This window comes from Streptomyces sp. NPDC019531, from assembly GCF_044903305.1.
Classification (GTDB): domain Bacteria; phylum Actinomycetota; class Actinomycetes; order Streptomycetales; family Streptomycetaceae; genus Streptomyces.
Window position 1 is genome coordinate 98,651 of sequence record NZ_JBJDQL010000013.1, and the last position, 55,543, is coordinate 154,193.

Consider the following 55,543-nt stretch of genomic DNA (forward strand, 5'->3'; position numbering starts at 1 on the left):
GGCCTGGTTCCGCTGGAGCGACGAGCCGTTCGACAAAGACCTCCCGGCAGCGTGAGCCCCCGCCTACGCCATGGCCCCCTCGCTCCCGCCGTCCAGCAGGGCCTCCGCCGCCGTGAGGATCTCCGTGACCCGCAGACCGAACGCCGCGTCGCACGGGTGTGCCCGCCCGGTGCGGGCGGCGTCGAGCAGCGCGTCGGCGGCCCGGAGCATGGCGGGGGCCACGCCCTCGGACGACTCCGGCAGCAGCGCGACTCCGCCCGTGCCCCGCAGTTCGACGCCGACTCCCGCGGCCGCCGTCGGCGCCGTGAGACTCAGCGTCACCGTGCTCGACGCGCCACCGGTGTGCCTCAGGACCAGATGGACGGTGTCCCCGGGACCGTGCGCGGCCGCGGCCACGTCACGGACCTCGCCCAGCACCGGCAGCAGCACCGACAGGGCGTGCGGACCGACGTCCCACAGGGCGCCCTTCTCACGCCGCCACGGCGAGTCGGCGAACGGGCTCTCGCCGGTGAAGACCGACCCGAGCCACTCGGCCCGCCCGGTGAACCAGCCCTCCGCACCCGCCTGTTCACCGATCCACGCCTCGGTCTCCGCCAGGAAGCGCGAGGTGAAGAACACCACCGAGGCGACCCCGGACTCCCGCACGGCCTCGACGACCGCCCGGCCCTCCTCGATCGTGGTGGCAAGAGGCTTGTCCAGCAGCAGATGGCACCCCGCCCGTGCGGCCCGTGCCGCGAGACCGGCCTGCACGGACGGTGGCAGCGCGACGGCGACGGCGTCCACGTCGGCGAACAGCGCGTCGACGTCGTCGTACGCACGCGTGCCGTGCTCGTCGGCCAACGCCTTGGCCGCTTCCGTACGCCGGCCCCACACCCCGGCGAAGTCCAGCTCCGGATGCGCGCTGAGCGCGGGGGCGTGGGCCATCCTCGCCCAGGGGCCGGTGCCGAGCAGTCCGATACGCATACCGCCGCCTCTCTCGCCATCACTGCCGAACCTCACTAGGACCGGTTTCGGATCACCGACCGGTCGAGGTGAGGGTGTCACACGCGCACGGCCGCCTCGCAAACCGTCTCCGCACCTCGGACGCCCACGAGCGACACCGACCGCGATTCAGCTGTCCCAGCACTGAATCCGTTCTCGTTCTTCTATTGGACCTTCGGAGCGGGAGGCAGCCACCCTGGTACGAGCCAGGCTCCGCCGCCAGACAGCCGAAAGAGGTCCAAGGCCATGCACACCCGCCGCATCGGTGATGTCGAAGTCAGCTCGATCGGCCTGGGCGCGATGCCCATGTCCATCGAGGGACGGCCGGACGAGGAACGCTCCATCGCCACCGTGCACGCCGCGCTCGACGCGGGGGTGACCCTGATCGACACCGCCGACGCCTACCACCGGGACGCCGACGAGGTCGGTCACAACGAGACCCTGATCGCCAAGGCTCTCGCCTCCCACGAGCGGGGCGGCGACGTCCTGGTCGCCACGAAGGGCGGCCACCTCCGCCCCGGGGACGGCAGCTGGACGCTCGACGGCAGTGCCCGGCATCTGAAAGCGGCCTGCGAGGCGTCCCTGAGCCGGCTCGGCGTGGAGGCCATCGGGCTCTACCAGTTCCACCGCCCCGACCCCCGCATCCCCTACGAGGAGTCCGTCGGGGCCGTACGGGACCTTCTCGACGAGGGCAAGATCCTCAGGGCGGGCATATCCAACGCCGACCCTGAGCAGATCAGGCTCGCCAACGACATCCTCGGCGGCCGACTGGTCTCCGTGCAGAACCAGTTCTCCCCTGCTTTCCGCTCCAGCGAGCCAGAACTGCGCCTGTGCGACGAACTGGACATCGCCTTCCTGCCCTGGAGCCCCCTCGGCGGTATCTCCCGCGCGGGTGAACTGGGCTCGGCACACGCCCCGTTCGCGCGGATCGCCGAGAAGTACGGGGTGAGCCCGCAGCGTGTCTGCCTGGCCTGGATGCTCGCCAAGTCGCCGGTGGTCGTACCGATTCCGGGCGCCAGCCGCCCGGAGACCATCCGCGACTCGCTCGCCGCCACCGGCCTCGTGCTCGGCGCGGACGAACTCACGGAGCTCGACGCCGCGTAGGGCCACCCCGATCGAGCCCTCGCCGGTGCCCTCCGCCGTCTCGGCCACATCGCTCGTCCGTGGCCCGGGACCCCGCGCGGACTGGCACCGGCGATCGTGGTGTCTCTAGGATGGACTCCGCGTCCTGCCAGGCCAGTTGGCGGCAATAGCTGGGGGAAAGATGAGCACCGGTAAGAAGTTGTCCACGTCGATCGACGCCTCCGTACCCACGGCCGCGCGCATGTACGACCACTATCTGGGCGGCAAGGACAACTACGCGGCCGACCGGGCCGCCTGCGAGGAACTCGACAAGGTCGTCCCCAGCACCCGCCGACTCGCCGTGAACAACCGGCGATTCCTCCAGCGGGTCGTCAGGACCCTCACGGCGGAGCACGGCATCCGGCAGTTCCTGGACCACGGCTCAGGCCTGCCCACCCAGGACAACGTCCACCAGGTCGCCCAGGCGATCGACCCCACCTCGCGCGTGGTCTACGTCGACAACGACCCGATGGTCCTCGTCCACGGCCGCGCGCTGCTGGAGCAGGACGAGCGCACCACCGTCATCCACGCGGACATGCGGGAGACCGAGGCGATCTTCGCGCACGAGGACACCCAGCGGCTGATCGACTTCTCACAGCCCGTCGCCGTCCTCTTCAACTCGGTCATGCACTGCATCCCCGACAGTGAGACGGACGGGCCGGCCGCCCTGGCCCGCCGGGTGCGCGAGAGGCTCGCGCCGGGCAGCTTCATGGTGATGTGCCAGCTGGTCAGCGAGGACCCCGAAGTCCGTGCCTTCGTCACCGACTTCATGGACCAGGCGACCCAGGGCCACTGGGGCCGGGTCCGTCAGGAGAAGGACGTCGCCGAGTGGTTCGAGGGCCTCGAAATCCTCGAACCGGGCCTCGTCGAGGTCTCCACCTGGCGCCCCGACTCCGAGGTCGCTCCCCGCCAGCTCACCCACGAGTGGATCGAGTTCGGCGGCGTGGCCCGACTCGCCTGACAGAGACACGAACGCCCTGGCACGGCCGCGACGGTCCCGTGCCGGGGCGTACACGCAGCGCCGAGGACCCCCGGAACGGCGATCGGTGAGAAATGCACGGTCGCGACGCCGAGTAATGCCCCGTGGCGGGGCAGGACGGCTTCCGTGTGGACCCCTCCCAACCAGACTCCTGCTTCGCGGCGAAGCCGGACGAGAACCTGGTGTCCTACCTCGACCGCGGACTCGTCGCCGGGGGCCGTGCCCTCGACCTCGGCTGCGGTCCGGGCCGCAACGCGGTGCACCTCGCCTCCCGCGGCTTCGAGTCGACGCCGTCGACCTGTCTGTCACCCGGGGCCATCGCTTGGGCCCGGGCGCGAGCGCAGGAGGCGGGCGCAACCGTCCGTTTCCGGTGCGGCGAGGCCTTCGCCCCGACGGACACCGAACTCCGCAGCACCTACGACCTGATCTACGACTCCGGCGCGCCCGGCGGCCGCATCGGCATCGCCTGTTTCGCCGACGGAGCCATGGGATCGGACCTCCCGGACGCGGAGCTCCCACTGCGGCGCATGCGCGACGAGCCGCCCGCGTCCCCCTGCTTCGGCGAACCCTTCCTCTGGACAGGTCTGTTCGGGCGCGACGACCGACGAGAGTGTTCAGCCGCCGTAGCGCTGCGTCATCGTCTCGCGCAACAGCCGCAGCGAGTCCCGGGGTTCGAGCGCGTCGTCCGCCAGCCGGTCCAGAGCGAGGCGGTATTCCTCGGTCTCGTCCCGGTCCTCCAGGAAGTTGGCGCTCTTGATGTGTTCCAGGTAGACGACGTCCGGCAGATCGAGGCCGCCGAAGCGCAGGTACGTGATCGGGATGGCCGGTGCGGAGGCGTTCGTCACGTCCAACGGTACGACCTGCACGGTCACGTTGGGGCGTTGGGCCATCTCGACGAGGTGGGCGAGCTGCGCCCGCATGACCTCCCGGCTGCCCAGCACACGCAGCAGCACCGACTCGTCGATCACCGCCCACAGCTGCGGGGCGTCCGCACGCAGCAGCAGCTCCGCGCGCCGGGTGCGCAGTTCGACGCGGCGCCCGACCTCGCTCGCGGCAGCGGTCGGCAGGCCGCGTTCGACCACCGCGCGTGTGTAGTCCGGGGTCTGCAGCAGGCCTGGGACGTACTGGATCTCGAAGGTACGGATGGCCGCGGCCGCCTCCTGGAGTCCGACCAGCCGGTCGAACCACTCGGGCATCAGCCGCTTGTCGTACCGCTGCCACCAGCCCGGCTCGCCGGCCCGCTGGAGCAGTTTGAGCAGGACCGACGACTCGTAGTCCTCGGTGCCGTAGAGCTTCAGCAGGGCGCGGACGTCGTTCTCCGTCGGGGGCCTGCGGCCCTTGCCCGACTCGATGCGGGAGAGCTTCGCCGGGCTGAACCCGAGGGCCCGCGCCGCCTGGTCCTGGGCGAGTCCGGCATCCTCGCGGAACCCCGCCAACTGGACGCCGACCAGCATCTTCAGCAGCGTGGGAGCCGGTTCGGACCGGTCCAGATACGGTTCCAGGCGGGAGATGCGATGGGACGCGGCAGACATCCTGACTCCCAGTAAACCGGCACAGAGACAACTCACACTATCGCACGCAGCGTGGCCGTACCGCATCGTTGAGTAGATGCCGGTTGTGACACGGGGTTGGGCCGGCCGCACCCCAGGCCCCAGCGTCCCAGGCCCCAGGAGCCTCACAGGAAGTGGTCGAACTCTCCGTCCTTCGCGCCGGCGACGAACGCCGCGACCTCGGCCGGTGTGTAGACCAGCGCGGGACCGTCGGGATCACGGGAGTTGCGCAGCGCGACACCGCCGTCGACCAGTGAGGCCACTTCGACGCAGTTGCCCTCGGCGTTGCTGTGACGGCTCTTGACCCAACGGGCGTCGAGCGAACTCGCCCGCACTCCGTTCTGCACTGGTGGCACCGCAGTCTCCTTGCTGTTCACGTTCTGCGCCGGGCGCTGTGTCCGGCAGTCCCCGACGGCCCCCGGGCGCACCATCGCAACCTCTGTGGCCCCACTCGTCGTTCGCGCAATTTCTCGTGCAATTGCACGCGGGCGCCTTCAGCGTGGATAATAGCTGCTCCGGCGTCAACCCATTTGGTTGCGCCCCGCCTTGACGTCGCATCAGGGAGATGCCGTGTCATCACCTGCGAACCACCTGCTCCGGCCGCCGAGCCAGGCTGTGCCGGAGGCGGGTGGTGTGGACACTGCAGACAAGACCGTGCGGCGCCCGAGTTCGGCCGGCGCACCGCAGCGGCCGTCGACACCCCGCCCCCTCGTCTCCGCCGCGCTGCTCGTCAGCTGCAGCGGTGAGGGATTCGCCCGCGCCCGTACCTTCACCCGCGAGACCCTAGGCTGCTGGTCCCTCGGCCATCGCAGCGACGACGCCACCCTCGTGATCACCGAGCTCGCGGCCAACGCCGTGGCCCATGCGGTGCCGCCCGCTGCGGGCGGTGCGGCAGAGGTGTGGCTGGGGCTGGCACTGGACCCCGTCCATCTGATGGTGACCGTCTCCGATCCCGGTGACGCCCCGCCCGCGTACACGCCCCCGGACGTCTCCGCCCTGCGCGAGCACGGCCGTGGCCTGTACATCGTCGACGCCTTGGCGGAGGAGTGGGGCTGGACCTCGCGGCCCCCGGCCGGCAAGACCGTCTGGGCCAAGCTGTCGACCACCTCCCCTCCCTGACATGACTGCCGCGGAAAGGCCTCACGCCATGCGCACCGCTCCGGACCAGCCGAGCAACGAGCGCACCAGCCACCCCGTACCCACCACCGGAGTGGCGCGGACCGCGCCCCTCATGGCGCTGGCCGGGGTCCCCTGGGGCGACATCCAGGACTCCACCGGTTGTGCGGCGGCCATCCCGCTGCTCCTCAACAGCGTGGCCTGGGGCGACCCCGACACCGCCAGCGCCGCCCTCGGCGACCTGCGCAAGCGCATCTGCCAGTACGGCTTCGTCGTCGAGCAGGCCACCGCCGCCACGGTCCCGTTCCTCTGGGAGCTCGCCCAACTGCCCCAGGTGACCTGCCGGGCGGAGATCATCCAGCTGCTCAGGAGCATCGCGGACGCCCGCCAGTGGGAGAGCACGGCGGCCGTCTACCCCAAGCTGCTCAACCACCGTGAGAACCCGGTGGTGTGGGAGCGCCGGGCCCGTCAGGCCGTCCGCGCCAAGAGCGGCGCCCTCGGACGGCTGATGGCCGACGACGACTCTGAGATAGCCCACGCGACCTCGGAACTCGCCCGCACCCTGAGCGAGTAGAAGACCGCTACGAGTACCTGGCGTACTCCTTGCCGACACGAGGGGGGAACAAGCGCTTGCCCCTCGTGTCGGCAACTGGGCAGGACCACCGACGATGGCGTCTCCGCCGGCGCAACCGCTCGACCATCGCCACCGGGGCGAACACCCGATACGCACGCTCGTCTACCTGCTCCGCGCCGGCCGCCGCCGACTGGCCGCGGCCGGCGGGGTGTTCACCGTCAGGACGGCACAGGCCACCCGGCGCGCGTGCCGGGACGGTCACCGCGGCGGCCCGCGACATCGCGAAGACCAGGCGGCACGCCACCGCCGCCCGAGGCGTCACGCGGCGCTGCTCCTGGGCACCCGGCGCGGGCACGCCGAGTCGTGGTCGGTGCCGCAGCTCGTCCACCAGCGTTCGCAGCACGCCGTGTCGAGCTCGGCGCGGACGATGTCGTCGGCGGCCCCCGCACCGGACCCTCCGGGACCGACCGTCCGCCTGAGCATTTCGGCCAGTGCGCGGCGCTGCTCGCCGAGCACACTCTCGCGCACGACGGCGATGACCGGGACCAGGGCCGCGGCGGCGAACAGACACGCGGCCCACGGCGGGCCGTGGCGCAGCGCGATGACCGCGGTCCAGGCGAGTCCGGTGCTCGTGGCGAGGTAGAGGGCGCTGAGGAAACCTGCGGAGCGGTTCATGGGCGTATACCGTTCATGGTGCGAGGGATGCCCCTTGTTCAACGGTTTGCGGCGCTTGGGGAAGCGGGTCCGGTCGCACGGTATTGCGCCAATTGCGTGTCCCGGGGCGGCCGATGGGATTGGGCCGGGGCAGTTGGGGCATAGGCAGCGAAAAATCGAGAGAGGGGCGCTACGTGCTCGTTCCGGACCCGAAGGCCGTCAGAGGGCTGCTGACCCGCTACGCGTCGCTGCGGATCGCTCAGTCGGAGAGGGACAGGCCTGCGACGGCTCGTGAGCTGGACGACGTCAGCTACACACTCTGCGTGATGATGGGTACCACCGACGTCGGTGAAGCGGTTGCCAGGGCGGACGCCCTGCTGCCGGCCGCGGGGCGTACGGAACCGGAAGGTGAGAGCGGCCTGCCACTGGCCGGTTGACGCGACGCCGGCCCCGGCGGACGGTCAGGAACGCACCGCCGGGACGGCGTCCTTCGCGTGGAAGGCCGCGCGATAAGCCTGTGGTGTGGTGCCGACCACCTTGCGAAAGCGCTCCCGGAACGCCGTGGGGGAACCGAACCCCGCCTGCCGCGCGACCCGTTCGACCGGGTGGCCGGTGTTCTCCAGCAGGTACTGGGCGCGACGCACCCGCGCCCGCAGCAGCCACTGCAGCGGCGTGCTGCCCGTCTGCTCGCGGAAACGGCGGCTGAAGGTGCGCTCGCTCATCCCCGAACGAGCCGCCATCGCCCTGAGGGTGATCTCGTGGGCCAGGTTGTCCTCGATCCACACCAGGAGCGGCTCCAGCGTCGAACCCCGGGGCACCGGCGGATGGTCGTACACGATGAACTGAGCCTGTCCGCCCTCCCGTTCGAGGGGCATCACCGACATTCGGGCGGCGTGCGCGGCGACCGCCGATCCCAGGTCCCGGCGGATCATGTGCAGACACATGTCGAGGGCGGCGGCCGCACCGGCGGAGGTCAGGATCTGGCCGTTGTCGACGTACAGCACGTCCGGCTGGACCTCGACGGCGGGAAAGTCCCGGGCGAGCTGGTTCGCGGCCACCCAGTGGGTGGTGGCGCGCAGCCCGTCCAACAGTCCGGCCTCGGCTAGGACGAACGCGCCCACGCACACCGACGCGATCCGGGTACCGGCCGCCGCTGCCTCCCGCAGCGCGGCCAGGACGCGCGGGGAAGGCGGTCCGGCGGCGGGGGAGCGGCCCGGCACGATGATCGTGTCCGCCTCCGCGAGCACCTCCAGGCCCTGCTCGATCCGCAGGGTGAAGCCGCCGTCCGCACGCACCTCCGGCGACTCGGCGCACACCCGGACCCGGTAGGCGGGACGGCCGTCGGGCAGCCGCGTCCAGTCGAACGTCTGCATGGGCGCCGCCATGTCGAACGGCACCACATCGTCGAGGACCAGGATCGCCACGGAGTGCATGACCGCCACGATAGGCGGATTCCTGCCCCAGCCGGACACCCGGGAGTACCGGGAATTCCACTGTCCGCGGGGTTGGCGGGAACCCGTTGGAACCTGTCGTTTCCGCCCCTGTGTGTTCACCCGGTGGCTTCCTAGGGTGGGCGGGCACCGCCGACCGCACCGGAGAAGGACACCCCACCCCATGACCAAGTTCCTGCTGACCCTGCATGTCCTCGCCGCCATCGTCGCCGTGGGGCCGGTGACCGTCGCGGCCAGCATGTTCCCGCCGGCGGCCCGTCGGGCCCATGAGGACGAGGCCGGGGTCGGCACGGTACGGCTGCTGCACCGCATCTGCCGTGTCTACGCCGGCATCGGCATCGCAGTGCCCGTGCTCGGCATCGCCACCGGGGCCGCCATGGGCGTCCTGGGCGACGCATGGCTGACCACGTCCATGGCCCTGACCGCCGCGGCCGCCGGAGTCCTCGCCGCCTTCGTCCTGCCCCGGCAGGGCGAACTCCTTGAGGAACTGACCGGACAGGGAAGCGTAGAACGCCGGAGCACCGCCCAACTGGCCATGTTCACCGGCATCTTCAACCTGCTGTGGGCGACCGTGACCGTCCTGATGATCATCCGTCCGGGGTCCACCACCGGGGCTTGACGGCTCCTGGCCCGTCACGCCCGACGCCGGAATTCGCACGTCGGTGCGTGCGGGCGCCTAGACTCGGCAGCTGTGCCCATGCGCGTGGGCCGCGAAAACGAAAGGCGCGTTGACGGGTGTTCCAGGATTCCCCCATCTACGACAGACTCGTCGCCGAGCGCGGCGACGTCCCCGCTGTAGCCCGCAGGGAGGCCGAGCGCGTACGCAGGGAACTGGAGTACGTCATGCGGCCGCTGCAGTCCCTCATGCCCCCGCCCGTCCCCGAACGCCCCGCGCAGCCGGGTCAGGGATGGGCGCCCGCGGCCCTTCCGCCCGGCCCGCGGCCGTACTGAACCGACGTGTCGTACTGACCTGGCGTCAGGACACCGCTGTGTTCGCGCCGTTGGCCGAGGAGCGGTGGTCCGGACCGGGCCGGGCCAGCCACTCGGCGATGCTGCGCGCGATCGGCTGGCCCGTCTCCACCTCCACGAAGCCGAACTGCCCCGACTGGTTGCACTCCAGGAACCACCAGGTCCCGTCCCCGTCCTCCGCGAAGTCGAAGGCGCCGTAGGCCAGTTCGGCCGCCCGGAGATAGTCGCGGACGGCCGAGGCCACCCGTGGCGGGACGTCGGTGGGGTGCCAGGACGAGGTGGGTGGGGCGAAACGGACGTCCACTTCGTCGTCGTCGGCACCGGTGACCTTCCGGGCGGCCAGCAGCGTCTCCCCGACGGCGGTCAGACGTACGTCGGCCCGTTTGGCGACCCGGCGCTGCAACAGGGTCGGGCCGAACGCGACGGCCGCGAAGTCGGTGTCCGGGGCGACCCTGCTGGTCGGCACCGCCCGCGGTGGGTCCTGCGGATGTGCGCCGGAGACCGGCTTGACCACCAGGTCGGGGTACCGCTCGGCGAACTCGCGCGCGGCCTGCGGGAACGTCGTCACGATCGTGGCCGGGACGGGCAGCCCGCAGCGCTGGGCGAGCCGCAGCTGCCAGGGCTTGTGACGGGCCCGGCGGGCCGCGTCGGGGTGGTTCATCCAGCGTGCGTCGCTGCCGCGGAGCATGCCGTACAGCGCCTGGGCGGACTCCTCCGTCAGCCAGTCGGAGGGCTGGGCCGCCCGCGCCGCGGGGGTGCCCGGGCGGCGGACCCAGATCGAGCGCAGCCCGGAGAGGCCCACCAGGCGTCCGCCGGCCGACAGATGGCCGCGGAAGGTGCCGTGCACGTACTCGCCGGACAGCGCGACGCCGTCGGTCAGGTCGGCCGGGTCGAGCCGGACCACCGGTACCCCCGTGGCGCCGAGGTGCACGACGACCATGTCGGCCGTCACGTCCTCTTCGCAGGTCAGAATCAATATGGTCATCTTCGGCGACCTGTGTTCAGTCGTCGAAGTGAGTCTTGGAGCCCGCCGTGGAGGTGGTGGTCCCCAGTTCCCTCATCAGGGCGTGGTCGCGGGCGGCTACCCGGCCGTCCCTGAGCACGTTCAACTGCAGCCCGGAGTCGTAGACGTACGGAGTGGTCGCCTCCAACGTCGCTGCCGGACGTGCGTAGTTGAGCGCGAACGGTTGCATCGTCTCTCCCTCGCCGGTACTGCCTCTCGCCGACGGCGTCACCCCACGACCCCGTCAGGTCAGCCGACTTGCTTCGGCTTCCAGAGACTTATACGAATCGAACGAGTGATTGGTTTCCTTACGCTGCGTAATCATGGGCCGGGCGCCTCACGGTCCCGTTCGGTGAGCCGCAGCGCGGCCCGGTCGGCGGGGGAACCGCGCAGGGTGCGCAGCGCGAGCAGCAGGACGCCGATGTCGTCGAGATACACCGGGTCCGGGATCAGATCGGTGGGCAGCACGAAGTACAGCAGCGCGCCCCAGAAGACCCAGCGGGGCCCGGTGGGGAGTCCCGCCCGCCGCAGACCGCGCCGGGTTCTCACGAGCCGTACCAGCAGTCCCACGGCCACCGCCAGTGCCAGCGCCGCGAGCACCGCGACGATGACGATCAGTGCTGTGGTCGAATCCACGGGCCGACCTCCTCCTCCGGACGCCGTACGGCGCGCTGTCTGACGGATTCCCGCATCCGGCCCCCCTATGGCTCGACGGGGCGGCACTCACGCCTGTGGCTCATCCAAGTGACACGCCGTCGTGTACCCGCTTACGAAGGGGTGACCTGAATGTCGCGGTCGCACAACGGGGGCGCATGGGAGCGACCGCACTCTTTTTCCGGAGCAGAGCATGACCACCGGCCCGTCAGCAGCTCAACCGAACGAACCCGCCATAACGAAGGCCCGAGAGCGTACTGACGCCACGGACGCTGGCGGAGGCGGTCCACGAGGCGAGCTGACACCGCCTCACCTGCGTCAGAACGAGCACGTCGCAGGCGCCGCTTGCCGGTCGGTGGCCCCGGACGCCTTGCCCTCGGCGTCGACGCGGGACGCTTCCCCCGCCTCAGCCGGTCTGCTGGTCCGGGTCCTCGTCGCGGGTCGGGGGCCGCAGGGTGCCCTTCCAGCGCCCGAACGTTCGCGACAACTGCTGCAGTGGCGAGGTGGCCTGCGGATCCGCCGGGAGCTCGGGCGGCGGGGCGTTGTCGCGGTAGACGGCCAGCGCCTCGTTCGCGCGCTCGGCGGCCTCCCGGTACAGGTCCCGGGACTGGGTCATGGCCTCCAGCGCCTCGGAGTACATCGTCACGAGCGCCCGTTCACGCGCGAGTTGCTCCTCCAGCGTCAGCAGCTGCCACCGCTCCCGCAGCGCGGTCACGACCGCCTGCCCGCCGTCCGGCAGCGGCTTGGGCATCGCGGCATAGCGCGTCACCGTCGCGATCAGCTCGGTGGGCTCCGAGCCGTCGAGGAACACGCTGCGCACGGAGAAGTCCTGGCCGTCGTAGCCGGGCGGTACCGGTGTCCCGGGCAGCACCACGGCACCACCGCGCGGCACCTCGACGCCGAAGTCCTTGACGGCCCAGTTCAGGACTCGTAGCTGGTGCGGCTCCGCCCGGTGCTCGACCACCCGGTGACGCAGGCTCGGCGGCAGCATGTCCGCAAGCGGGCGGCGGCCGCGCTGGCCGGTGGTCATGGCCTCGTGGACGACGACATGCACGGCCCAGCTGCCGCGCACGGCCTGCCGCAGCACCCGCCGTATGTCCTTGTCCTCCTCAGGCAGCACGCTCAGGTCCCGCAGCCGCAGCCCCGTGGCGGCGTCACGGTCCCAGAAGACGTCGTCGCTCTCGGGCCAGAACATGGTCGCGGGCGACGGCCACCGCAGATCCCACGGCTGCTCCGCCTCCGCCGCCAGCACCCACTCCTGCCCGCCGCTCGACACGGGAGCGAGCGAGAGCCGGGCCCGGACGGTCACCTCGCCAGCGACCCGCCATCGGGCCTCGAAAATCCGCTCAAGGGCGTGCTCGGCCTCGGACGGTTCCTGGTGGTCGTCGAGGACCGCGCTGTCCTTGAGCCGCGTCAGGTTGCGGCGCAGGACGTCCGCCGCGTCGGATCCGAGATGGCGGCCGCGGGCCAGCCAGACGGTGGAAGGTGCCGTTGAGTCTGCCGTGGGAGTCCTTGACATGGGTCCATCTGTGAGAAGGGGGTTGCGTGCCACTGTCAAGTATCGTCGCCGCCGGCCGGTGCGGACCAGGCGGGGTCCGGCAGGCGGACACGATACCGGTGTACGGCGTCGGCGGACCCGTAACTCGCCCGCTCCGGCGCGGCGCACACGGGGCGCACGCACTCCGCACCCGGCAACGGCCTTTCACTCGTGCCCAGTTCGGGGTCCGCACGCCAAAATGACCTCTCGAACAGGGCCCGCCCACCATCCGCATCGGGGCGGGCCCTGTTCACCGTGCCTGACCGATCGCGTGTTTCGTCTCGCTGAATATATCGGGAGCCGATATATTCGTGTCATGGCTCCAAGGAACATGACACAGGCGGCGTTCTTCGTGCTGACCGCCCTCGCCGATCAGCCGAGGCACGGCTACGGCATCCTGCGCGAGGTCGAGGAACTGTCCGAGGGGACCGTTCAGATGCGCGTGGGCACCCTCTACGGCGTACTGGACCGGCTCACCGCCGACGGACTGATCGTGCTGGACCGCGAAGAGGTGCAGCAGGGCCGGCTCAGGCGCTACTACCGGCTCACCGACGAGGGAACCGTGGCGCTGGCCGCCGAGGCGGAGCGGCTGGCCGCCGGTGCGAGCGCCGCGAAGAAGCGGATCGCCGAAGGGCGGCGTACGACGGGACGCGTCCCTGGAAGCGCACCTGGAACGACCGACGGGCCCGTCACGGGCCACGGACTCGCCGGAGGTCTGGCATGACGACCCTGCTGGAGACCCGCTACCGCGCCGTCCTGCGCCTGCTGCCCGCCTACTACCGGCGCGAGCGCGAGGAGGAGATGGTCGAGACCTATCTCTGGGACATCGACCAGGAGACCCAGGAGCAGAGCCGGCCCACCCTCGGCGAGGTGGCGAGCATCGTCGCCCTGGCCGTGCGCAGCAGGCTCGGCGCGGGCGGCGCGCCCCGCCGGTACGCCGTGCTCGGCTCGGCCGTCCGGCTCTTCGCGCTCTTCGCCGTCCTGCTGCAGGCGGCGTCCGCCGTGGTCGACCGGGTTCTGGGGCTGACCTGGGCGTCGACCCGTGGCGGGCGCCAATGGGAGATCTTCACGGACGGCTTCACCGGCCATGGGGCGTGGGCCGGTGTGGGCGCGCTCGCCCAGTGGTTCCTGCCGCTGCTGTGGACGGTCGCCTACTTCGCCCTCCTGCGCGACCGTCGCCTCCTCGCCCAGGTGTCCGCGCTCGTCGCGGCCCTGCCGACGCTCTGGCCGCTGATCGATCTCTGGACCCTGGACTTCGCCCCCTCGGACTCCGCCTATGTCGTCGCGGCCGCTGCGCTGGCCTGGTCGTCGGCGGTGGCCCTCTGTGCGGCCCACCACCGCGACGCGCCCCCGGCGGCTCTTCCCGCGGGCGCGCCCGGCCTGGTCTTCGCTGCCTGCTGTGTGCTGATGGGCGGCTCCGTCGTGGCACTGCCCGGCGGGGCCGACACCGCCTGGGCGCTCGTCACGTGCTACCTCGTGACGGCCCTCGCCTGGCTGCTGTACCGCGCCCGGGGCGCGAACCGCGTCCCCGCCCCCGGCGAGGCCGCCGCCCTCGCGGCACTCGGTCTGCTCCTCCTGGCGGTCCGGATCACCGCGGTCTACCCGTGGCTCGACATCCTGCCCGGCGCGCTGCGGGTGGGCGTCCTGACCCAGGCGGCGGCCCTGGTCGCACTGACCGCCGCGTTGGCCGTCGTGAGTGGGCGCGACCTGCTCAGCCGTGGAACGTGATGTACCCGTTGCCGTCCCGGTCGTTGGCGCTCTTGGTGTACGCGTGGGTGTCGGCGTGCGCGCCCGACGGCTTGTACAGGTAGATCGTGTCCTTGTCGTTGTTCCACATGAAGTTGCAGTTGTTGCGGTACACGACGTTCCGCGCGTCCGAGTCGGTCCCGCGGCCACCGCGCAGCTTCACGTAGTCGCCCGGCTGGAGCGTGTGGCTCTTGGTGAAGGTGAACTTGTTTCCGGCGGCGTCCTTCACGACGTAGCCCTTGAGGTTCACGGTCGCGGTCGACGAGTAGTTCTTGATCGTCAGGTACTCCTCGTCGGTGTTGCCGGTGGTGCAGTTGTTGGAGTCCCGGCCGGGGGCGTCGTACTGGACACCCTTGAACTTGAGCGCCGACGAATACTCGGCGGCATGGGCCGGGACCGCGCCCAGCACGGTCAGCGCACCCGCGGCCGCGACGGCGGCTATGTGTCCTCTGCGCATGAAAAAGCCCCCCTGTGGAGATCTCGTGAAGAAGATCTGGAGCGTATACAACGCGAACCGTCAGAGGGGCTTTTCGGAGAAATCAGTAACCGACTCGGAATGTGGCGTCCTGCTGTTCCGCCGCCGTGGAGATCGGGTCGATGCGCAGGACGTAGTTGGAGTGCCGGATGTACCGGGTCGGGTTGTTGTACGAGCGGAACGACGCCCAGCTCGCGTCCGCCAGACCCGCCGTGCGGTAGAAGGTCGCGTCACCGGCGAACGTCGACGTGCCGTCGTTCACGTCCAGTTGGAGCGCGTAGTTGTAGTGCCGCAGATAGCGGGTGGGGTAGTTGACCGACCGGAACGAGACACCGGCGCTGTCGGCGAGACCCGGGACGATGGTCCACAGGGAGTCCTTGTACGGCTCGATGGGGTACTCGTCGATGCGGCCCACGTAGTTGGAGTGGCGGACGTAACGGGCCGGGTAGTTGTAGGACTTGAGCCGGTTCCAGGCCGGTGCGCCCCATTTCGCGAGCAGGTTGTTGTACTCGGCCGTGGTGATCGTGGCGATGCCGCAGTGCTTGGAGTTGACCGGCTGGGTGTAGGTCTTCTGGTCCAGCGCGGTCCAGGTGCCGGCGGCCGGGCTGCTGGACTGCCAGGCGTAGAACACGCCGTTGGGCGTGTAGGTGTCTCCCCACAGCCACCAGGTGTTCGACGTCAGGGACTTCACGACGGTCGGCGCCTCGGTGCCGCCGTGTGCCACGCCCGCGCTGTACTCGGTGAAGCTGCCCGGGTTCAGGGAGGTGGAGCGCGCGGACACCAGAGTCTGGTTCTTCTTGAAGAAGAGGTAGTTGTAGCCGTTCACGCCCACGGCCATGTCGCCGTCGATGACGTCGTAGCCCGGGTCGAAGAAGACCTGCGGGGTCGAGGCGGTCACGAAGTCGCTGGTGTAGTTCACCATGATCACGTTGTGACCGCTGGAGTTCACCGAGGAGTAGATCACCGCGTACTGGCCCCGGCTCGCGTCCCAGAAGGCCTCGGGCGCCCAGCTGTGCGTGGTCATGTCGTGCAGCTTCAGGCGCCGGTATCCGGTGAAGGTGCGCAGGTCCGCGGAGTCCCAGACGTGGATGTACTGGCTGTTGTAGCTCCAGTCGGTGCCCTTGAGGTCGGTGGCGAGCACCACGAACGTGCCGTCCTGCTTGCGCATCAGGAAGGGGTCGCGCAGGCCCAGGGCGCCGGCGGTGGGGGTGACCAGGGGGTTGTTCTGGTTGAGGGGCGTCCAGTTCAGCCCGTCGGGGCTGACGGCCAGGTGCAGGCCGTAGTCGGTGCCGTCGCCGAGGTTGGTCGACTCGGTGAAGTAGACCATCGCGTACGCCGAGTCCGCGGCGTGGGCGGTGCCCGCGCCGAGTGCCAGGGCGAGCGGCACGGAGGCCGTCATGCCCAGGAGGCCGCGACGGGACAGGTGGGGGTTTGCGCTCATGTTGCTCTCCAAGATGGCGTGCGGGGACACCTCGACCGACCGATATTTCGAACGCAGTTCGGCAAATCGATCAGAAAGTAAGGCCTGGCCATGAGCGCGTCAATCGTCCTGCCAGTCTTTTGTGATTCCTGTGGGTTCCGGGGCGGCGCGGAATCACGCGCCGCCCCGGAACCGGTGGGTCAGCGCTTGGTGTAGATGAAGCCGATCTTGTCGACCTCGTCGCCCGAGCGCCCGTGGAATCCGGCGATCTGCCAGCCGCTCGGCGCGGTGCGGGTCACGCAGTCCGAGGTGGTGGTGCCGGCGGCCAGCGTGCGGCCGAGGTTGGTCGTGTACTTGGCGTAGAAGATCCGCGTGTGGTCGTCCTTCACGCCCTGGCAGAGGTACGCCGTCGTCACGTACTCATCGCTGCCCAGCGTCAGCGAGGACGCCGTGCCGCCGGTGCCGCCGTGGGTGAGCGTGGTGCCGTTCGCCAGGGTCACGCTCATCTGGTCGACCCGGGAACCGGCCCGCAGCCCGATGGCGGTGGCGCGGGCGCCGGTCGTGACGCCGGCGATGTCGTTGAAGTAGTCGCCGTGCGGGCCGCCGAACTGGTCGCTCAGCTGGTAGGCAGAGTTGCGCGACCAGGTGAAGCCGACGGTGATCGGGTCGTGGTCGGAGAGCATCAGCCCGGCGTCGGTGAGGAACTTGGAGTGCTCGTTGTTGTACGACGTGGCGTTCAGCGAGACCAGCTTGCTGCTGCGGTAGAGGACCTTGTCGACGACCTCGCAGGTGTTGGGGACGGTGGTCCCGGTCTGGTCGCAGACCAGGGCGTCGCTGCCCTTGGCGGGCGCGCTGCCACCGCGGATCAGCTGGACCCACGGGTCGGTCAGGCCGTTGGCGGCGGCGAACTCGGCGATGGTGTCGCCGGAGCGCGTGTAGCGGGTGTTGGTGTCGCCCATCACCACGACCGCGTTGCCCGCGGAGTGGGTGGAGATGAAGGAGGTGAGCTGGCTCAGGTTGTCGGCGCGGGCGGCGAGGTCGTCGTCGTTGGTGCCCGCGTTGGTGTGCAGGTTGTAGAAGTCGACGTACACGCCCTCGGCGAGTCGCTCCCGCATGAAGGTGAAGCCCTTGGGGGTGAGGCAGTCGCCCGAACCGTAGGTGCAGGAGTTCCAGCCCACACGCTCGAAGTCGTCCTCGTCGTACGGGATCTTCGACAAGGTGTTCAGGCCACTGCCGATCCCGGCGCCGCCGCTGGTGGCGGTGCGGTAGGCATGCGCGGTGTCGGCCGCGTAGAGGTAGGCGTGGTAGTTGAAGTCCTCCTCCACATGGACGATGTCGTACGGCGCTATGCGCTGGCCGATCGTCGTGGTGCTCGACTCGCGGGGTGTCGGCGCGCTGGAGATGGCCTCGGGCAGGCCGGCCACGTTGTAGCTGAGGACGCTGAAGCTGCCGGAGTCGGCGGCCGTCGCGGACGGGGCGGCCGCGGTGAGCCCGCCGAGGACGGCGGTGGTCGCCGCCAGAGCGGCGAAGAGTCTGCGCATGGGGAGTGTCTCCTGACGGAGTGGCGCGGGTGAGTGATGCGGGCGGGACAGAAGTTACCGCCGGTTATCCCATGTTGTCGCGGTCTCGCGGGCTTCTCGGCCGTCAAGTTCCGCACACTTGAAGGAGCGTTCGGGCCTGGTGATCGCCACCGTTCATCTCCCCGTCATGAGCGGTGGCTGATTCTCGGCCCTGCGGACGGCGTGGCTCCAGATCGATAAGGCTTGTGGAATTTCTGCGTGGCATATCTGTCTACGATATGAAGATCGTAGGGAGAGGGGGCGCGCATGAGTGAACCACCAGTCCTCGTCTGCCCGGAGTGCGGGACGCCCAGGGCGGCGGACGGCACTTCCTCCTGCTCCTGCGCGCACCGCGCTTCGGAATCCCACCTGGAGTCCCGGACCGCCGAGGCGGCGGCCGCGGAGGACTTCGATCCGGTAAGGATCCGGCCGTTCGTGGACGTCGGCGAGGAGCCTGCGGCCCCGGCCGAGGAACCGGAACGGCCGGACAGCGCAGGCGAGCCGACCGGCCACCCCGTGTCCGCGACGGACGTGGGACAGGCCGAGGCCGCGCCCCTCGACGAGCCGCCCGCGGAGCCCTCCGCCGACGACGGCCCGGACCGTCGGAGGCGACGGAAGGTGCTTGTCGCAGGGGCGGGAGCGGCTGCCGCCGTCCTGGTGACGGGCGGATTCGTCAGTGGGCTCTTCACCTATGACGGCCCGTCACGGGACGGTTCCGTGGCCGGTGGCGTGCGGGCGGGGGTGCCGGAGGAGTCGCCGCCGTCGAGCGGTCCGTCCGCGACGGTCTCCTCTCGGGCGGCGACCTCGACGCGGCCGACTCGGTCACGCTCCTCCTCGCCGAGCGCCGAGTCGAGCGACAGTGCGGCCCCGACGGACACCGTCACCCCGACCGCCGCTCCCTCCAGCGGTGCCACCACCGCCACGGCGGCCCCGGGGCCGACCGTGTCCAACGGGCGGCCCCCCGTGCTCGGTTACGGCGATCAGGGCCCCGAGGTCGTGGAACTCCAGCTCCGCCTGAAGCAGATCGGCTACTACGACGGGGACGCCGACGGCGACTTCGACCAGGAAGTCGAGAGCGCCGTCCGCACCTATCAGGTCACCCGCCTTGTCCTCCAGGACGAGTCTGGCGTCTACGGCTCGGCGACGCGGGCCTCGCTCGAATCGGAGACCTCGGAGCCCTGACCGGCGGAGCTATCGCCGGTGTCCGTCGGACGGGTGAGCCCGGTCGTAGGGGCGGGGGTAGGCGGTGGGGGCGTACGGGATGTAGCGGGCCGGGGACGCCGGATCGGCCTTGGTGGCACGGGAGTTGAGGGCGGCGGGGTCGCTGTCGAGCCAGTGGCCGCTCGTGATCCGGTCCTCCAGGGTGTGCAGCGCGGCGATCTGCTCGCCGGGGCTGAACGCGCAGTGGCCCGCGTTGTCGACGTAGCGCTGACGCAGCAGCGGTGCCGAGCCCGCGGCCGCCGCGGCCCGGCGGTAGGCGCTCTCGGACTGCACCGGGATCAGGGCGTCGCCGGTGGTGTGGATGTCCAGCTGGGGCCTGGTGAGTCGTCCGGTGAAGGAACTCGTACGGCTCATCCAGTCGACGGCGTTGGTGTCGGCGCGGGTGCGCGGGGCCTTGTCGAGTGCCGTGAGGTCGGACTTCAGGGACAGGCCGGCCTTCGCGTAGAGCTCCTTGACCTCTTTGAGATAGGGGGAGTTGCGGAGCATCGCGTGGTAGTCGACCCCGGTGTTCCACGACATGTTGCCGCCCGCGCGGGTCTCGGCCTCCTGGCGCCAGACGAAGGCGGGGAACTTCACCAGACCGACCACGGCCTGGTACTGGCCGGACTGCTGGGCGTCCCAGTCGGTGGGTGCGGGCCGGGGCTGTGAAGGGTCGTTCCAGCCGGGGATGTTGTGCAGGGCGGCGGCGAGCGCGATGCGGGCGCGGCCGTCGGCGGTCTGCTGGGCCCCGGTGAGGACGGCGGACATGGCGTTCGACGCGTCGGTCGCGGCCGCCGGGCTCGGCAGGCCGGTCAACGGGATGCCGGAGTCGGGCGCGAGGAGCGTCTTCAGGGCGAAGACCGGGTCCAGGGTGCTGTTCCAGTTGGCGACACCGCCCTGGACCAGCCCGCACATCGACAACGACCCGGCGAGGCGGGACGCGTGGCGCTCCGCCAGGGCGGTGGTGACGAGGCCGCCGTAGGAGGTGCCCCAGGCGATGGTGCGTCCGGCGCGGCCGAAGCGGGCGGTGAACGCGTCGAGGGTGGCGAGCTGGTCGGGCACGGCCTCGGTGACCGCCCAGCCGGTGGTGGCGTACGAGGACCCGATGAGTGCGTAACCCTGGTCGAGGAGCAGGGATTTGGTGGTGTCGTCGGGTGCGTTGCGCGCCGGGTTGGGGGCACCGGTCGGCATGTAGCCGTGGCTGTAGAGGAGCACCGTGCCGTTCCAGTCGGCCGGTACGTCCATGAGATAGGCCGCGCCGGACGGCAGCTGTCCCTCGACATGGACGTCCTCGGCGGCGTGGGCGGCCGGGGCGAAGGGGGCGGCGAGCAGCAGTGCCGCGACGGTGACGAGCGTGCGGGTGCGGATGCGGTGCATCACGAGGCGTCGGCTCCTTGGGGGGCAGTCCGTTGTTGCCGCGGTCAGGGGGACTGGAGGGACTGGGGGACTGACCCCACGAAGGTAGGCGTCTGTATTGCGGTCGTCAACAATGTGCACAACATCATCAGCCCGGGGTTCGAAGCCGGCCCCCTAACCCTCCTGTGCCTGCTGCTCGGTCCAGAGATCGGCGTCCCAGTCCAGGAGCCGGACGAGGTCCTCGTCGGAGGGCCGTGAGGCGGCCGAGGGGGTGTGGATGCCCCGGGAGATGTTGCCGCTGACGCTGATGTTGTGCTCCACGCGAGGGCGGCGCAGCGTCTCGTAGAGGGTGAGTGCGGCGTCGGTGTCCGGCGCGTCCCGCAGGGACTTGGCGAGGACGACGGCGTCCTCCAGCGCCATCGAGGCACCCTGCCCGGTCGCGGGGGAGGCCGCGTGGGCGGCGTCGCCGACGAGCAGGGTCCGTCCGGAGCGCCACGGGGTGCCGGTGGGGATCTCGGTGGCGTTCGTGACCATGAGCTCGTCGCCGGTGGCGGCGACGATGTCCGCGGCCTCGGTGGCGTCCTCGCGCAACAGCGGCAGCAACAGGCCACGCAGGTCCGCGGGCGTGCGCTGCGTCAACTCCTCGGCGGGCAGCGGGTCGCCGGTCACACGGGCGAACCAGTACGTCTCGCCGTCGGGCGACACCGCGTAGCCGAAGGCGGCCCCGCTGCCGCGCACCATCGTGATGCAGGCGTCCCCGCCGGGAGGGGACACGGCGCGGGTGTAGCCGTACAGGACGTACTGACCGGCGTAGAACGGACGAGTCCCGGGCGAGATCGACCGTCGTACGGCGGAGTTGAGGCCGTCGGCGCCGATCAGCAGGTCGCCGGTCGCGGTGCCGCCGTCGGTGAAGTGCGCGGTGACGCCGTCGGGGCCGTCCTCGACGGAGGCGAGCCGTGCGCCGTGCCGGACGGTGATGCCCCGGCGCGCGGCCTCGGTCTGGAGCGCGGCGTTGAGGTCGCCGCGGCGCAGGCACCGGTAGCGCAGGAGCGGGTCGGAGGTCTCGCCCATGGGCGCGTGCGCCAACTCGGTGCCGCTGTCGTCCACGACCCGCAGCGAGGTCAGCGGAAAGCCGATCGCGGTGACCGCCGCGGAGGCGTCGAGCCGGCCGAGGGCGCGCATGCCGTTGCTCGCGAGGGTGAGGAACGCGCCGATGTCCTCGGCCGAGTCAGGATGGGCCTCGTGCACGGCGACCTCGATGCCCGCCTTGTGCAGTGCCAGAGCCGTCGCCGTACCGGCGACACCGCCGCCGATGACCAGTACGCGTGCCACACCCGCCCCGTTCGTCCCGTGTCCGCCCGCACGGTCGCACGGACACGGGGGGAACGACCGGACGACGACCGGGGTTCCGTGAACAGCGGAAAGCCGGCCGTGCCGCCCCCGAGGGGCAGCGGCACGACCGGCGTCGCGTTCGGATCAGGCGCCGCTCTCCCGCAGCATGTCCTCGCGCTCGACGAGCTTCACGCGCTCACGGCCCTGCGGCTCGCCCAGCGCCTTCTCGGCGGCGTCCAGCTTGTACCAGCCCTCCCAGGTGGTGAAGCGGACGTTCCGCTCGGCGAGGAACGCGTCCACGGCCTCGGGCTCGGGCGAACCCGGCGTCTGGAGACGGTCGTTCGCGAAGTCGTCCAGGAGGTTCGACACGGTCTCGTTGGCATCGCCCTTGGTGTGGCCGATCAGGCCCACCGGGCCGCGCCGGATCCAGCCGGTGACGTACGTCGACTGCAGGTGCTCGCCGCTCTCCTGCATGACCCGGCCGCCCTGGTCCGGGACCGTGCCCGAGTCGATGTCCCAGGGCAGCTTGGGCAGCTTGTCGGAGAGGTAGCCGACCGCGCGGTAGACCGCGGTGACGTCCCAGTCCTTGAACTCGCCGGTGCCCTTGACATTGCCGGTGCCGTCGAGGGCGGTGCGCTCGGTGCGCAGACCGACGACCTGGCCGTCCTCGCCGAGGATCTCGGTGGGCGACTCGAAGAAGTGCAGGAACAGCTTGTGCGGGCGGTCCCCGACGTCGCGGATCGCCCATTTCTCCAGGGTCTTGGCGACCATGTCGGCCTGCTTGTTGCCGCGCCGGGTCTCGATCGAGCCCTCGTCGTAGTCGATGTCCTCGGGGTCGACGATGACCTCGATGTTGGGGGAGTGGTCCAGCTCGCGCAGCTCCATCGGGGAGAACTTCGCCTGCGCGGGGCCGCGGCGGCCGAAGACGTGGACCTCCAGCGCCTTGTTGGCCTTGAGCCCCTCGTGGACGTTCGGCGGGATCTCGGTCGGCAGCAGCTCTTCCGCCGTCTTGGCGAGGATGCGCGCCACGTCCAGGGCGACGTTGCCGACGCCGAGCACCGCGACCTTCTCGGCCTCCAGCGGCCAGGTGCGCGGCACGTCCGGGTGGCCGTCGTACCAGGAGACGAAGTCGGCGGCGCCGTACGAGCCGTCGAGCTCGATGCCCGGTATGCGCAGCTCGCGGTCGGCCGTCGCGCCCGTGGAGAAGATCACCGCGTCGTAGAAGGCGCGCAGGTCGTCCAGGCTGATGTCGGTCGGGTAGTCGACGTTGCCGAACAGCCGGATCTGCGGCTTGTCGAGCACCTGGTGCAGGGCCGTGATGATGCCCTTGATCCGGGGGTGGTCCGGCGCCACTCCGTAACGGATCAGTCCGAACGGGGCCGGCATCCGCTCGAAGAGGTCGATGGAGACACCGGGTTCGGCGGCCACATCGGACTTGAGCAGCGCGTCGGCGGCGTAGATCCCGGCGGGGCCGGCTCCGACGATGGCTACCCGCAGGGGGCGGGGCATGATCAGGTTCCCTTCGAGCGGTGACAGATCAACTCGACGGAAGCCTAAGCTAAGGCAAGCCTAAGTCGGTACGCGGGTCCGACCTATGGACCCATAAGATCACTTTATGAGCGATCGCCGGGCTCAACCTCGCTTACGGCAGCGGTTGTTCCGCCCAGATCACCTTGCCCGCCGGGGTGTACCGCGTCCCCCAGCGCTCGCTCAGCTGGGCGACCAGGAACAGCCCTCGTCCGCCCTCGTCGGTCATCGCCGCGTACCGAAGATGCGGTGAGGTGCTGCTGCTGTCGAAGACCTCGCAGACCAGGGAGCGGTCGTACAGCATGCGAACGTGGATGGGGTCGCCGCCGTAGCGGATCGCGTTGGTGACGAGTTCGCTCACGATCAGCTCCGTGGTGAACGCCAGATCGTCCAGGTCCCAGCGGGCGAGCTGCCGGGACACGGTGGACCGTACGTTCGAGACCGCCGCCGGGTCCGCGGGGACCTGCCACTCGGCGATCCGGTCGGCGGGGAGCGCCCGGGTGCGCGCCACGAGCAGAGCGATGTCGTCGGTGGCCCGGGCCGGCGGCTGCGCGTCCAGCACGGCCCGGCAGGTGTCCTCGGGCGAGGGGCCCGCCTGCTCCAGGGCCGTGCGCAGCAGTTCCAGACCTACGTCGATGTCGCGCTCCCGGTCCTCCACCAGCCCGTCCGTGTAGAGCACCAGACGGCTGCCCTCGGAGAGGTCGAGGTCGACCGTCTCGAACGGCAGGCCGCCGAGGCCGAGCGGGGGCCCCGCGGGCACGTCGGGATACTCGACGCTGCCGTCGGGGTGGATGAGGGCAGGCGGCGGATGGCCGGCCCGGGCGATCGTGCACAGCCGCGACACCGGGTCGTAGACGGCGTACAGGCAGGTCGCGCCGGTGATGGGGGACTCGCCGCTCTCCTCCGCCTCGTCCTGGTCGATGCGGGCGACCAACTCGTCCAGCAGGGCGAGCAGTTCGTCGGGCGGCAGATCGAGGGCGGAGAAATTGTGCACCGCCGTGCGCAGTCGGCCCATCGTGGCCGCGGCGTGCAGGCCGTGCCCCACGACGTCGCCGACCACGAGCGCCACCCGCGCACCGGACAGAGGCAGGACGTCGAACCAGTCGCCACCCACCCCGGCCTGCGCGGGCAGGTACTTGTAGGCGATGTCCAGGGCGTCCTGCTCGGGCAGCCGGCGCGGTAGCAGACTGCGCTGCAGCGTGACCGCCATGGTGTGCTCACGGGTGTAGCGGCGGGCGTTGTCGATGGAGACCGCGGCCCGGGTGACGAGTTCCTCCGCGAGGGCGACCTCCTCGGTGTCAAACGGCTGGGGCTTCTCCGAACGCCAGAAGCTGACCGTGCCCAGGACGAGGTTGCCGGCCCGCAGAGGGACGGAGATCAGCGAGTGGATGCCGTACTCGACGACCTGGGCAGAGCGCTCCAGGTCCTGCGCGCGCCACCCGGTGGCCTCGGCGAGGCGTGCCTCCAGAACGGGTCGGCCGCTGCTGATGCCGCGGGCCTGGGGCGCGGAGTCGACCAGGGGAATCTGCTCGCCGACCTTGTACAGCGGGGCGTCGTTGCGGATCCCGCTGAGCGCGGTGCGGCGCAGCGTGGTCGCCGCCTCGGGCTGCCCGCCGCTGAGCACCGCTTCGAAAAGGTCCACGGTGACGAAGTCCGCGAACCGCGGCACGGACAACTCGGCCAGTTCCTCGGCGGTGCGGGTGACGTCCAGGTTCGTGCCGATGCCCACCGTGGCGTCGTACAGGATGTCGAGGCGCTCGCGGGCCACCTCGGCGCGCCCGGACAAGGCGCGCAGTTCGGTCGAGTCGCGCAGGGTGGCGACGCTGCCGGGCGGGCCGCCCTGGATGTCGGTGGGCCTCTGGTTGACCGCGAGGAGGCGGTCCTTGACCCGGTGCACCTCATCGGTGGCGACCCGCCCGGAGGCCAGCAGCCCGGCGGTGTCGGCGGCGAGGCCGAGGTCGAGGACGTGCCGGCCCTCGGCGTCGGCGGGCAGGTCGAGCAGCCGGTGGGCCTCGTCGTTGGCGAGCAGCAGCCGGCCCTCGCCGCCGACGATCAGCACGCCCTCGCGTACCGCGTGCAGCACCGCGTCGTGGTGCTCGTACATGCGGGTCATCTCGTGCGGGCCCAGACCGTGCGTCTGACGCAGCAGACGTCTGCTGACCAGCGCCGTGCCGCCGGTGGCGAGGGCCAGCCCCACGGCGGCGGCCGTCAGGAGCAGCGGCAGCTGTTCGTCGGCGGTGCCGCCCACCTTCGCGGTGGTGATGCCGGCCGACACCAGGCCCACGATCTTGCCGTCGGCGTCCTTGACCGGCACCACGGCCTGCACGAGCGGTCCGATGGTGCCGGTGATGTCCTCGGTCACCACACGCCCGGCGAGCGCAGGTGCGATGTTCCCGACGAACTTCTTGCCGATGCGGTCCGGCTTGGGGTGCGTGTAGCGGATGCCGTCGGTGTTCATGACGACGATGAAGTCCACGTCGGTCGCGAGGCGGGCCGCCTCGGCGCGCGGCTGGAGCACCGTAGAGGGATCGGGGCTGATCAGGGCCTGCGCCGTGCCCGGGGCGTTGGCGAAGGCCTCGGCCACCGCCACCGAGCGGTTGCGGGCCTCCACCGTGCTGTCGTGCCGCACCTGGAGCACCAGCGCCACCACCGCGGCCACGACCAGCAGCAGGACGATCACGACCTGCAGAACGAACACCTGTCCGGCCACGCTGCGCCCGCCGAGCGCCGCCCGCAGGGCCCCCGGCCCGTTCCGCGTCCGGGCTCCGTCGCGCTCCACCCGTGTGGGCGAATTGCCCCGAAGCGGCCCCTCGTGCTGGTCTGGAGCGCGATCGGGTGCCGGTGGGCGGGGGCCGCCGGGGCGACGGGACGACCCGCCCCCGGAGCGGCCCGGGAGTCGGACCATGTGCCCATGTCTACACTGCCGCGCCCCAGGAGGCGAGGGGCGTCACAGGGTGTGACAGAACACAAGAACAGGGACGGGCATGCGGGGATGCACAGAACAGGGACGGGCATGCGGGGATGTGGGGACGCGGGGACGCGGGGGCGTCCTCAGTGTGACCCGGACGGTGCCGTGCGCCGGGTGGCGAGCAGCAGCGCGATGTCGTCGGGTCGGTCCAGGGCGTGCCGGGCGATCGCCGTGAGCCGGTCCGCCACGCCGGCCAGGAGGCGTCCGCCCGGCCGGGCGGCGGGCGCACCGGCCTTCGCAAGGGCCACGCGCAGCGCGGTGATGCCCTCGTCGATGTCGCCACCGGGCCGTTCCACCAGTCCGTCGGTGTAGAGAGCGAGGATCGCGCCGGGCTCCATCTGCAGCTCGGTGACCGGGTAGCGGGCCCGCGGGTCCACACCGAGGACGACCCCGCCGGGCAGGTCCAGGACCCGGGTGCGGCCGTCGGGTTGGCGCAGCAGCGGCGGCGGGTGCCCGGCACGGGCGGCTCTGGCCACCCCGGTGGCGGGGTCGAGCCGGATGTAGCAGCAACTCGCGAACAGGCCGGGGTCGAGGTCGATGAGGAGATGGTTGGTGCTGCTCATGACCTCGTCCGGCGGCCGATCGCCCAGCGCGAACGCCCTGACCGCGCTGCGCAGCTGGCCCATGGTGGCCGCCGCCTGCACGCCGTGCCCCTGTACGTCCCCGATGACCAGGGCCAGCCCGTCACCGGACTCGACGACGTCGTACCAGTCCCCGCCGACTTCCATCCCCTCGGTCCCCGGCAGATAGCGCCCGGTGGTCTCCACCAGCGGGTGCGCCGACAGCCGGCGGGGAAGGAGCGCCTGCTGGAGGCCCCGCGCGAGCGCGGCCTCCGACTCGTAGCGCTGCGCCTTCTCCAAGGCGTGGGCGATGAGTCCGGCCAGCGCGGTGAGCACGGTGCGCTCCTCGGTGGTGAAACTGCGTGGCCGGTCGAAGCCGAGGATGCAGGAACCGACCGGCCGCCCGGAGGCGATCAGCGGCAGAAAGGTCCGGGCGCCCTCGGTCGCGTCCAGGGCGATGCCGGGGTAGGCGGCCGTCAGCTCCTGCATCGAGTCGAAGAACAGCGGCCGGCCGCTGGTGAGGGTCTCCACGCCGGGCAGGTGCGCGTCCAGGGCCACGCCGTCGAAGGGGGCGAGGAAGCCCTTGGGGAAGCCGGTCTCCCACTCCAGGTAGAGGTGGCGGTCCTGGAGGAGGTAGATCGCGAGTCGGCGGCCGCCGAACGCGGGCAGCAGCTCCCGCATCACCACCGCGGACACCTGGCGGGCGGTGACCGCCTCGCTCAGCGCGATGGCCAGGGCGATCGGCCGGTACAGGGGCGCCAGCGGACTCGCGCCCGGGTCGGACACCTCGGCCGGTCCCTGTCCGGCGGGACTGTCGTTGACACGGCTCGCGGGCCGGACCGTGCAGGTCAGCCGGTCAGGACCGGGATACACGGACAGGGCGAGCCAGTCGCCTTCGTACGGCTCCGGGGCGGGCTCGGAGTTCTGCGCGGCCTGCCCCCGGCCGGCGGTCCGGTCGGGCGGCTCCGGCTCGACGTTCCGGTCGGGCGACGGTGTTTCGGTGCCCTGGGCGGGCGGCTGTGGCTCGGTGTCCGGCGTGGGCGGTCGCGCCCCGGTGTCCTGTGCGGCTTCCTGTGGTTCGGCGTCGTGTGTGGGCGGTCGTGGTTCGGCATCTGGTGTCAATGACGGTGGTTCGGCATCCGGTGTCGACGACGGTGGCTCGGCATCTGACGTCGACGACGGTGGCTCGGTGTCCGGCGTGCGCGGTCGTGGCCCGGTGTCCTGTGCGGCTTCTTGTGGTTCGGCGTCGCGTGTGGGCGGTCGTGGTTCGGCATCCGGTGTCGATGACAGTGGCTCGGCATCCGGCGTCGACGACCGTGCCCCGGTGTCCTGTGCGGCTTCCCGTGGCTCGGTGTTCTGGGCGGATGGTCGTGACGCGGCATCCGGTGTCGACGACCGCGATGCGGCATTCGGCATGGACGGCCCTGACGCGGCATCCCGCATGGACGGCCTTGCGAGATGGAAGTGGACCGGGTCCGGTGCCAGGAGTGCCGCCCGCAGATGGTCCTCGAAGTCGGGGCGGGCCAGCCACGGCACGGCCTCCCACAGGTCGCGGCCGACCAGTTCGACGCGGGGACGGCCCAGGAGCTGGGCGGCGCGCGGATTGGCGTAGACGACCAGGCCCAGCCGGTCCAGGCAGAACACGCCGTCGGGCAGCAGGTCGGCCGCCGAGTCGGCGGTGGGGCCGGTTCCCGGGGCCACGACGACGCCGCGGACCGCCGGTGCGGCGGGCGGGTCGTAGGCGTTCCACAGGTCCAGCAGGCGCAGTTCGCCGTCCTCGGCCCGCAGGTAGAGGGGCAGGGCCGGGGGCCGGCCCCCGGCGGTGTCCCGCAGGCAGGCCAGGATCCGGAGCGCGTCGGTGGGGGCCACGGCATCGGCGAACGCCTCGACGGTGCCGGAGAACTCGGTGGGCGGCACTCCCAGGAGGGTGTGGAGATCCTCGTCCAGGGTGATGGCGGACGACTTCGGGTCCCAGGCGAAACGTCCGGTGCGCCCCACAGAGGCGGAAGCCGTCGGCGGCCGCAGGTACAGCGGCTCGCCGTCCCAGACGACCTGGTCCGCGTCCGCGTGCTCCAGGGCCCGCAGCGCCGCACCCAGTTCCTGGGCGAGCCGGATCACACGGTCGCGGTCGGACAGCACCTCGGCGGCGTCCGCGACGGCCGGGCGCAGCACCGTCAGTACGCCGTAGGTCGTCGAACCGCCCACGACCGGCACATAGAGCGAGCCGAACTGGAACGGCAGCCCGGCCGCGAACTGGGGGTAGCGGCGCATGGTCTCGGTGGCGTTCGGCAGGACCACCTGGACACCGAGCCGGTAGGCGTCGGCGACGGGGAACGGACGGTCCGAGTGCAGTCGCCACCAGGGGTGGAACAACGGCCCTGGCAGCCCCGACAGGACGGCGAGCCGCAGCAGTCCGGGCGTGCGGGAGCGCAGATAGACCCCTCCGGCGTGGCCGCCGGCCGCACTGATCGCCTCTGTCGAAGCGTCGATCAGCAGCGCCGCCAGCCGCCCGGCCGTGGGGTGTGCGTCCCTGACGCTCCCAGTCATCGGCCCCACCTCGTCCGTGCGCCGTCCCGCGGGCGACACAGCAAGAATGCGCCACAAGGGCACCGGCCCGCACCCGGGCGGCCCATATGTATACCGCGGTCGCCCGGTTGGACAACGCTCCGCCGGACACTTGGATTGTCTGTCCAGAGATGGATAATCGGTCCATTCGACTCCCCCGGGGAGGTGCGGCGGTTGTGGACGGCGTCGTTGACGGTGTGGACGAGCACCTCATCGGTGAGGCCGAGAAGATCGCTGTCGCGCTCGGACGTATGTTCCCGGGCCTGTGCGAGGTGGTGCTGCACGATCTGCGGGACCCGCGGCAGGCGATCCGGGCGATCGAGAACAACCTCTCCGGCCGCCGGGTCGGGGACTCCGCGACGGAGCTGGGACTCGCCCGTATCGCCGACCCGGGGTATCCGAGCGTCATCCAGAACTACCCGAACCGGGTTCCCCGACGGTCGCCCGGTCAAGAGCACGTCCATCGGGATCAAGAACGCCGCGGGCGAGTACGTCGCGGCCCTCTGTCTGAACCTGGACGTGTCGGTGCTGTCGCCCGTGACGCTCGCGCTGTCCAACCTCGTGGCCACGGACACCGAGCACCGCGAGCAGCCCCTGGAGACCCTGCGGGACCGCAACACGCGCGAACTGCGTCAGGCGGTTGAGGAGTTGGCCGCGGAGCGCGCCGCGACACCCCGGTCCCTGAGTCGGCAGGGCAAGAGGGCACTGGTACGGCAGCTGCACCAGGACGGCTACTTCGACTCGCGGGATGCCGCGCAGACCATCGCGGACCTGCTCGGCGTGTCCCGGGCGACCGTCTACAACTACAGCAAGTGAAGGACCCCCTCGTGACCGCCGTGAAGAAGACGGACATCTCCCAGTGATCCCCGAGAGCCTCCCCGCCGGCGTCGCCGCGCGGACACTGGCCGATCCCGACACCCCGTTCGCCGTCGTCGACGTCCACAGGACCAGGCGCAACATCGAGCGACTGGCGGCGAGGGCCGACCGGCTCGGCGTCACCCTGCGCCCCCATGTGAAGACCGCCAAGAGCCTCGACGCCGCCGCGCTCCTGCACGAGGGCGACAGGTCCTGCCCGGTCACCGTCTCCACCCTGGCCGAGGCGGAGGCGTTCGCCGACGGCGGCTACCCGGACATCACCTACGCCGTGGGAATCGACCCCCACAAACTCCCGCGCGTCGTCGCCCTGTTGCGCCGCGGTGTCACCCTGCGCGTACTGCTGGACAGCGCCGAGCAGGCGGAGTTCGTCGCCGAGGCGTCCCGCCGCTCCGGACTCCCCGTCCCGGCCCAGATCGAGATCGACTGCGACGGCCACCGCGGCGGCCTCAGGCCCGAAGCCCCCGGGCTCGTCGGGATCGGGCGCATCCTGCACCGGGCGGGCTGCCTGGACGGCGTGTTGACTCATGCGGGCGAGTCCTACTTCTCCCACACCGCTCAGGACCGGCGTCTGGCCGCGAAGAACGAACGCGACAGTGCCGTCGCCGCGGCCGAGGGCTGCGTGCGGCCGGGCTGCCCGTGACCACCGTCACCGTCGGTTCGACTCCCACCGCGCACGCCGCCGAGGACCTCACCGGCGTCACCGAACTGCGCGCGGGCAACTACGTGTTCTTCGACCTGGTGATGTCCGGCCTCGGCGTCTGCGGCGTCGAGGACCTGGCCCTGTCGGTCGTCGTCACCGTCATCGGCCATCGCCCCGAGCACGGCTGGATCGTCACCGACGGCGGCTGGATGGCCATGTCCCGCGATCGCGGCACCGCCGCCCAGGCGCAGGACCAGGGCTACGGCCTGGTCGCCGACCTCGCCGGAAACCTCATGCCGGGCCTGGTCATGACGGCCGCGAGCCAGGAACACGGCACCCTCACCGCCCGCGACGGCACCCACCTGCCCGACCTGCCCATCGGCACCCGCCTGCGCGTCCTGCCCAACCACGCCTGCGCCACCGCGGCACAACACCACGGCTATTGCGTCGTCGACGGCTCCCTGTCGACGGACGACGCGCCTGCGGTGCAGGGCTTTTGGGGCCGCGTCAGCGGGTGGTGATCCCGTTACGGCGCGCCGCCCGGACGGACCGACACGCCCGAGGGGGAACCGATGTTGGTGTCGCGTACAGGCGTAGAGTGCGCCGCGGGCGGGGAATCACCCTTGTGTGGATTGTGACTTGTGGTATTGGAGCGGCCGTTTAAGGGGTAACTACCACCATGAGAGGGTGTTCAATCGTGGCGATGATCATGATGTGATCAGGTCGTGACTCGGGCTACGTTGCCGCTGTGATCACCTCTCAACTCCCCGTAACCTCCCCGCCGCTGACCGAGACCGCCGCACTACGGCACCTGCTCTTCGACGCACAGGTCGAGATCCACGAGCCCTGGCGCCGACTGTTCAGCTCCGACGTCTTCGCCTATCGCGAAGGGCTGACGCACCAGGAGCGCACGGAACTCTCCTATCAACGCCTACGCACGGTGAACGCGGCGGTGCCCGATCCGCAGGCCCTGGCCCGTGACCCGGTCGCCCTGAGCGCCCTGCACGAGTGGTCCGGAGCGGTGGACGCCGGCCTGACGACGATCGCCAGCATCCACTACAACCTGTTCCTCGGCAGTCTGCTCGAACACGACCGCGACGGGCGGGACCTGGGCCCCTACGTGCGGATGGAACGTATCGGCACCTTCCTGTGCACCGAGCAGGCGCACGGCAACGACGCCCCCCAGATGGAGACCACCGCGACTTTCGACCGGGCCACGGGCGGATTCGTGCTCACCACCCCGACGCTGGGTGCGCGCAAGTGGATGCCCAACACGTCCACCGCCGGCGGCCCGAAGGACGCCCTGGTGGCCGCACGCCTGATGATTGACGGGAAGAACGAGGGAGTATTCCTCTTCCTGACCCCGCTGACCGACGCCAAGGGGCGCCATCTGCCGGGCGTGGAGGTGGAGTTGCTGCCCCAGACGGCCAGCAGCCCCGTCGATCACTGCGCCACCTCCTTCCACGGGGTCAGGCTGCCGCGGACGGCCCTGCTCCAGGGCGAACACGGCCGGCTCACACCCGAGGGCGAACTCGTCTCGACGCTGGGCAGCCCCCGCAAACGGTTCCTGCGCTCCATCGGCCGTGTCACCACGGGCAAGCTGTGCATGAGCGGCTACAGCCTGGGAGCGACCCGGCACGCCCTGGCCGTCGCCGTACGCCACGCCCACCAGCGGGTCACCTCGGGCATGACCACCGGACAGCGGGTGCCGCTGTTCAGCCATCGCACCCACCATGCCCCGCTCGTGGAGGCACTGGCCACCACCTACGCCGCCACCCTGCTGCAGCGCGGTGTCGTACGGCGATGGACGCGGGCGTCCGAGGGCGAGCGCGAGGAGGCCGAACGGCTGGTGGCCATCGCCAAGGGCTGGATCACCTGGCAGGCCAGGGCCGTGATGACCGAGTGCCGGGAACGCTGCGGCGCACAGGGCCTGTTGCTCTCCAACGGGATCGCGGGGCAGCTCGCGGCGAACGAGGGCTCGATCACCGCGGAGGGCGACAACACCGTCATCTGGGTCAAGGCGGCCGGGGAACTGCTGATGGGCGGCTTCACCCCCGTGCCGGCCAGCGAGGTGCCCCCCGCCACCCGGAGCCTGCACGACCCGGTGTACCTGCATGATCTGCTGGGGGACCTGGAACGAATACGTCACGAGCGGGCCCGGGTGCGACTGCGCGCCAAGCGGGTCGGCTCGCCCCTCGATCGCTGGAACGGCGCCTCCGGCGCGGCCCTGTCCCTGGTGGACGCCCATGTCCACCGGCTGGCCGCGCAGGAACTCCTCGCCGCGGCCGCGCAGGCCGCCGATCCGCAGGCGAGTCTCCTTCTGGACCACCTCCACAGGTTGTTCGCCCTGCGTTACGTGGCCGCGCACAGTGGTGAACTGCTCGCTCACGAGCGGCTGACCGCAGAGCAGGTCCGGTACCTGCCCGATGCGCTGGAGGCGACCGTCGCGGCGCTGGCCCCGCACGCCCTGACACTTGTCGACGCGTTCGCCGTGCTGGAGGAGGTGACGGCGCACCATCCCATGCTCCGGTCCGAGGTGGTACCGGCGTGACCGTCTCCATCACGTCCTGACCGGTTCAGCGGGACCGAGGGCCGCCGGAACCCCGTCGGCCCTCGTGACGTGACGACGTACGCCGTCGAGCCGCCCGATCAAGGCAGTTGCCACCCTTCGCCCAACGCGAAGCAATCGCGAGCACCACGCATGTCATGGCTTGGCCAAGTCCTTGGTGCACGTTGGCCGCATGTTCACCAGCTGACCCCGCCGAGGCCTTCGACCATACCTCCGCGTTGCAGTTCCCGGAGCGCTTCATCGGGGTGGCCGAGCGCAATGTCACCGACTGGCGGCGGGACATGTTCGGCGACTTCACCTCCGCCTTCCGCTTCTCGCACGCCACCCGGCGCCCGCCGCGCCTGCCCGACGACACGGCGGAGCAGCTGGGGAAGGCCAAGGAGGAGGTGGCCGCCCTCCCCAAGCCCGCGCTCCCGGGCGACCAGACCTTCCCGCGCCAGGAGCGGGGACGCCGCCCGCAGGTGTGAGCCCGAGTCATCGCCCCGGGCCGCGGAATACTCCGCGGCCCCGGGCTGCTGTCTAAGCCTTGGCTTATATAAGTGACGGGTGGCATAGTGGGTCACATGCACGCGTTCGACGTTCTCGGGGATCCGGTCAGGCGCCGGATATTGGAGCTGCTCGCCTCAGGCGAGCAGGCGTCGGGCCAGGTCAGTGCCGTGATCCGGGAGGAGTTCGGGATTTCCCAGCCGGCTGTCTCGCAGCATCTGAAGGTGCTGAGGGAGAGCGGCTTCGCCGCTGTGCGCGCCGACGGCAACCGGCGGCTGTACGCCGTCGAGACCGCACCGCTCAGGGAGGTGGACGCCTGGCTGGAGCGCTTCCGGGGTTTCTGGGACCAGCGGCTCGACGCGCTCGGAACGGAGCTCGCGCGCGGGAAACGCGAGCGCAGGCTGCAAGGAGAGGTGAGCCAGGATGAGTGAGATCGCCGACGAGATCAACCGACTGCACCGGCGGGTCGGCACCCGGCAGGTGGACTCCGGCGAGGCCCGGACGGTCCTGTTGCGCCGTACGTACGACGCCGAGGTCGCCGACGTATGGGACGCCGTGACGTCCCCCGACCGGATCGCGCGCTGGTTCATGCCGGTCAGCGGCGAGCTCAAGGTCGGCGGCCGCTACCAGCTGGAGGGCAACGCCGGCGGCGAGATCCTTGAGTGCGTCGAGCCCGAGCGGCTGAGGGTGAGCTGGCTGTACGGACCCGACCCGGGCTTCAGCGAGGTCGAGGTGCGGCTCACGCCCGAGGACGGGGAACGGACGGTCCTCGAACTCGAACACGTGGCGGTCGTACCGGACGAATTCTGGGACCAGTTCGGGCCCGGTGCCGTCGGGGTCGGCTGGGACCTGGGGCTCTACGGGCTCGCCCTGCACCTGGCGGGCGGCGGGCTGAGCAAGGAGGAGGCCGCGACCTGGCACACCACCCCCGAGGGCAGCGCCTTCATCACCGGCTCCGGCAAGGCATGGGGCGAGGCCTACGCCGCCTCCGGCGCGGACGCGGAGACGGCGGCGAGGACGACGGCCGCGACGATCGCCTTCTACACCGGCACGGAGGCCTGACGCCGCCGCGGCCGAGGCTCAGGCGATGCGCAGAGTGCGCTGAGCGAGTTCGTACGCCGGGAGCATCTCCTCGTGCTCCTCGGTGTCCAGTCCGCCGAGATGCACCACCACCGGGCCGTCCGCGGTGGTGACGGCGAAGGCGCTCTCCTTCTTCGACTCGTCCAGGAGTTCACCGGTGTAGAGGTACTCGACCTCGACACCGGTGAACTCCCCGGCCTTGAAGGAGCGGTACTGCGCCTTGCTCGCCCCGTCCTCGGCCGCCACGAACGCCTCCAGCACCTTCTGCGTGTCGTCGGTCCCGGGCTCACCGGCCCATACGCGGAGGTAGCCGATGTTGCCCGCGGGCTTCGCGTCGACCTCGCACGCGAGGGAGACCGGGCCCTGACGCAGCGGAGCCTCGACGGACTCCGCCGTCCAGCTCTTCGCGATGTCGAAGGTGACGGGCAGCTCGCAGGCCGAGCCGACGGCACCCATCGTGCCGCCGGTCGCCGCCGTCGTCGAGGACGGGCGTGCGGACGGCGTGGAGGCTCCGTGCGCGGTCTCCTCGCCATCCGAACAGCCCGCCAACACACCTGTCAGCAAAGCGACGTGGGCCATCCGACGCCAACTGTTCCCCGCCCCGACCCGCATGGCCGTGTCTCCCTGTATTCAGTAGTGGTTCCGCGAGGAGTCAGGTTAGGTGGCAGGGATAACGAATCGAGCGGCGACGGGGGAAGCGTTGTTGGGCTTCGACGAGTACTGCGCGGCGATCGTCGCCCAGACCGACCTGCTCGCCCGGCATGCCGCGGGCGCGGACCCGGCAGCCGCGGTGCCCACCTGCCCCGGCTGGGACCTCGGCCGGCTGCTGCGGCACGTGGGCGGCGACCACCGCTGGGCCGAGGAGATCGTACGGACCAGGGCGACCGAGCCGATCGACGACGGCTCCGTCAACGACCCGGCCGCCTACGCCGACCTCGACGACACCACGCTCGGCGACTGGCTCGCCGAGGGCGCCACCGCACTGGCCGACACCCTCCGGGCGGCCGGGCCGGAGGTGCGCGTATGGACCCCCGCCGACGAGGACCTGGTCGACCAGTCCGCGATGTTCTGGGCCCGGCGCATGACGTACGAGACCCTGCTGCACCGCGCCGACGCGACCCTGGTGACCGGCGCGGAGTTCGTGGTCGAGGAGCGCCTCGCGGGGGACGCCGTGGAGGAGTGGCTGGAATTCTCGACCGTGCCCGAGGCCTACGGACCCCTGCCGGGAGTACCGGACCTGCTCGGCCCCGGCCGTGCGCTCCACCTCGACGCGGGCCGGGCCGGGGAGTGGCGGCTCGACCTCACCGGAGAGCGGCCGTCATGGCGACGCGGGTCCGGCGGGGCGGTCGTGAGCGTCCACGGGCGGGTGCCGGACCTGCTGCTCTTCCTCTACGCCCGCCCGGCCCCGGGAATCGTCACGCGAGGCGACTCGGAGCTGCTGGACCTGTGGCTGCAGCGCAGCCGGTTCTGGCTGGAGGCGTAGGTGCGCGAAGGGGGCCGGTGTGGCCGAAGCCACGTGCCGGGGGCGGCCGGAGCCATGTCGTCCTCCCATGTCCCCGGCTACCGTTTTGTGCAGTCCCCTCTCCCACCAGCAGCTCGGGCGGCCCCGCAGTGCAAGCAGATCTCTCCCCGGTCATCGCGGCGACCGCCCACTGGCTGACCCGCGCCTATCCGCCCTCGGGCGGCGCTCTCGCCGCAGCACTGTGCGAGGTGCAGGCCCGGCAGGCCGTGACGGTCGCCGCGTGGCTGCGCTATCCGACGGCGATGGACGCCGCGCTGGTCGGCATTGCGGGCCCGGGAGGCTCCGCTCGCCTCGACTGGGTCACCGGCGCGGACGGCACCGACCTGGACACCGAGGACCACGCCTGGCGCACCTGGGTGGACGAGGTCGTGGCCAGCTGGGCGGCCTGTCTGCTCGCCGACCCCGACCTGGCCGGACTGGCGGTGGCCGACGTGGCCCTGGGCGAGCACGAGGCCGGCACGCCCGCCGAGTTCCGCCGTCTACTCACCCCGGACGCGACCGACCGGCGCGCTGCGGCCCTGCTCCGCCACCCCGATCTACTGGCGTCCGTGGCCGGACTGCACCGGGGTGGGCTGCTCGACCGGTTGGGGTCGGGTGAGGCGCTCGTCGCCTGAGGGTGCGCCGCCGCGTCTGCGCTGGGTGTGACCGACCGGCGCGCGGCGCCCCTTGCTGCGCCACCCCGACCTGCGGGCGTCCGTGGCCGGACTGCACCGAGGTGGGCTCCTCGACCGGTTGGCGTCGGGTGAGGCGCTCGTCGCCCAAGGCGGGCCGCCGGGCGCTTCAGCTGTGCTTGCCCCGGCCCGACAACGCGTCCCGCAGCCGGTCGATCAACCCCGCTCCCGGTGCCAGCAGCTTGTTCGCCGGGGGAGTGTCCGGGGCCGACGGGTGCGGGCGGGTCGGCGCGGTCTTCTTGGCGCGGCGGACCTGCTCGCCCAGCTTGTCGAGCTCCTTCTCCGAGCATGCGGCCCGCAGCTGCGGGAAGAGGGTCTGCTCCTCGTCGGCGATGTGCGAGCGGACCTCGCTCATCAGCATCCCGACGAGCCGGTCGAACTCGGGATCGTCCGCCTCGCAGCCCTCCAGGTCCTTCATCAGCTGCTCGGCCCTGGAGTGGTCCTCGATCTCCCGGTCGGCCATGGTGTTCCCGTTGACCAGGTGCTCCCGCACCGCCGGGTAGAGATACTCCTCCTCCGCGACCGAGTGCCGAACCAGCTCCATGGTGGCCTGGTCGGCGTACACCTTGCGGTTCTTCTCACCGGGCGGCAGCGCCTCGATCTTCCCGAACAGCTCCTCGACCTCGCGGTGATCGGTCACCAGCTCGTCGATGACGTTTCCTCCGTGTCCCATGTTCTTCACCTCCGGCCCCCGAGTGCCCTCGACCGCCTCCCCTACGCCTGGTCACAGGCTCGTCAGGAGCTGCGGGGACAGTTGCTTGATCAAGGTGTTGGTCCAGCGCAGCTGCCGCAGGGTCTGCGGGTGGCAGGCGGACGCGAGGCTCAGCAGCTGTTCGTCCCGGGTCGCCTGGGCGGCCTGCGCGAGCATCTCCCAGTGCAAGGAGTTCTCCGCGGCGGCCAGGTGCAGGGCACGCAGGTCGTGCAGGAGCAGCGGTCCCTCGGGGGCCGGGGCGGGTGCGGGCCCGGGTGCGTCGTCGAGGCTCAGCCCCTCGCCCGCTGCGAGGTCGGCGAGCCGTCCGGCGTGTTCGCGCGACCAGTCGGCGAGGTCGGTGGCGACGTGGTGAACCTCGTGCTCCTCGGCGTGCCGCTCGGCCACGGCCAGCAGGTCCCGAGCCAGCTGCCGCTCGCCGTGATGCAGGGCTCGCACCACCAGGGCGATGCCGTCCTTCATGACGCGCCTCCCGACACCCGGTCCTGCGTCGCGTACGCCTGCCGCCCACCGGTCGTGGCCGGCACCGAGGCGGCGCCCGCCGGGGCCGACGCCGTGGTGGTCGGAGCCGGTGCGTGCCGACCGTCCGCGCGGGCGATGACGTCGAGTGCGGCGGCCGCGGTCTTGAACAGCGGCTGCTTGGACGCCGGATCCCAGTCGGTGATCGTCGTCTCGTTCGCGGCGCGCCCCGGGCCACCCCCGTCGGGACCGTCGCCCTCCTTCGTGTCCCAGTAGCCGTAGTGGAAGGGCACGAACAGCAGCCCCTGACGGATGTCCGTCACGCGCAGCCGCGCCTCCAGGCCCCCGCGAGCGGTGGAGACCCGCACCAGATCGCCTTCGCCCAGACCGAGACGGGCCGCGTCCACGGCGGACATCTCCACCCACACCTCGGGCGCCGCCTCGTCGAGCTGGGCCACGCGCCCGGTCTTGGTGCGGGTGTGGAAGTGGTAGAGCGTACGACCCGTCGACAGCTGGAACGGGTAGCGCTCGTCCGGCATCTCGTGCGGCTCGACGTAGGAGGCGGCCCTGAGCACCGCCTTGCCGTCCGGGTTGAGGGAGCGGTACTCCACCGGGTCCACGGCGGCACCGGTCTCCAGATCCTTGCCGTAGCTCTCGCAGTCGTCCGGGTGGGCCCAGGTGATGCCGTCCGTGTAGAGGCGTGCGGTGCCCTGCGGGGTGCGGTCGGTGCACGGCCACTGGATGCCGCCCGCGTCCCGGAGGCGGTCGTACGAGAGCCCGGTGTAGTCGCACGGCCGTCCCGCACTGCACCGCTTCCAGGCCTCGAACGCCTCCTCCGGTCCCCGCCAGCCGATCAGCGGTCGGCCGTCCTTGTCACGGAAGGCCATGCGCCGCGCGTAGTCGAGGAAGATCTCCAGGTCGGGCCTGGCCTCGCCGGGCGGTTCGACCGCCTTCTCGCACAGGTGGACGGTCCGGTCGGCGTTGGTGAGGGTGCCGGTCTTCTCACCCCAGGTGGCGGCGGGCAGCACCACGTCGGCGAGCCGGGCGGTCTCCGTCAGGAACAGATCCTGTACGACCGTGAAGAGCCGCTCCTGCGCCAACAGGGCGCGGATGCGGGGCAGTTCCGGCAGTGACACGGCCGGGTTGGTGCCGCTGATCCAGAGCATCCCGATCGACCCCTGCTCGGCATAGCGGAACATCTGCATCGCATGAGTCGGAGGCGCGAAGTGCGGGATCGTGGACGGCTCGACGTTCCACACCCTCGCCAGGTCGGCGACATGGGCGTCGTTCTGCCAGTTTCGGAAGCCCGGCAGATCGCCGTCAGCACCGCATTCGCGGGTGTTCTGCGCGCTGGGCTGGCCGTTCATCTGGAGCACACCCGCGCCCGGACGGCCCAGCATGCCCCGGATCAGGTGCAGGTTGTTGACCTGCACGGCCGCCGCCGTGGCCTGGTGCGCCTGGTAGACGCCCTGGAGGACCGTGGACAGCAGCGCGTCCGTCGTACCGACCAGTTCGGCCGCCTCGGTGATCCGTGCGGCCGGTACGTCACAGATGTCCGCGGCCCACCCGGGCGTACAGGACGCGACCCGCTCGGCCAGCTCCTCGAAGCCGACCGTGTGCGCCTCGACGAAGGCGTGGTCGACCCGGTCATGGCGGATCGTCTCGTGCAGCAGGGCGTTCAGCAGCGCCACATTGGTGCCGACACGCGGTGCCAGGTGCACCGTCGCGTGCCGGGCCACCTGGGTCGGGCGGGGATCCACGCACAGCAGTCGCGGCGGATCGACGCCCGCCAGCCGGTCCAGGACCCGCGCCCACTGCACGGTCTGGGTCTCCGCCATGTTGTGCCCGAACAGCGCGATCACGTCGGCGTGGTCGATGTCGTCGAAGCTGCCCGGCTGTCCGTCGCAGCCGAACGACTCCTTCAGCGCCTCGGCCGCGGTCGCCGTGCACAGCCGCGTGTTGCCGTCGAGATGGTTGGTGCCGATGCCCGCCCGCGCGAGCACCGCGAGCGTGTAGTACTCCTCCAGGAACAGCTGCCCACTGGTGTAGAAGCCGATCGACCCGGGCCCGCGCTCGTCGAGCAGCTCCCGGGTGCGGGCGGCCACCAGCTCCATCGCGGTGTCCCAGTCCGTCTCCACCAGATGCCCGGCACGCCGTACCAGAGGCCTGGTCAGCCGGTCCGGCGAGGCGTTCGCCTGCCAGCCGAACAGGTCCTTCGGCCCGAGCCTGCCCCGGTTGACCCGGTCCGCCACCCGTCCCCGTACGCCTGCCATACGGCCGTCCACGACGGCGATGTCCATGGCGTCACCGCCGGAGTGCAGGAGCGAGGCCGCCCGCACCCATGTCTGCACGGCGTCCGGCTCCACACCCTCCGCGAGATAGCTGTCCACCCTGGCCGACCACGGCTCGTGGCGCCGGTACGGCACCCGGGCACCCCATGGATCGGCGATCCGGTCCGCCTTCATCGGGGCCTCCCTGACTGCGCTCGCTGATCGCTCCTGAGTACCCGTGACCCGGTCCCGTTAACGACGCCTCAGGGTGTTAGGCGGGCCGCACGATGGAACCCGGACCGGGACACAGTCGTACGAGGCTCCCGGGAGGCCGATGTGACCGACGCCGTGGACGAGGTGCTCGCGCGGGTGCGCGGGGAAGTGGCCGCACGGGCGGATCGGCTCTGGGACATGGCGCGGATGCTGCACTCCGACCCGGAGTACGCCTTCGAGGAGCACCGGGCGGCGGCACTGCTGTGCGGGGAACTCGAATGGGCGGGGTTCGAGGTGCGGCGGGACGTGGCCGGACTGCCCACCGCCTTCACGGCACGCTCCGGAACCCGAGCCCGCCCGGCGGTGGCCCTGCTGCTGGAGTACGACGCCCTGCCGGGCCTCGGCCATGCGTGCGGCCACAATCTGATCGCCGCGGCGGGACTGGGCGCCGCCCTCGCCGCGCGGGCAGTGCTCAGCCGGGAGGCGGGGACCGTGTGGGCCGTCGGCACCCCGGCCGAGGAGGGCGGCGGAGGGAAGGTCGCCGAGACCGACGCCGGTGTGTTCGACGACCTCGACGCGGCGCTCATGTTCCATCCCGGCGTGCACAGCTGGCAGTGGGCGCCGCTGACCGCCCAGGCCCAGTATCGGGTGGCCTTCCACGGGCGCGCCGCCCATCCGACGGGGAACCCCACCGAGGGGATCGACGCCCTCGCCGCGCTCATCCAGCTGTTCAACACCCTGGCCGTGATCGGACGCAGGCTGCCCGAGGGCTCGCATGTACAGGGCATCGTCACGGAGGGCGGCAGGGCGACCAACATCGTTCCCGAGTACGCCGAGGGCCTGTTCGGTCTGCGCGCGGTGACGACGGCCGCGCTGGAGGACCTGGCGGGAGAGCTGCTCACCTGCGCCCAGGGGGTGGCGCGGGCGATGGGCACGACGGTCACGGTGGAGCGCGCCACGCCCAGGTACGAGCACTTCCGGAACAGCTCGGTGCTGTCGGACCGCTTCGCCCGGCACCTGGAGGGGACGGGGATCGCGATGACACCGCCCGCGCCGGGCGTCTACCTGGGGTCCTCCGACGTCGGCAACGTGAGTGGGCGGGTGCCGGCCATTCACCCGTTTGTGGCGATCATGGGGGAGGAGGGCTCCGACCACACGCTCGAGTTCGCGATCGCGGCCGGCTCGGAGCGTGGCCGTCAGGTGATGCTCGCCGCCGCCGAGGCGCTGGCCTGCACCGCGGTGGAGGTTCTGCTCCGCCCGGAACTGCGGGACGAGGCGTGGGAGGGCCACGACCGGGCCACCGTCCGCAGCTGAGGTGCTGTCAGTCCGTGTGCAGGTGGTACACGTTGAACGCCCGGCGGATCACCGGCTGGGCCACGTTCCGCACCCGCACCCCGCCGGCCGTCATCCCGTGCTCCGTACCGGCGTGGGCGTGTCCGTGCACGCTCAGGTCGGCACCGGCGGTGTCGATCGCCTCGGCCAGCAGATAGCTGCCGAGGAACGGATAGATCTCCAGCGGCTCGCCGGCGAGGGTGTCGGCGACGGGGGAGAAGTGGGTGAGCGCGACCCGGGCCGCACAGCCCTGCCGGCCCAGATCCTCCAGAGCGGTGCGCAGCCCGTCCGCGCAGCGCCGTGAGTACCGTACGAACTCCTTCATCAGCGGCTCGCCGAACTCCCCGGCACTGCGGCCCACGAATCCGCCGCCGAACCCCTTGGTCCCGGCGACGCCCACGCGGGTGCCGGCGCACTCCACGACCGTCCCCTCGCCCTCAAGTACCCGTACGCCCGCGTCCCCCAGGAGCGCGGCGACCTTCTCGGGCTGCTCGTCGTGGTGGTCGTGGTTGCCGAGGACCGCGACCACCGGCACCGCGAGGTCCCGTACCTCGTGGGCCACCACCCGGGCCTCCTCCGGCGTGCCGTGCCGGGTGAGGTCCCCGGCCAGCAGGAGCAGATCGGCGCAGTCGGACAGGGTGTCGAAGGCGGGGCGCAGTACGCCCTGGCTCTCCGTGCCCATGTGGATGTCCCCCACGGCGGCGACGCGGATCACGGCAACTCCTCCGCATGGTCGGGCGTGGCGTTCTCCGCCACCACCACGTCGGTGTGCACGGCGAGCCCGGCCAGTTCCTCGCGGACGGTCCGCAGCACGGACTCCCGGCACTGCGCGGAGGGCACCGTACCGGTCACCACGACCGCACCGGCCCGCACCTCGGCGCGGACTCCCAGCTCGCCCAGTTCCTCCGCGGCCAGCCGGTCGCGCAGGTGGGCGACGCGGTACTCGACGTTCTCCTCACTCATGGCCGTCCCTCCGTCTTCCTGGGCTCGATGACCTCCAGCCGTTCCAGGAAGTAGAAGAACGCGTCCGGCATCGGCGCGTCCCCGCAGCCCCGCCGCACGGCGTCCCAGTCGACCTTCTCCCGCAGCGCGCGGGCGATCGGCAGGACCGCCCCGAAGTCGCAGTGGTGCTCGGAGAACGCCGACAGCAGGCTGTGCAGCAGATCGGTCGGGGACAGCACCGGCATGAACACCGAGTCCACCGACAGCTCGTCGGCCTGCTCCAGCAGCTCCGTGGTGACCGGCTGGTGCGCCAGTTCGAAGATCAGGTCGACCTGCTGGCCCATGCAGTCGGCCTTCAGCAGCCAGTCCTCGGGCGGCGTACGCACCGTGAGCCCCGCTTCCCGCAGGGTCTCGGCCACGGCCTGCGCGTCCTCGGGACGGATGGCGAAATCGACGTCGTGCTGAAGATTCTGTGCCCCGCCATGCGCGTACACGGCGACGCTGCCCGCGAGCGCGAACGCGAGCCCTTCCCGTTTCAGGATCGCGCCGACCTGCTTGGTCGCCTCCAGGATCGCCTGGTTGCGGTCGACGGGCAGGCTCGTAGCGAGCGCGTCGGCGGCGTCCCCGGTAGCCAGCCGCAGTCCGGCGACGCCCCCGTGGCGGTCGACGTCGTCGTCGGCGTGCTGCGTCATCACTGCCCCCTTCCTGACCGGCCCGCACCCGAGGGGCCGTGACGGCGAGCCCCGAGTACCCGGGGGTCGGCCTTCGACACGGTGACCTGGCTGAGCCGCTGGAACGCAGGACCAGGTGACTCACCCAGGGGCGCGGGGAACTGCGCGACCAGCCCTGACGCGCCCGCAGACGGCACTGCGCTCGCACACGACAGCGCTCCCGGCGGGCCGCGATGGCCGGGCAGAGCCGCTGGAACGCAGGACCAGGTGACTCACCCAGGGGCGCGGGGAACTGCGCGACCAGCCCCGACGCACCCGCAGACGACAATGCACCCGCAGACGACAACGCTCCCGCCCGCCGCGACGGTCTCGCCGTCGGTCAGTCCGAGGGCCAGCCGCCCCGACCCGCCAGATGCAGCACCAGGGCCGCGATGTTCCAGGCGTCGTCCTCGCCGCGATGATGGCGTCCTTCGAGCGGCAGCCCGGCGATCTCCAGGGCCTGTGCCATCCCGGGGCGCTTGCGCAGGCCGTGTGCCTCGGTGAAGACCGCCTTGGCGTTGGTGTGGCGGCGGCCGAACGGATACGGCGTCCGGGTGGCCCCGCACTGCCGGGTGAACTGGTGACGGTCGTAGTCGCCCCAACTCGCCCAGGGCCGCGCACCGGACGCGTGCTCGGCCGCCAGCATCCGACAGGCTTCCCCGAACGGCAGGCCCCCGTCGACCTCTTCCTGGGTGAGGCCGGTCAACTCGGTGCAGAAGTCACTGACTTCGGACCGGGCGGGCCGCACCAGAACCCGGTGCCGGGCGATCCGTTCGGCAGTCGTCAGGTCCACGACGGTGAGCCCGATCTCGATGATCTCGCTGACCGAGCCCGGGGGAGGGGAACCGGGCCAGCACGTGGCTTCGACGTCCACGACGTTCAGGACGCGGTGGGTGCCCGTGCTGTTCATGACGAGAACCGTAGGGGCGCAGATGTGTGCGAGTCACTTCGTTTTCCCTGCACAGAGGTTCGAGAGGGGAAGGTGGAACCCGGTGTTCCGTATGAGGGTGCTGTGAATTTCCGATGCGCTTGAACACCGGGAGCCCACCATCCGTATGTGGCGAGGGATTTGCATGCCCGGAGAGCCGACACGCGCAGGAGTACTTCCGTGGGACGCAGTAATCGCAGACGCCCGACAGGCGCACGACGTGCGACCTTTGCCGCAGTAGCCCTGATGCTCGGGGGTGGTGGCCTGGTCGTGGCGAACGTGTACGCCTCCGCCACGGAGAGCGGCACGCCACAGCAGACGTCATGGGGAGCCGTCACGATCGACTGCCCCGACGTCGGAGACACGCTCACCAGCGTGCCCGACGGTTCGAGGGCGGAGGTGGACAAGGAACTCGCCCTGCTGGACCAGCAGATAGCCGAGGCCTATCAGCAACTCCAGGACCCGACGGTGCAGGACCGCGAGTCCGCGCAGAGCCGTATCGTCGACCCGCTCCAGGAGAACCGCGGGGACACGATCGGGCGTATCGCCGCTGTCCTGGAACGCTCGGGAGAGCGGCCGGACGGACTCGACGACATGGCCGCCTGCACCCTGCGCGCCACCGAGAACGAGAACGGTGACGGACAGGATCAGCAGCAGGGCGAGGACCAGAACCAGGACGGTCAGCAGAACGACGGCCAGCAAGGGGACGGTCAGCAGGGCGACGGCCAGGACCAGGGCGACCAGCAAGGCGACGGTCAGGACCAGGGCGGTCAGCAGCAGGGCAACGGCGGACAGGCCGGCAACGGCCCCGTGGCCGCCGACTACGCCGACATCACCACCGCCCCTTCCGCCGCACAGGCCCCGAGCCCCCAGGGCGACGCCTCCCGCGGCACCTTCGTCACCAGCTGCGGTGTGAACGCCAACGGCCTGTTCAACTCGGACAACGTCATCGTGGCCCCCGGTGTCTCCAACGGCGCCCACCACTTCCACGACTACATCGGCAACCAGTCCAACACCGCCTTCGCGAGCGACCAGGACCTGGCGAACGCCGAGACGAGCTGTGCCGACCCGGGCGACAAGTCCACGTACTACTGGCCCGTGATCCGGCTCCAGAACGGAACGCAGGAACAGGACGCCAACTCGCCCGGCGGCGGCATCGAGGGCAACGCCGGTGAGATCGTCACCCCCAAGGACGTGACGCTGACGTTCGTGGGCAACCCCCGCAGCAAGGTCACCGCGATGCCGAGGCTGCTGCGCATCATCACCGGCGACGCCAAGGCCTTCGTCAACGGCACCGCCAACGCCAACGCGTCCTGGAGCTGCACCGGGTTCGAGGACCGGCAGCTGAAGGACAAGTACCCGCTGTGCCCGCAGGGCAGTGACGTGGTGCGCACGTTCAAGTTCCAGAGCTGCTGGGACGGCCGCAACATCGACAGCGCCAACCACCGCACCCACGTGGCGTTCGCCCAGAACGACGGCACCTGCCCCGACGGCTTCGAGGCCATCCCGCAGCTGGTCCAGCGGATCGTCTACGACGTCGACGCGCCGAGCCTCAACGACGGCGGCCGCACCACTCCGCTGTTCGCGGTCGACTCCTTCCCGGAGCAGGTCCACAAGCCCGTCACCGACCACGGCGACTTCATCAACGTCTTCGACGAGAACCTGATGAACGAGATGGTCGACTGCATCAACTCCGGCCGTCAGTGCGGCGCGGGGACGGGGCAGGACGATCCGGGCAACGGCGGCGACAACGGCAACGGTGGCGGCGACAACGGCAACGGCAACGGCGACAACGGTAACGGCGGCGACAACGGCTCCGAGCCGGACCCCGGCGCCGGCCAGGACCCGGGCGACAACAACGACAACGGTAACGGCGGTGACAACGGTTCCGAGGAAACCCCCGGAAACGACGACGACCCGCAGCAGCAGCCCACGCCGACCGCCGAAGCCCCCGCCGGCGCCGAGACGACCGCACCGGCTGACGCCGACGAGCCCAAGACCTACTCCTCACCCACGGCCCACAGCACCACGGCACCGTCTGCCGGGACCGGGAGTGGCAATGGGCAGGCGAACCAGCCGAACCCCCAGGACGACACGGCGACCGACGACCCCGGAACCGGCACGACCGGAGCCGTGGCCCAGCCCCCGGTCGCCGCGCAGCCCGAGCCTCAGGGCAACCAGAGCAGTCTCGCCGAGACCGGCACCCAGCTGTGGCCGGCCGGGCTCGGGGCGATCCTTCTGATCGCCGGCTTCGTTCTGCTACGACGCACCAGCCGCCGTTCGATGTGACACCGACCGGCACGAGCGAGAAGCAGGGGTGGCTGTCCGCCGCGCAGCTCCACCGGCGGACAGCCACCCCTGCTCAGCGCGGGCTCGGTCGCCGTACCCCGATGAGTACGGCGGCGACCACCGCGGCCGCCAGCATCCCGAGCCCGCCGACGAGCGCGCAGGTGTGCAGCGCGTCGGTGAACCCGGCACCGTAGGCGGCCCGGGCCTGACCGGTCGCGTCCGGCGTCTTCAGTTCGAGGAACGCCCCCGCCTGGATGCCCACGTGCGACACGAGCCCGAGGACCTGGCCCTGGTCGGCGGGCGCGAGCCCCGACTGGGCGAGGTGTCCGGGCAGGGTGTCGATCGTGCGGTGCGTCAGGATCACTCCGAAGACCGCGGGGCCCAGCGCGCTGCCGATCTGACGCAGCGCGCTGTTGGCCGCCGCGGCCGTGCTCGCCAGCCGACCCGGCAGGCTGTCCATCGCGATCGTGGTGATGGGAGCCATGGCCAGCGCGATCCCTACGCCCAGCACGGCGACGACCAGAGCCGCCTCGCCGGTGCCGGTGGAGGCCTGGAAGAGGTTCACGCACAGCGCCCCGACGCCTCCGACCACGAGTCCGGTGACCAGCAGCAGTCCGGGCGTGGCCCGGTTCATCAGCCGGCCGACGAGCGGGCCGAGGACGACGGTGAACCCGTTCAGGGCGATCAGCCGCACCCCGATGTCCCAGGTCGAGGCGTGGTGCACCAGGCCGAAGTACTCGCTGAGCGCGAACACCAGTCCGACCTGGGCGAACAGGGTGATGGCCATGACGAGCGCGGCTCCGGAGAACGCCGAGGACCGGAACAGCCGCATGTCCAGCATGGGGCAGGGGGAGCGCAGTTCGACCAGCACGAAGGCGGGCAGCGCGACGGCCGTCACGAGGAAGGCGGTCACGACCTGGGCCGACGCCCAGCCCGCGCTTCCGCCCTCGATGACGCCGTAGACGAGCCCCGTGATCGCGACGGCGGCCAGCAACTGTCCGGGGACGTCCAGGTGGCGTTCGCGCTCCGAGCGGGAGTCCGTCAGGACCACGGCACCGATGACGAGCGCGACCACGCCGAGGGCCAGCGAGGGCAGGAAGATCCACCGCCAGCTCGCGTGCTCCACGATCACCCCGTTGAAGAGCGGGCCGAGGGTCAGTCCGAGGCCGAGGGAGGCGGTCCACAGGGCTATCGCCCGGGCCCGTTTGCGGGGGTCGGGGCGTTCGTGGCTGATCAGTGCCAGTGTCGAGGGCAGCAGCGCGGCCGTGCCCACGCCGGTGAGCGCCTGGCCCACGCACACCTGCACGACAGTCCCGGCGGTAAGGCAGACGAGACAGCCGAGGCAGAACAGGACGAGACCCGCCAGCCAGGTCTTCTTGCGGCCGTAGAGGTCGCCGATCATGCCGCAGGTCAGCAGGAGCGCGGCGGTGGGCAGGATGAACGCGTCGGTGATCCACTGGAGTCCGGCGGTGGAGGCGTCGAGCGCCTGCTGCATGACCGGCAGGGCGACCGAGACGCCCACGACCGGCAGATAGGAGACGAACACTCCCGCACAGGCCAGCGCGACGGTGGCCTTGGCGTGCCGGGACGGCGCGGGGGAGTGCGGGGACGGGGGCGAAGCGGGTGAAACGGTGGCCGACATGGCACCTCGAAAATTGACGTGAGCCATTCTTGATCTGGGAAACCGAATCGGACCGTACCCCCGGCAGGCGCCCCGGGAGATGCCGTTGTACCTGCAAACTAAGCTGAACAAGGGTGACCGCTGATCCCCTCGGAGTGAATTCACCGCGGGCATCCGGCGCCTCTGCGCTGGTCCGTATGCAGCAGTACGCTAAGCACAAGCGCCCACCTGAGGTGAGGCTGGACGAGCACTGCCGTCCCCTTCCCGGAGCCCTCATGCCTCTGCGTCATCCCACTCCCAGACCGCGCCTGCGAGCGGCATCCGTCATCGCGCTCTGCCTCGCCGCACTGTCCCCGGCCACGGCCCAGGCCGCCACGGACCCCTCGGACCCGCACGCGCTCGAGCGCCAACTCGCCGACTTCGTGCATCGCCCCGGCGGCCCGCCCGGAGCCATCGCCGTCCTGCAGACAGAGCACGGGACCCGCGTGGTCCGCGCCGGAGTCGCCGACGTCCGCACGGGCCGACCGCCCCATCCCGACGACCACATGCGGATCGCGAGTACGGCCAAGGCATTCAGCGGGGCGGTGGCCCTCACCCTCGTCGACCACGGCAAGCTGAGCCTGGACGACACCCTGGGCGAAATCCTGCCCCAACTCCCCGATGCCTGGGGAGCGGTGACGCTCCGTCAACTCCTCAACCACACCAGCGGCCTGCCGGACTACTCCCAGAGTGCCGCGTTCCGCGCCGTGATCAGTGCCGATCCGCGCCACCACTTCGACTCCCGGCGGCTGCTCGACTACGTCGCCGGCGAAGCCCTGCGCTTCGAGCCCGGCAGCCAGTACCGCTACTCGAACTCGGACAACATCGCCGTCGCGCTCATGGCGGAAGCGGTGACCCGGACACGGTACGAGGACCTTTTGCGCAAGCTGGTCTACGCGCCGCTGCGCCTGCACTCCACCAGCCTCCCGCAGGGCTACCGGATGCCGAGGCCCTACCTCCACGGCTACGTCGTGAGCCCGCCCGCGCCCCCGGAGGACGTCAGCGAGGCCATCGGCATGTCCGGCGTCTGGGCCTCCGGAGGGATCGTCTCCACCCCGGCGGACATCACCCGCTTCATCCGCGGCTACGCGAGCGGGCGGCTCTACGGCAGGCCGGTCGTCGAGCAGCAGCGGCAGTGGATCGAGGGCGCGTCCGAGCCCGCCGGGCCGGGCCGCAACTCCGCGGGCCTGGCCATCTTCCGGTACCAGACGCGATGCGGTGTCGTGCTGGGCCACACCGGAAACACGCTCGGTTATACGCAGTTGATCGCGGCGACCCCCAACGGCCGCCGTTCACTGACCTTCTCGGTCACCACCCAGATCAATCAGTCCACCGATGCCGCGCAACTGGAGAGAATGCGCGCTCTTCAGGAGAACTTTGTCTGCGCATTGTTGCGAGACAAAGGAAAATAGGGTGACGCGGCGGCCGAGGCCATTCAACTCACCGTGATTTCCCAGGTATCGACGGCGTAATGCACCGACATTCCGTTGCGTGTGTACAACTCGGGTGCCCCGGTGGCGTTCTCGGTGTCCACACCGAGGCCCACCGTGTCCCGTCCACGGGCCGCGAACACCGCGAAGGCCTGCCGCAGCAGCAGCCCCCCGAGGCCCCGGCCGCGGGCCTCGCGGACGACCCCCAGGCTACGGATCCACCCCATGGCCTCGCGGTCGTCCCGGGCGATCAGGAAACCGACGTCCCCGAGATCCTCGGCGGAGACGATCCACACCAGGGACCAGTCCAGCCGGTCGGCATCGACGTCGTGCAGCCACTGCTCGTACGCGCGCGACTGGAAGTCGAAGTGCTGGGCGAACGTGGCCTGGTAGAGGGCGTGGGCCTGCTTGCGGTCCGCCTCGTCGGCACAGGCCCGCACCCGGACGCCCGCCGGTGGTTCGGGCGTCAGGGCCTCGCCGCCCCGCAGCGGCCGCTCCAGCACGTGATAGCGCCGTACGACCGACCAGCCCCGCGCGCGGATCAGCGCGAGGTCGGTGGTGGGCGCCGCGTTGAGGTGCAGATGGACCACGGCCTTCGAGGCGCCGTTGGCCCGCGCCCTCTCCAGGGCCCTGGCCTCCATCGCCTCCAGGAGCACTTCGCCGGCCTGCTGATGGTCGGGCAGCACATAGTGGTCGGCGTCGATGCGCTCACCTTGCGAGTCGTCCCACACCAGGGCGTACGCCACCAGCCGCGGTCCGTCGAAGGCCAGCCAGGAGTCGCGGTCAAGGTCGACCTCGGGGTGCCCCAGGTCGGCCTCCACCGTGTGCAGATCGGTCTCGGCCCGACCGATCTCGATCCGGTCGATCTCGTTGAGCAACTCGGTGACGGCCGGCGCGTCGGCCGGCGTGGCAGCGCGCAGTGGATAGGGCATGGGGCAAGGGTCCGGGCCGGGCCCGACGGCCGCAATCGAGTTTTCTCCGGGCGGGGGGAAAGCGTTCTCACCCCCTTGCTAGGCTGCGCGTGTTGATCATGAACGAGTGGTCGGAACAGGGGATCCCGTGCGGAACACCACGGCGGTGACCACCGCCCTGTCAGGGTGCGGGCCGGGGTCCGGCGACGACCGCTGACACCGGCCGATGAGACCCTGCTCCGGGATCTTTTGTGGAGAGTCGTCAAGTGTGCCCTCTGATACGCCTGTTGACACTGTGACGACTGATAAGATCATTCCACTTTTCAGTAGGCTGACGGCGCGTCAACGACGCGTACGGGGGACAGCCAAAACGGCCCCATCGTGAAGGAGTGACGGTTGGTCCGCCGGTAAGGCCCGCCCGCACACGGTGGCGGGCAATTCCGGGGGTCCCATGCACGGTCAGTCTCCCGACGCGAGGCGACTTGAAGAGAGTCTCATGACGTCATTGTTCGAAGATCCACTCCTGTGGGTCCTGCTCGTGGTACTCATCGCTGCGGTACTCGCAGTGATGCGCGCACGGAGAACCAACATCCACCTCCGCGCGAACAACAACAAACTGCACGGCGACATCGCCGGTGTGCGAGGCCAGCTCGCCGAGCTCCAGACGACCTACTCGTCGGTCAGCTCGCGGCACGCCGCGGATCTGGAAGAGGTGCGCAAGGACGCCGAGTCGGCCACCAAGGCCACCCTCAAGTCGGCGGTGGGCACCCTGGCCACCCTCGCCGAGGAGCAGCTGGCCCTGCTCGACGGACTCCAGCAGAAGTACGGCGACGACAACGCGGTCCTCGCCGACCTGATGCTGGTCGACCACACCGGCAGCCAGTTCAGCCGGCGTACCAAGGGCATCTCGGTGCTCTGCGGCGGCTGGCTGGGCCGACGCGACCGGGACGCCTCGGTGTACGACGTCGCCCGCAGCGCCCAGGGGCGAATCCGCGACTTCGAGCGGGTCAACGTCCACTCGCAGGCCAGCGTCGCGATCACCAGCCGGGCGGTCGAACCGGTCGCCATGGTTCTGGCCGAACTGCTGGACAACGCCACCAAGTACAGCGCCCCCGGCACCCCCGTCGAGATCAACATCCAGGCCGTCCCCACCGGGATATGCCTGATCGTCGACGACGCCGGTCTCGGCATGGACCAGGAGACCAAGGCCCGTGCCGCGTCTCTCCTGACAGCGGGCGGGGCCGTGGACATCACGAGCCTCGGCGACCCGCCCAAGTTCGGCTTCGCCCTCTCAGGCAAGCTCGCCGCCCACTACGGGTTCCACGTCTCCGTCGACGCGGTCTCCCCGTACGGCGGTGTGCGCGCCGTGATCCGCGTGCCCGAGAACCTTCTGACGGCGGACGTGCCCGCACCCGCGCCCGTCGTGCTCGACGACCTCGACGGCGAGCCCGCGGTGGCCAAGCCGGCCCCGGTCGCCTCCCTCGTCGTCGGACAGACGGCCGGAGGTCTCCCCAAGCGCCGCCGGCGCCGCAACGGCTCCGTCTCCGTGGTGGCCTCGCCCGGCGCGGAGGTACCCGACCTGGACGCGGCCGGCGAAGAGACCGCCTCGCGGCTCAAGGCATTCGCTCGCGGAACCCTGCTCGGGCGGGACTCAGACAACACGGAAGGACCTCAGAACCAGTGAATCCCGATCTGTCGTGGGTGTTGAACGACGTGCTCGAGGTGCGCGGAGCCCGCCACGCGATCCTCGTCTCGGCGGACGGCCTGTTGATGCAGCGGTCCGACGGCATCGTCCGTGACGACGCCGAGCGGAACGCCGCCGCGATGAGCTCCTTGCAGTCCCTGTGCCGCAGCGTCGCCCCCTTCGTCGGCGGCGGCAGGGGCCTCTGGAAGCAGACACTGATCGAGTTCGACGGCGGATGGATCTTCCTCATCGCCGGGGGCAGCGGCTCCTACCTCGCCGTCTCGACCGCCCTGGACGTCGACATGGAGGCCATGTCGATCCGGATGCAGAAGACGGTGGGCGCGCTGACCAAGGCGATGAGCGCGACGCCGCGCCAGAACACCGGCGTAGACGCATGATCTGGCCCGGCGAGGACGCTCCGGTAACCAGCGACTTCGTCCGCTCCTACGTCATCACGGGCGGCCGTCGTCTTCCCTCCGACGACGACCTGGCCCTGCACACGCTGGTGTGCCTGGCCCCCGACCGGACCCTGCCGTTGGGGGCCGGTCCCGAGGTGCGGGCCATCTGGGAGCTCTGTTCGGGCGGCTACCTGTCGGTCGCCGAAGTCGCCGGTCATCTGGGACTGCCGGTCGGCGTGGCCCGATTGCTGCTGTCCGATTTATTCGAGCAGGGGCACCTCCTGCGTCGCGCTGAACCGGCCCCCGCCCAGCACGTTCCCCGAGCGATACTCGAGAAGGTTCTGCATGGACTCGAAACCCTCAACATCGGCTGACCCCACGGCGAACGGCTCCATCTACGTCTCCGCCGAGGTGACCACCGCAGCGAAGATCCTGGTGGTCGGGCATTTCGCCGTGGGCAAGACGACCTTCATCGGGTCTCTCTCGGAGATCACTCCTCTGCGCACCGAGGAGAAGATGACCCAGGCGTCGGTGCACGTCGACGATCTGCGGGGCGCCCCGGAGAAGGCGACCACCACCGTGGCGCTGGACTTCGGCCGGCTGACGCTGAGCGACGAGCTGGTGCTGTACCTGTTCGGCACCCCCGGACAGCAGCGCTTCATGCAGCTGTGGGAGGACATGGCCCGCGGCGCGCTCGGTGCCCTGCTCCTGGTCGACCCCTCACGCCTTGAGGAGACGTTCCCGGTCATCGACCTGATCGACGAGTACGGCCTCGAGTACGCGATCGCCGTCAACACCTTCTCGCAGACCAGCCACTTCGAGGAGGACGAGATCCGCGAAGCGCTCGACCTGCTTCCGGACACTCCCGTCATCTACTGCGACGCCCGCGACCAGCGGTCCTCCGCCCGGGCCCTGATCGCGCTCGTCCGTCATCTGCTCGACCGCGCCGCCTGAACCACCACCCCCCGCCCGGACCGCACGGTCCGGGCCACCAAAGGACACAGACATGGACGTTCACGACACGGCCGCCACCGGTGCGGCCAGATGCCCCATGTACGACGGCTCCTTCGCCGCCGACCCGCAGAAGGTCTACGACTACCTCCGGGCGCACGGCCCCGCGGGCCCGGTCGAGCTCGCCCCCGGTGTCGACGCCACGCTCGTCGTCGGACACGAGACCGCCCTGCGGGTGCTCCAGAACCCCGGCCTGTTCGCGCGCGACAGCCGCCGCTGGACCGCCCTGAACGACGGCCGCGTCCCCCTCGACAGCCCCGTCCTGCCGATGATGGCCTACCGCCCCAACTGCCTGTTCACCGACGGCGGCCAGCACCTCAGGCTGCGCAAGGCGGTCACCGAGAGCCTCGACCGCCTCAACGTCACCCGCATCCGCCGCGACGTCGAGCCGATCGCCGCCTACCTCATCGACCAGTTCAGCGAGCGGGGCCGGGCGGACCTGGTCAACGACTTCGCCAAGCTGCTGCCGATGCTGCTGATCAACAAGCTGTTCGGCTGCCCCGCCAACATCGGCGACCGGGTCACGAGCGCGATGGCCGACATGTTCGACGGCAAGGACGCGCTGCGCGCCAGCGACGAACTCACCGCCTGCTTCATGGAGCTCATCACGCTCAAGCGCCGTGAACCCGGCGACGACATCACCTCCTGGCTCGTCCAGCACTCGGCCGGTCTCAGCGACGAGGAGCTCAAGGACCAGCTGGTGCTGCTGATCGGCGCCGGCGTGGAACCCACGCGCAACCTCATCGCCAACTCCCTGCTCCTGCTCCTGGGGCCGGAGGGCGAGGACGGCCCGAGCATGCAGATCGAGGACGCCCTCGACCACGTTCTGCTCAACAACCCGCCGATCGCCAACTACGCGACGCACTTCCCGGTGCAGGACGTCGACCTCGGCGGAGTGGTGGTCCAGGCGAACTCCCCGCTGGTCATCAGCTTCGCCGGAGCCAACAGCGACCCCGCCCTCACCTCGTCCGGCCAGGCCCACAGCCGAGGCGCCCACCTCGCCTGGGGCGCGGGGCCGCACGCCTGCCCGGCCAAGAGCCCGGCCCAGGTCATCGTGGTCACGGCCATCGAGCAGATCCTCAACGCCCTGCCCGACCTGGTCCTGAGTGTCCCGGCCCAGGAACTGGAGTGGCGTCCCGGCCCGTTCCACCGTGCCCTCGCCGCCCTCCCCGTCCAGTTCGCCCCCACCCCGGCCACCCGCATGGCATCGGCGTACGGCGTCCCCACCCCGACCCGTCCGTCCGTCGTCCAGCAGCCCGCAACGGCGGCGCGCATCCCCGCTCCCGCGGCGCAGAAGCCGGTCAAGAAGGGGTTCTGGAGCAGCTTCCTCGAGATCTTCCGTGTGTGACGGCTTAGCTCCCGCCACCAGGTGCCGGAGTGGGGACCGACGGTTTCACGAGTCCCTCTCCGGCATCTGCGTTCGTTCGGGGGACAGATCGGCCGCCATGGGTCCGA

51 protein-coding genes and 4 pseudogenes (1 of these 55 only partly in view) are annotated in these 55,543 nt (G+C 70.9%); 28 read left to right on the forward strand and 27 right to left on the reverse strand.

Features of this window, described 5'->3' with window-relative positions; translation table 11 throughout:
- Positions 1-55 carry the 3' portion of a hypothetical protein gene (locus ACI2L1_RS18100; RefSeq protein WP_404740304.1) on the forward strand. 287 nt of this gene lie to the left of the window's left edge, so 55 of the gene's 342 nt are visible here — the last part of the coding sequence; its start codon lies off the left edge, out of view; its stop codon occupies positions 53-55.
- An 8-nt stretch (positions 56-63) separates the two neighbouring features.
- On the opposite strand, the gene ACI2L1_RS18105 is transcribed toward ACI2L1_RS18100, so the two are convergent.
- Complete coding sequence (locus ACI2L1_RS18105) at positions 64-963, reverse strand: Gfo/Idh/MocA family protein (protein WP_404740305.1); 900 nt, start codon at positions 961-963, stop codon at positions 64-66.
- A 264-nt stretch (positions 964-1,227) separates the two neighbouring features.
- Here ACI2L1_RS18105 and ACI2L1_RS18110 point away from each other — a divergent pair, with 264 nt between their 5' ends.
- From ACI2L1_RS18110 to ACI2L1_RS18120, 3 genes and pseudogenes are all read left to right on the forward strand, one after another.
- Complete coding sequence (locus ACI2L1_RS18110) at positions 1,228-2,085, forward strand: aldo/keto reductase (protein WP_404740306.1); 858 nt, start codon at positions 1,228-1,230, stop codon at positions 2,083-2,085.
- 160 nt (positions 2,086-2,245) lie between these two features.
- Entirely contained in the window at positions 2,246-3,064 is an 819-nt protein-coding gene (locus tag ACI2L1_RS18115; RefSeq protein ID WP_404740307.1) for an SAM-dependent methyltransferase, read from the forward strand.
- Positions 3,065-3,198: 134 nt separating this feature from the next.
- Positions 3,199-3,687, forward strand: a pseudogene (locus ACI2L1_RS18120) (class I SAM-dependent methyltransferase); the annotation flags it as partial.
- A gap of 9 nt (positions 3,688-3,696) precedes the next feature.
- On the opposite strand, the gene ACI2L1_RS18125 reads toward ACI2L1_RS18120, so the two are convergent.
- On the reverse strand, positions 3,697-4,614 hold the full coding sequence (locus ACI2L1_RS18125; RefSeq protein WP_404740308.1) for a helix-turn-helix domain-containing protein: 918 nt from the start codon (positions 4,612-4,614) through the stop codon (positions 3,697-3,699).
- Positions 4,615-4,757: 143 nt separating this feature from the next.
- Positions 4,758-4,988, reverse strand: a complete 231-nt coding sequence (locus ACI2L1_RS18130) for a DUF397 domain-containing protein (protein WP_404740309.1) — start codon at positions 4,986-4,988, stop codon at positions 4,758-4,760.
- Between the two features lie 235 nt (positions 4,989-5,223).
- Here ACI2L1_RS18130 and ACI2L1_RS18135 point away from each other — a divergent pair, with 235 nt between their 5' ends.
- Both ACI2L1_RS18135 and ACI2L1_RS18140 read left to right on the forward strand, forming a co-directional pair.
- Positions 5,224-5,751 (forward strand): ATP-binding protein, encoded by a 528-nt coding sequence (locus ACI2L1_RS18135; RefSeq protein ID WP_404740382.1) that lies wholly within the window; start codon positions 5,224-5,226, stop codon positions 5,749-5,751.
- 28 nt (positions 5,752-5,779) lie between these two features.
- Positions 5,780-6,322, forward strand: coding sequence for a hypothetical protein (locus tag ACI2L1_RS18140; protein WP_404740310.1), 543 nt, complete (start codon positions 5,780-5,782; stop codon positions 6,320-6,322).
- A 318-nt stretch (positions 6,323-6,640) separates the two neighbouring features.
- Here ACI2L1_RS18140 and ACI2L1_RS18145 read toward each other — a convergent pair whose 3' ends face one another.
- Positions 6,641-6,997: a hypothetical protein gene (locus ACI2L1_RS18145; RefSeq protein WP_404740311.1), complete on the reverse strand. Its 357-nt coding sequence runs from the start codon at positions 6,995-6,997 to the stop codon at positions 6,641-6,643.
- Between the two features lie 173 nt (positions 6,998-7,170).
- On the opposite strand from ACI2L1_RS18145, the gene ACI2L1_RS18150 reads away from it, so the two are divergent.
- Positions 7,171-7,413: a DUF5133 domain-containing protein gene (locus ACI2L1_RS18150; protein WP_404740312.1), complete on the forward strand. Its 243-nt coding sequence runs from the start codon at positions 7,171-7,173 to the stop codon at positions 7,411-7,413.
- 24 nt (positions 7,414-7,437) lie between these two features.
- Here ACI2L1_RS18150 and ACI2L1_RS18155 read toward each other — a convergent pair whose 3' ends face one another.
- Positions 7,438-8,409 (reverse strand): GlxA family transcriptional regulator, encoded by a 972-nt coding sequence (locus ACI2L1_RS18155; protein ID WP_404740313.1) that lies wholly within the window; start codon positions 8,407-8,409, stop codon positions 7,438-7,440.
- A gap of 181 nt (positions 8,410-8,590) precedes the next feature.
- Between ACI2L1_RS18155 and ACI2L1_RS18160 the strand changes: the two genes are divergently transcribed.
- Positions 8,591-9,046, forward strand: a complete 456-nt coding sequence (locus ACI2L1_RS18160; protein WP_404740314.1) for a hypothetical protein — start codon at positions 8,591-8,593, stop codon at positions 9,044-9,046.
- Between the two features lie 116 nt (positions 9,047-9,162).
- Positions 9,163-9,378, forward strand: a complete 216-nt coding sequence (locus tag ACI2L1_RS18165; protein WP_404740315.1) for a hypothetical protein — start codon at positions 9,163-9,165, stop codon at positions 9,376-9,378.
- A 25-nt stretch (positions 9,379-9,403) separates the two neighbouring features.
- On the opposite strand, the gene tgmB is transcribed toward ACI2L1_RS18165, so the two are convergent.
- The 4 genes from tgmB to ACI2L1_RS18185 all read right to left on the reverse strand — a co-directional run bounded on the left by tgmB (position 9,404) and on the right by ACI2L1_RS18185 (position 12,572).
- Positions 9,404-10,381 (reverse strand): ATP-grasp ribosomal peptide maturase, encoded by a 978-nt coding sequence (gene tgmB / locus ACI2L1_RS18170; protein WP_404740316.1) that lies wholly within the window; start codon positions 10,379-10,381, stop codon positions 9,404-9,406.
- Positions 10,382-10,397: 16 nt separating this feature from the next.
- Positions 10,398-10,589 carry a putative ATP-grasp-modified RiPP gene (gene tgmA, locus ACI2L1_RS18175; protein WP_352385061.1) on the reverse strand — a complete coding sequence of 64 codons (192 nt, stop codon included), beginning with the start codon at positions 10,587-10,589 and terminating at the stop codon, positions 10,398-10,400.
- Between the two features lie 131 nt (positions 10,590-10,720).
- Positions 10,721-11,035 (reverse strand): YkvA family protein, encoded by a 315-nt coding sequence (locus ACI2L1_RS18180; protein WP_404740317.1) that lies wholly within the window; start codon positions 11,033-11,035, stop codon positions 10,721-10,723.
- A gap of 424 nt (positions 11,036-11,459) precedes the next feature.
- Positions 11,460-12,572 (reverse strand): hypothetical protein, encoded by a 1,113-nt coding sequence (locus ACI2L1_RS18185; protein ID WP_404740318.1) that lies wholly within the window; start codon positions 12,570-12,572, stop codon positions 11,460-11,462.
- Between the two features lie 349 nt (positions 12,573-12,921).
- On the opposite strand from ACI2L1_RS18185, the gene ACI2L1_RS18190 reads away from it, so the two are divergent.
- Together ACI2L1_RS18190 and ACI2L1_RS18195 are read left to right on the forward strand one after the other, a co-directional pair.
- A complete protein-coding gene (locus ACI2L1_RS18190) occupies positions 12,922-13,314 on the forward strand; it encodes a PadR family transcriptional regulator (protein WP_404740383.1) in 393 nt (130 codons plus the stop codon).
- Positions 13,311-14,318, forward strand: a complete 1,008-nt coding sequence (locus tag ACI2L1_RS18195; RefSeq protein ID WP_404740319.1) for a hypothetical protein — start codon at positions 13,311-13,313, stop codon at positions 14,316-14,318. The genes ACI2L1_RS18190 and ACI2L1_RS18195 overlap by 4 nt, the downstream gene beginning before the upstream one ends.
- On the opposite strand, the gene ACI2L1_RS18200 is transcribed toward ACI2L1_RS18195, so the two are convergent.
- The 3 genes from ACI2L1_RS18200 to ACI2L1_RS18210 form a co-directional block, all read right to left on the reverse strand.
- Positions 14,302-14,793 carry a lamin tail domain-containing protein gene (locus tag ACI2L1_RS18200; RefSeq protein WP_404740320.1) on the reverse strand — a complete coding sequence of 164 codons (492 nt, stop codon included), beginning with the start codon at positions 14,791-14,793 and terminating at the stop codon, positions 14,302-14,304. The genes ACI2L1_RS18195 and ACI2L1_RS18200 overlap by 17 nt on opposite strands.
- A gap of 82 nt (positions 14,794-14,875) precedes the next feature.
- Positions 14,876-16,252 carry a glycoside hydrolase family 43 protein gene (locus tag ACI2L1_RS18205; RefSeq protein ID WP_404740321.1) on the reverse strand — a complete coding sequence of 459 codons (1,377 nt, stop codon included), beginning with the start codon at positions 16,250-16,252 and terminating at the stop codon, positions 14,876-14,878.
- 179 nt (positions 16,253-16,431) lie between these two features.
- Complete coding sequence (locus ACI2L1_RS18210; RefSeq protein WP_404740322.1) at positions 16,432-17,772, reverse strand: jacalin-like lectin; 1,341 nt, start codon at positions 17,770-17,772, stop codon at positions 16,432-16,434.
- A gap of 285 nt (positions 17,773-18,057) precedes the next feature.
- Between ACI2L1_RS18210 and ACI2L1_RS18215 the strand changes: the two genes are divergently transcribed.
- Positions 18,058-18,972 (forward strand): peptidoglycan-binding protein, encoded by a 915-nt coding sequence (locus tag ACI2L1_RS18215; RefSeq protein WP_404740323.1) that lies wholly within the window; start codon positions 18,058-18,060, stop codon positions 18,970-18,972.
- 9 nt (positions 18,973-18,981) lie between these two features.
- On the opposite strand, the gene ACI2L1_RS18220 is transcribed toward ACI2L1_RS18215, so the two are convergent.
- The 5 genes from ACI2L1_RS18220 to ACI2L1_RS18240 all read right to left on the reverse strand — a co-directional run bounded on the left by ACI2L1_RS18220 (position 18,982) and on the right by ACI2L1_RS18240 (position 29,280).
- Complete coding sequence (locus tag ACI2L1_RS18220; protein ID WP_404740384.1) at positions 18,982-20,367, reverse strand: alpha/beta hydrolase family protein; 1,386 nt, start codon at positions 20,365-20,367, stop codon at positions 18,982-18,984.
- 153 nt (positions 20,368-20,520) lie between these two features.
- Positions 20,521-21,678: an FAD-dependent oxidoreductase gene (locus tag ACI2L1_RS18225; protein ID WP_404740324.1), complete on the reverse strand. Its 1,158-nt coding sequence runs from the start codon at positions 21,676-21,678 to the stop codon at positions 20,521-20,523.
- A 144-nt stretch (positions 21,679-21,822) separates the two neighbouring features.
- The gene (locus ACI2L1_RS18230) at positions 21,823-23,187 is read right to left on the reverse strand and encodes an FAD-dependent oxidoreductase (protein WP_404740325.1); all 1,365 of its coding nucleotides are present in this window, start codon (positions 23,185-23,187) and stop codon (positions 21,823-21,825) included.
- A gap of 133 nt (positions 23,188-23,320) precedes the next feature.
- Entirely contained in the window at positions 23,321-26,110 is a 2,790-nt protein-coding gene (locus tag ACI2L1_RS18235) for a SpoIIE family protein phosphatase (RefSeq protein ID WP_404740326.1), read from the reverse strand.
- 146 nt (positions 26,111-26,256) lie between these two features.
- Positions 26,257-29,280 (reverse strand): SpoIIE family protein phosphatase, encoded by a 3,024-nt coding sequence (locus tag ACI2L1_RS18240; RefSeq protein WP_404740327.1) that lies wholly within the window; start codon positions 29,278-29,280, stop codon positions 26,257-26,259.
- Positions 29,281-29,429: 149 nt separating this feature from the next.
- Between ACI2L1_RS18240 and ACI2L1_RS18245 the strand changes: the two are divergent.
- From ACI2L1_RS18245 to ACI2L1_RS18270, 6 genes and pseudogenes are all read left to right on the forward strand, one after another.
- Positions 29,430-30,114 (forward strand): annotated as a pseudogene (locus ACI2L1_RS18245) (transcriptional regulator).
- Between the two features lie 43 nt (positions 30,115-30,157).
- Positions 30,158-31,335, forward strand: a pseudogene (locus tag ACI2L1_RS18250) (DSD1 family PLP-dependent enzyme).
- Positions 31,336-31,562: 227 nt separating this feature from the next.
- The gene (locus tag ACI2L1_RS18255) at positions 31,563-33,365 is read left to right on the forward strand and encodes an acyl-CoA dehydrogenase (RefSeq protein WP_404740328.1); all 1,803 of its coding nucleotides are present in this window, start codon (positions 31,563-31,565) and stop codon (positions 33,363-33,365) included.
- A 209-nt stretch (positions 33,366-33,574) separates the two neighbouring features.
- Positions 33,575-33,850 (forward strand): annotated as a pseudogene (locus ACI2L1_RS18260) (phospholipase); the annotation flags it as partial.
- 96 nt (positions 33,851-33,946) lie between these two features.
- Positions 33,947-34,300 carry an ArsR/SmtB family transcription factor gene (locus ACI2L1_RS18265; protein ID WP_404740329.1) on the forward strand — a complete coding sequence of 118 codons (354 nt, stop codon included), beginning with the start codon at positions 33,947-33,949 and terminating at the stop codon, positions 34,298-34,300.
- On the forward strand, positions 34,293-34,931 hold the full coding sequence (locus ACI2L1_RS18270; protein WP_404740330.1) for an SRPBCC family protein: 639 nt from the start codon (positions 34,293-34,295) through the stop codon (positions 34,929-34,931). Before ACI2L1_RS18265 ends, ACI2L1_RS18270 begins: the two co-directional genes overlap by 8 nt.
- 18 nt (positions 34,932-34,949) lie before the next feature.
- Here ACI2L1_RS18270 and ACI2L1_RS18275 read toward each other — a convergent pair whose 3' ends face one another.
- The gene (locus tag ACI2L1_RS18275; RefSeq protein ID WP_404740331.1) at positions 34,950-35,561 is read right to left on the reverse strand and encodes a lipoprotein; all 612 of its coding nucleotides are present in this window, start codon (positions 35,559-35,561) and stop codon (positions 34,950-34,952) included.
- 49 nt (positions 35,562-35,610) lie between these two features.
- Here ACI2L1_RS18275 and ACI2L1_RS18280 point away from each other — a divergent pair, with 49 nt between their 5' ends.
- Together ACI2L1_RS18280 and ACI2L1_RS18285 are read left to right on the forward strand one after the other, a co-directional pair.
- On the forward strand, positions 35,611-36,432 hold the full coding sequence (locus tag ACI2L1_RS18280; RefSeq protein ID WP_404740332.1) for a maleylpyruvate isomerase family mycothiol-dependent enzyme: 822 nt from the start codon (positions 35,611-35,613) through the stop codon (positions 36,430-36,432).
- Positions 36,433-36,560: 128 nt separating this feature from the next.
- Entirely contained in the window at positions 36,561-37,085 is a 525-nt protein-coding gene (locus ACI2L1_RS18285) for a hypothetical protein (RefSeq protein ID WP_404740333.1), read from the forward strand.
- Positions 37,086-37,251: 166 nt separating this feature from the next.
- Here the strand turns inward: ACI2L1_RS18285 and ACI2L1_RS18290 are convergent, their stop codons facing one another.
- From ACI2L1_RS18290 to ACI2L1_RS18300, 3 genes are read right to left on the reverse strand one after another with little or no spacing between them, the layout of a single operon-like run.
- Positions 37,252-37,815 (reverse strand): hemerythrin domain-containing protein, encoded by a 564-nt coding sequence (locus tag ACI2L1_RS18290; RefSeq protein WP_404740334.1) that lies wholly within the window; start codon positions 37,813-37,815, stop codon positions 37,252-37,254.
- A gap of 51 nt (positions 37,816-37,866) precedes the next feature.
- Positions 37,867-38,313, reverse strand: coding sequence for a hypothetical protein (locus tag ACI2L1_RS18295; protein WP_404740335.1), 447 nt, complete (start codon positions 38,311-38,313; stop codon positions 37,867-37,869).
- Positions 38,310-40,775 carry a molybdopterin oxidoreductase family protein gene (locus ACI2L1_RS18300; RefSeq protein WP_404740336.1) on the reverse strand — a complete coding sequence of 822 codons (2,466 nt, stop codon included), beginning with the start codon at positions 40,773-40,775 and terminating at the stop codon, positions 38,310-38,312. The genes ACI2L1_RS18295 and ACI2L1_RS18300 overlap by 4 nt, the downstream gene beginning before the upstream one ends.
- Positions 40,776-40,916: 141 nt before the next feature.
- Here ACI2L1_RS18300 and ACI2L1_RS18305 point away from each other — a divergent pair, with 141 nt between their 5' ends.
- A complete protein-coding gene (locus tag ACI2L1_RS18305; RefSeq protein ID WP_404740337.1) occupies positions 40,917-42,107 on the forward strand; it encodes an amidohydrolase in 1,191 nt (396 codons plus the stop codon).
- A gap of 7 nt (positions 42,108-42,114) precedes the next feature.
- Here ACI2L1_RS18305 and ACI2L1_RS18310 read toward each other — a convergent pair whose 3' ends face one another.
- From ACI2L1_RS18310 to ACI2L1_RS18325, 4 genes are all read right to left on the reverse strand, one after another.
- Entirely contained in the window at positions 42,115-42,840 is a 726-nt protein-coding gene (locus ACI2L1_RS18310) for a metallophosphoesterase (RefSeq protein ID WP_404740338.1), read from the reverse strand.
- Positions 42,837-43,088 (reverse strand): BON domain-containing protein, encoded by a 252-nt coding sequence (locus ACI2L1_RS18315; RefSeq protein WP_404740339.1) that lies wholly within the window; start codon positions 43,086-43,088, stop codon positions 42,837-42,839. The genes ACI2L1_RS18310 and ACI2L1_RS18315 overlap by 4 nt, the downstream gene beginning before the upstream one ends.
- Positions 43,085-43,759, reverse strand: coding sequence for a nucleotidyltransferase family protein (locus ACI2L1_RS18320; protein ID WP_404740340.1), 675 nt, complete (start codon positions 43,757-43,759; stop codon positions 43,085-43,087). Before ACI2L1_RS18320 ends, ACI2L1_RS18315 begins: the two co-directional genes overlap by 4 nt.
- A gap of 358 nt (positions 43,760-44,117) precedes the next feature.
- A complete protein-coding gene (locus ACI2L1_RS18325) occupies positions 44,118-44,687 on the reverse strand; it encodes an exonuclease domain-containing protein (RefSeq protein WP_404740341.1) in 570 nt (189 codons plus the stop codon).
- A gap of 264 nt (positions 44,688-44,951) precedes the next feature.
- Between ACI2L1_RS18325 and ACI2L1_RS18330 the strand changes: the two genes are divergently transcribed.
- The gene (locus ACI2L1_RS18330) at positions 44,952-46,994 is read left to right on the forward strand and encodes a DUF1996 domain-containing protein (RefSeq protein WP_404740342.1); all 2,043 of its coding nucleotides are present in this window, start codon (positions 44,952-44,954) and stop codon (positions 46,992-46,994) included.
- Positions 46,995-47,067: 73 nt separating this feature from the next.
- Here the strand turns inward: ACI2L1_RS18330 and ACI2L1_RS18335 are convergent, their stop codons facing one another.
- Entirely contained in the window at positions 47,068-48,636 is a 1,569-nt protein-coding gene (locus tag ACI2L1_RS18335) for an MFS transporter (RefSeq protein WP_404740343.1), read from the reverse strand.
- Between the two features lie 254 nt (positions 48,637-48,890).
- Between ACI2L1_RS18335 and ACI2L1_RS18340 the strand changes: the two genes are divergently transcribed.
- Positions 48,891-50,066, forward strand: a complete 1,176-nt coding sequence (locus tag ACI2L1_RS18340; RefSeq protein WP_404740344.1) for a serine hydrolase domain-containing protein — start codon at positions 48,891-48,893, stop codon at positions 50,064-50,066.
- A gap of 23 nt (positions 50,067-50,089) precedes the next feature.
- Here the strand turns inward: ACI2L1_RS18340 and ACI2L1_RS18345 are convergent, their stop codons facing one another.
- Complete coding sequence (locus ACI2L1_RS18345) at positions 50,090-51,016, reverse strand: GNAT family N-acetyltransferase (RefSeq protein ID WP_404740345.1); 927 nt, start codon at positions 51,014-51,016, stop codon at positions 50,090-50,092.
- A gap of 475 nt (positions 51,017-51,491) precedes the next feature.
- Between ACI2L1_RS18345 and ACI2L1_RS18350 the strand changes: the two genes are divergently transcribed.
- From ACI2L1_RS18350 to ACI2L1_RS18370, 5 genes are read left to right on the forward strand one after another with little or no spacing between them, the layout of a single operon-like run.
- The gene (locus tag ACI2L1_RS18350; RefSeq protein WP_404740346.1) at positions 51,492-52,679 is read left to right on the forward strand and encodes an ATP-binding protein; all 1,188 of its coding nucleotides are present in this window, start codon (positions 51,492-51,494) and stop codon (positions 52,677-52,679) included.
- On the forward strand, positions 52,676-53,077 hold the full coding sequence (locus ACI2L1_RS18355) for a roadblock/LC7 domain-containing protein (RefSeq protein WP_069759829.1): 402 nt from the start codon (positions 52,676-52,678) through the stop codon (positions 53,075-53,077). Before ACI2L1_RS18350 ends, ACI2L1_RS18355 begins: the two co-directional genes overlap by 4 nt.
- Positions 53,074-53,451 (forward strand): DUF742 domain-containing protein, encoded by a 378-nt coding sequence (locus ACI2L1_RS18360; protein WP_404740347.1) that lies wholly within the window; start codon positions 53,074-53,076, stop codon positions 53,449-53,451. Before ACI2L1_RS18355 ends, ACI2L1_RS18360 begins: the two co-directional genes overlap by 4 nt.
- Positions 53,423-54,031: a GTP-binding protein gene (locus ACI2L1_RS18365; protein ID WP_404740348.1), complete on the forward strand. Its 609-nt coding sequence runs from the start codon at positions 53,423-53,425 to the stop codon at positions 54,029-54,031. Before ACI2L1_RS18360 ends, ACI2L1_RS18365 begins: the two co-directional genes overlap by 29 nt.
- Positions 54,032-54,083: 52 nt before the next feature.
- On the forward strand, positions 54,084-55,436 hold the full coding sequence (locus ACI2L1_RS18370; protein WP_404740349.1) for a cytochrome P450: 1,353 nt from the start codon (positions 54,084-54,086) through the stop codon (positions 55,434-55,436).
- Positions 55,437-55,543 lie beyond the last annotated feature (107 nt).

Coding starts and splice junctions, on each gene's coding strand:
- tgmB (WP_404740316.1), bottom strand. CDS start 10,381: ATGACCATATTGATTCTGACCTGCGAAGAGGACGTGACGGCCGACATG.
- ACI2L1_RS18195 (WP_404740319.1), top strand. CDS start 13,311: ATGACGACCCTGCTGGAGACCCGCTACCGCGCCGTCCTGCGCCTGCTG.
- ACI2L1_RS18345 (WP_404740345.1), bottom strand. CDS start 51,016: ATGCCCTATCCACTGCGCGCTGCCACGCCGGCCGACGCGCCGGCCGTC.
- ACI2L1_RS18300 (WP_404740336.1), bottom strand. CDS start 40,775: ATGAAGGCGGACCGGATCGCCGATCCATGGGGTGCCCGGGTGCCGTAC.
- ACI2L1_RS18360 (WP_404740347.1), top strand. CDS start 53,074: ATGATCTGGCCCGGCGAGGACGCTCCGGTAACCAGCGACTTCGTCCGC.
- ACI2L1_RS18330 (WP_404740342.1), top strand. CDS start 44,952: ATGCTCGGGGGTGGTGGCCTGGTCGTGGCGAACGTGTACGCCTCCGCC.
- ACI2L1_RS18140 (WP_404740310.1), top strand. CDS start 5,780: ATGCGCACCGCTCCGGACCAGCCGAGCAACGAGCGCACCAGCCACCCC.
- ACI2L1_RS18325 (WP_404740341.1), bottom strand. CDS start 44,687: ATGAACAGCACGGGCACCCACCGCGTCCTGAACGTCGTGGACGTCGAA.
- ACI2L1_RS18160 (WP_404740314.1), top strand. CDS start 8,591: ATGACCAAGTTCCTGCTGACCCTGCATGTCCTCGCCGCCATCGTCGCC.
- ACI2L1_RS18335 (WP_404740343.1), bottom strand. CDS start 48,636: ATGTCGGCCACCGTTTCACCCGCTTCGCCCCCGTCCCCGCACTCCCCC.
- tgmA (WP_352385061.1), bottom strand. CDS start 10,589: ATGCAACCGTTCGCGCTCAACTACGCACGTCCGGCAGCGACGTTGGAG.
- ACI2L1_RS18125 (WP_404740308.1), bottom strand. CDS start 4,614: ATGTCTGCCGCGTCCCATCGCATCTCCCGCCTGGAACCGTATCTGGAC.
- ACI2L1_RS18315 (WP_404740339.1), bottom strand. CDS start 43,088: ATGAGTGAGGAGAACGTCGAGTACCGCGTCGCCCACCTGCGCGACCGG.
- ACI2L1_RS18350 (WP_404740346.1), top strand. CDS start 51,492: ATGACGTCATTGTTCGAAGATCCACTCCTGTGGGTCCTGCTCGTGGTA.
- ACI2L1_RS18155 (WP_404740313.1), bottom strand. CDS start 8,409: ATGCACTCCGTGGCGATCCTGGTCCTCGACGATGTGGTGCCGTTCGAC.
- ACI2L1_RS18200 (WP_404740320.1), bottom strand. CDS start 14,793: ATGCGCAGAGGACACATAGCCGCCGTCGCGGCCGCGGGTGCGCTGACC.
- ACI2L1_RS18185 (WP_404740318.1), bottom strand. CDS start 12,572: ATGTCAAGGACTCCCACGGCAGACTCAACGGCACCTTCCACCGTCTGG.
- ACI2L1_RS18340 (WP_404740344.1), top strand. CDS start 48,891: ATGCCTCTGCGTCATCCCACTCCCAGACCGCGCCTGCGAGCGGCATCC.
- ACI2L1_RS18215 (WP_404740323.1), top strand. CDS start 18,058: ATGAGTGAACCACCAGTCCTCGTCTGCCCGGAGTGCGGGACGCCCAGG.
- ACI2L1_RS18115 (WP_404740307.1), top strand. CDS start 2,246: ATGAGCACCGGTAAGAAGTTGTCCACGTCGATCGACGCCTCCGTACCC.
- ACI2L1_RS18265 (WP_404740329.1), top strand. CDS start 33,947: ATGCACGCGTTCGACGTTCTCGGGGATCCGGTCAGGCGCCGGATATTG.
- ACI2L1_RS18270 (WP_404740330.1), top strand. CDS start 34,293: ATGAGTGAGATCGCCGACGAGATCAACCGACTGCACCGGCGGGTCGGC.
- ACI2L1_RS18290 (WP_404740334.1), bottom strand. CDS start 37,815: ATGGGACACGGAGGAAACGTCATCGACGAGCTGGTGACCGATCACCGC.
- ACI2L1_RS18220 (WP_404740384.1), bottom strand. CDS start 20,367: ATGCACCGCATCCGCACCCGCACGCTCGTCACCGTCGCGGCACTGCTG.
- ACI2L1_RS18190 (WP_404740383.1), top strand. CDS start 12,922: ATGACACAGGCGGCGTTCTTCGTGCTGACCGCCCTCGCCGATCAGCCG.
- ACI2L1_RS18105 (WP_404740305.1), bottom strand. CDS start 963: ATGCGTATCGGACTGCTCGGCACCGGCCCCTGGGCGAGGATGGCCCAC.
- ACI2L1_RS18210 (WP_404740322.1), bottom strand. CDS start 17,772: ATGCGCAGACTCTTCGCCGCTCTGGCGGCGACCACCGCCGTCCTCGGC.
- ACI2L1_RS18275 (WP_404740331.1), bottom strand. CDS start 35,561: ATGCGGGTCGGGGCGGGGAACAGTTGGCGTCGGATGGCCCACGTCGCT.
- ACI2L1_RS18205 (WP_404740321.1), bottom strand. CDS start 16,252: ATGAGCGCAAACCCCCACCTGTCCCGTCGCGGCCTCCTGGGCATGACG.
- ACI2L1_RS18110 (WP_404740306.1), top strand. CDS start 1,228: ATGCACACCCGCCGCATCGGTGATGTCGAAGTCAGCTCGATCGGCCTG.
- ACI2L1_RS18320 (WP_404740340.1), bottom strand. CDS start 43,759: ATGACGCAGCACGCCGACGACGACGTCGACCGCCACGGGGGCGTCGCC.
- ACI2L1_RS18370 (WP_404740349.1), top strand. CDS start 54,084: ATGGACGTTCACGACACGGCCGCCACCGGTGCGGCCAGATGCCCCATG.
- ACI2L1_RS18295 (WP_404740335.1), bottom strand. CDS start 38,313: ATGAAGGACGGCATCGCCCTGGTGGTGCGAGCCCTGCATCACGGCGAG.
- ACI2L1_RS18240 (WP_404740327.1), bottom strand. CDS start 29,280: ATGACTGGGAGCGTCAGGGACGCACACCCCACGGCCGGGCGGCTGGCG.
- ACI2L1_RS18365 (WP_404740348.1), top strand. CDS start 53,423: ATGGACTCGAAACCCTCAACATCGGCTGACCCCACGGCGAACGGCTCC.
- ACI2L1_RS18145 (WP_404740311.1), bottom strand. CDS start 6,997: ATGAACCGCTCCGCAGGTTTCCTCAGCGCCCTCTACCTCGCCACGAGC.
- ACI2L1_RS18235 (WP_404740326.1), bottom strand. CDS start 26,110: ATGGTCCGACTCCCGGGCCGCTCCGGGGGCGGGTCGTCCCGTCGCCCC.
- ACI2L1_RS18230 (WP_404740325.1), bottom strand. CDS start 23,187: ATGCCCCGCCCCCTGCGGGTAGCCATCGTCGGAGCCGGCCCCGCCGGG.